The sequence below is a fragment of the Brevundimonas sp. Br13 genome, assembly GCF_055391505.1.
In genome coordinates, this window is the sequence record NZ_AP044008.1 from 2,349,459 (window position 1) to 2,404,986 (window position 55,528).

At 67.2% G+C, this 55,528-nt stretch carries 54 protein-coding genes and 1 pseudogene (2 of these 55 only partly in view); 20 read left to right on the top strand and 35 right to left on the bottom strand.

The features are described from left to right. Together fumC and ACZ5M6_RS11505 are read left to right on the top strand one after the other, a co-directional pair. Positions 1-210: the 3' portion of a class II fumarate hydratase gene (gene fumC, locus ACZ5M6_RS11500; protein ID WP_152950333.1), read on the top strand. Its footprint begins 1,182 nt before the window's first position; the window shows 210 of its 1,392 coding nt (coding positions 1,183-1,392); its start codon lies beyond the left edge, outside the window; it ends in the stop codon at positions 208-210. A 4-nt stretch (positions 211-214) separates the two neighbouring features. After that, a pseudogene (locus tag ACZ5M6_RS11505) lies at positions 215-796 on the top strand (AAA family ATPase); the annotation flags it as partial. Positions 797-955: 159 nt separating this feature from the next. Here ACZ5M6_RS11505 and ACZ5M6_RS11510 read toward each other — a convergent pair. Then, positions 956-1,342, bottom strand: a complete 387-nt coding sequence (locus ACZ5M6_RS11510; RefSeq protein ID WP_287396488.1) for a YccF domain-containing protein — start codon at positions 1,340-1,342, stop codon at positions 956-958. Between the two features lie 89 nt (positions 1,343-1,431). After that, positions 1,432-1,671 (bottom strand): DUF2171 domain-containing protein, encoded by a 240-nt coding sequence (locus ACZ5M6_RS11515; protein ID WP_054765876.1) that lies wholly within the window; start codon positions 1,669-1,671, stop codon positions 1,432-1,434. A 144-nt stretch (positions 1,672-1,815) separates the two neighbouring features. Here ACZ5M6_RS11515 and ACZ5M6_RS11520 point away from each other — a divergent pair, with 144 nt between their 5' ends. Both ACZ5M6_RS11520 and ACZ5M6_RS11525 read left to right on the top strand, forming a co-directional pair. Then, entirely contained in the window at positions 1,816-3,051 is a 1,236-nt protein-coding gene (locus ACZ5M6_RS11520) for a patatin-like phospholipase family protein (protein ID WP_464158692.1), read from the top strand. 2 nt (positions 3,052-3,053) lie between these two features. Next, positions 3,054-3,242 carry a DUF4169 family protein gene (locus ACZ5M6_RS11525; RefSeq protein ID WP_182713060.1) on the top strand — a complete coding sequence of 63 codons (189 nt, stop codon included), beginning with the start codon at positions 3,054-3,056 and terminating at the stop codon, positions 3,240-3,242. Between the two features lie 3 nt (positions 3,243-3,245). Here ACZ5M6_RS11525 and ACZ5M6_RS11530 read toward each other — a convergent pair whose 3' ends face one another. Next, the gene (locus tag ACZ5M6_RS11530; protein WP_464158693.1) at positions 3,246-4,139 is read right to left on the bottom strand and encodes a DMT family transporter; all 894 of its coding nucleotides are present in this window, start codon (positions 4,137-4,139) and stop codon (positions 3,246-3,248) included. 138 nt (positions 4,140-4,277) lie between these two features. On the opposite strand from ACZ5M6_RS11530, the gene ACZ5M6_RS11535 reads away from it, so the two are divergent. Together ACZ5M6_RS11535 and ACZ5M6_RS11540 are read left to right on the top strand one after the other, a co-directional pair. Then, complete coding sequence (locus ACZ5M6_RS11535) at positions 4,278-4,502, top strand: ribbon-helix-helix domain-containing protein (protein ID WP_464158695.1); 225 nt, start codon at positions 4,278-4,280, stop codon at positions 4,500-4,502. Between the two features lie 24 nt (positions 4,503-4,526). Continuing rightward, the gene (locus ACZ5M6_RS11540) at positions 4,527-5,246 is read left to right on the top strand and encodes an SIMPL domain-containing protein (RefSeq protein WP_464158697.1); all 720 of its coding nucleotides are present in this window, start codon (positions 4,527-4,529) and stop codon (positions 5,244-5,246) included. Here the strand turns inward: ACZ5M6_RS11540 and ACZ5M6_RS11545 are convergent. Next, a complete protein-coding gene (locus ACZ5M6_RS11545) occupies positions 5,227-5,454 on the bottom strand; it encodes a hypothetical protein (RefSeq protein WP_464158699.1) in 228 nt (75 codons plus the stop codon). The genes ACZ5M6_RS11540 and ACZ5M6_RS11545 overlap by 20 nt on opposite strands. A gap of 146 nt (positions 5,455-5,600) precedes the next feature. Between ACZ5M6_RS11545 and ACZ5M6_RS11550 the strand changes: the two genes are divergently transcribed. The 4 genes from ACZ5M6_RS11550 (at position 5,601) to ACZ5M6_RS11565 (ending at position 10,269) form a co-directional block, all read left to right on the top strand. After that, entirely contained in the window at positions 5,601-7,958 is a 2,358-nt protein-coding gene (locus tag ACZ5M6_RS11550) for an ATP-dependent helicase (protein WP_464158701.1), read from the top strand. A gap of 95 nt (positions 7,959-8,053) precedes the next feature. After that, positions 8,054-9,145, top strand: coding sequence for a PLP-dependent cysteine synthase family protein (locus tag ACZ5M6_RS11555; RefSeq protein WP_464158703.1), 1,092 nt, complete (start codon positions 8,054-8,056; stop codon positions 9,143-9,145). 80 nt (positions 9,146-9,225) lie between these two features. Continuing rightward, positions 9,226-9,408 (top strand): DUF3606 domain-containing protein, encoded by a 183-nt coding sequence (locus tag ACZ5M6_RS11560; RefSeq protein WP_464158705.1) that lies wholly within the window; start codon positions 9,226-9,228, stop codon positions 9,406-9,408. Positions 9,409-9,423: 15 nt separating this feature from the next. Further along, positions 9,424-10,269, top strand: coding sequence for a hypothetical protein (locus ACZ5M6_RS11565; protein ID WP_464158706.1), 846 nt, complete (start codon positions 9,424-9,426; stop codon positions 10,267-10,269). A 2-nt stretch (positions 10,270-10,271) separates the two neighbouring features. Here ACZ5M6_RS11565 and lpdA read toward each other — a convergent pair whose 3' ends face one another. From lpdA to lipA, 13 genes are all read right to left on the bottom strand, one after another. Beyond that, a complete protein-coding gene (gene lpdA, locus ACZ5M6_RS11570) occupies positions 10,272-11,678 on the bottom strand; it encodes a dihydrolipoyl dehydrogenase (protein ID WP_336967161.1) in 1,407 nt (468 codons plus the stop codon). 2 nt (positions 11,679-11,680) lie between these two features. Next, entirely contained in the window at positions 11,681-12,160 is a 480-nt protein-coding gene (locus tag ACZ5M6_RS11575) for a glutathione peroxidase (RefSeq protein WP_201462692.1), read from the bottom strand. Positions 12,161-12,175: 15 nt separating this feature from the next. Then, positions 12,176-13,489: a pyruvate dehydrogenase complex dihydrolipoamide acetyltransferase gene (locus ACZ5M6_RS11580; protein ID WP_464158707.1), complete on the bottom strand. Its 1,314-nt coding sequence runs from the start codon at positions 13,487-13,489 to the stop codon at positions 12,176-12,178. Then, positions 13,486-14,865 (bottom strand): pyruvate dehydrogenase complex E1 component subunit beta, encoded by a 1,380-nt coding sequence (locus tag ACZ5M6_RS11585; RefSeq protein WP_228184245.1) that lies wholly within the window; start codon positions 14,863-14,865, stop codon positions 13,486-13,488. The genes ACZ5M6_RS11580 and ACZ5M6_RS11585 overlap by 4 nt, the downstream gene beginning before the upstream one ends. Positions 14,866-14,868: 3 nt before the next feature. After that, positions 14,869-15,897: a pyruvate dehydrogenase (acetyl-transferring) E1 component subunit alpha gene (gene pdhA / locus ACZ5M6_RS11590; RefSeq protein ID WP_054765890.1), complete on the bottom strand. Its 1,029-nt coding sequence runs from the start codon at positions 15,895-15,897 to the stop codon at positions 14,869-14,871. Positions 15,898-16,030: 133 nt separating this feature from the next. Further along, positions 16,031-16,330, bottom strand: coding sequence for an FtsB family cell division protein (locus ACZ5M6_RS11595; protein ID WP_054765891.1), 300 nt, complete (start codon positions 16,328-16,330; stop codon positions 16,031-16,033). Positions 16,331-16,469: 139 nt separating this feature from the next. After that, positions 16,470-17,747, bottom strand: a complete 1,278-nt coding sequence (gene eno / locus ACZ5M6_RS11600) for a phosphopyruvate hydratase (protein WP_054765892.1) — start codon at positions 17,745-17,747, stop codon at positions 16,470-16,472. An 89-nt stretch (positions 17,748-17,836) separates the two neighbouring features. Then, the gene (locus ACZ5M6_RS11605; RefSeq protein ID WP_336967165.1) at positions 17,837-18,484 is read right to left on the bottom strand and encodes a hypothetical protein; all 648 of its coding nucleotides are present in this window, start codon (positions 18,482-18,484) and stop codon (positions 17,837-17,839) included. Positions 18,485-18,564: 80 nt separating this feature from the next. Further along, positions 18,565-18,747 (bottom strand): 50S ribosomal protein L32, encoded by a 183-nt coding sequence (rpmF, locus tag ACZ5M6_RS11610; protein ID WP_054765894.1) that lies wholly within the window; start codon positions 18,745-18,747, stop codon positions 18,565-18,567. Between the two features lie 133 nt (positions 18,748-18,880). Then, positions 18,881-19,432: a sugar O-acetyltransferase gene (locus ACZ5M6_RS11615; RefSeq protein ID WP_409614298.1), complete on the bottom strand. Its 552-nt coding sequence runs from the start codon at positions 19,430-19,432 to the stop codon at positions 18,881-18,883. Further along, positions 19,429-20,544 carry an NAD(P)/FAD-dependent oxidoreductase gene (locus tag ACZ5M6_RS11620; protein WP_464158708.1) on the bottom strand — a complete coding sequence of 372 codons (1,116 nt, stop codon included), beginning with the start codon at positions 20,542-20,544 and terminating at the stop codon, positions 19,429-19,431. Before ACZ5M6_RS11620 ends, ACZ5M6_RS11615 begins: the two co-directional genes overlap by 4 nt. Then, positions 20,541-20,993: a type II toxin-antitoxin system RatA family toxin gene (locus ACZ5M6_RS11625; RefSeq protein WP_191557994.1), complete on the bottom strand. Its 453-nt coding sequence runs from the start codon at positions 20,991-20,993 to the stop codon at positions 20,541-20,543. Before ACZ5M6_RS11625 ends, ACZ5M6_RS11620 begins: the two co-directional genes overlap by 4 nt. A 7-nt stretch (positions 20,994-21,000) precedes the next feature. After that, a complete protein-coding gene (gene lipA, locus ACZ5M6_RS11630; protein WP_464158709.1) occupies positions 21,001-21,963 on the bottom strand; it encodes a lipoyl synthase in 963 nt (320 codons plus the stop codon). A gap of 183 nt (positions 21,964-22,146) precedes the next feature. Here lipA and ACZ5M6_RS11635 point away from each other — a divergent pair, with 183 nt between their 5' ends. Next, entirely contained in the window at positions 22,147-23,700 is a 1,554-nt protein-coding gene (locus tag ACZ5M6_RS11635) for an AMP-binding protein (protein WP_182713074.1), read from the top strand. Between the two features lie 6 nt (positions 23,701-23,706). Here ACZ5M6_RS11635 and ygiD read toward each other — a convergent pair whose 3' ends face one another. From ygiD to ACZ5M6_RS11650, 3 genes are all read right to left on the bottom strand, one after another. Further along, the gene (ygiD, locus tag ACZ5M6_RS11640; protein WP_182713075.1) at positions 23,707-24,465 is read right to left on the bottom strand and encodes a 4,5-DOPA-extradiol-dioxygenase; all 759 of its coding nucleotides are present in this window, start codon (positions 24,463-24,465) and stop codon (positions 23,707-23,709) included. 4 nt (positions 24,466-24,469) lie between these two features. Then, positions 24,470-25,072 (bottom strand): NAD(P)H:quinone oxidoreductase, encoded by a 603-nt coding sequence (gene wrbA, locus ACZ5M6_RS11645; RefSeq protein ID WP_054765900.1) that lies wholly within the window; start codon positions 25,070-25,072, stop codon positions 24,470-24,472. Positions 25,073-25,223: 151 nt separating this feature from the next. Then, positions 25,224-26,081 carry a D-alanyl-D-alanine carboxypeptidase family protein gene (locus ACZ5M6_RS11650; protein WP_464158710.1) on the bottom strand — a complete coding sequence of 286 codons (858 nt, stop codon included), beginning with the start codon at positions 26,079-26,081 and terminating at the stop codon, positions 25,224-25,226. Between the two features lie 135 nt (positions 26,082-26,216). On the opposite strand from ACZ5M6_RS11650, the gene ACZ5M6_RS11655 reads away from it, so the two are divergent. From ACZ5M6_RS11655 to ACZ5M6_RS11665, 3 genes are read left to right on the top strand one after another with little or no spacing between them, the layout of a single operon-like run. After that, the gene (locus ACZ5M6_RS11655) at positions 26,217-27,575 is read left to right on the top strand and encodes an MFS transporter (protein ID WP_464158711.1); all 1,359 of its coding nucleotides are present in this window, start codon (positions 26,217-26,219) and stop codon (positions 27,573-27,575) included. Next, the gene (gene mazG, locus ACZ5M6_RS11660) at positions 27,572-28,366 is read left to right on the top strand and encodes a nucleoside triphosphate pyrophosphohydrolase (RefSeq protein WP_287104706.1); all 795 of its coding nucleotides are present in this window, start codon (positions 27,572-27,574) and stop codon (positions 28,364-28,366) included. The genes ACZ5M6_RS11655 and mazG overlap by 4 nt, the downstream gene beginning before the upstream one ends. An 8-nt stretch (positions 28,367-28,374) precedes the next feature. Continuing rightward, positions 28,375-29,031: an HAD family hydrolase gene (locus tag ACZ5M6_RS11665; protein ID WP_464158712.1), complete on the top strand. Its 657-nt coding sequence runs from the start codon at positions 28,375-28,377 to the stop codon at positions 29,029-29,031. A gap of 3 nt (positions 29,032-29,034) precedes the next feature. Here the strand turns inward: ACZ5M6_RS11665 and ACZ5M6_RS11670 are convergent, their stop codons facing one another. From ACZ5M6_RS11670 to dusB, 7 genes are all read right to left on the bottom strand, one after another. Beyond that, positions 29,035-30,675, bottom strand: coding sequence for a Na+/H+ antiporter (locus ACZ5M6_RS11670; protein ID WP_333897576.1), 1,641 nt, complete (start codon positions 30,673-30,675; stop codon positions 29,035-29,037). Between the two features lie 3 nt (positions 30,676-30,678). Next, the gene (gene hflX, locus ACZ5M6_RS11675; RefSeq protein WP_228184255.1) at positions 30,679-31,992 is read right to left on the bottom strand and encodes a GTPase HflX; all 1,314 of its coding nucleotides are present in this window, start codon (positions 31,990-31,992) and stop codon (positions 30,679-30,681) included. Continuing rightward, complete coding sequence (gene hfq, locus ACZ5M6_RS11680) at positions 31,993-32,238, bottom strand: RNA chaperone Hfq (protein ID WP_054766962.1); 246 nt, start codon at positions 32,236-32,238, stop codon at positions 31,993-31,995. It abuts the gene before it with no gap. A gap of 104 nt (positions 32,239-32,342) precedes the next feature. Beyond that, complete coding sequence (locus tag ACZ5M6_RS11685) at positions 32,343-33,206, bottom strand: D-amino-acid transaminase (RefSeq protein WP_348684031.1); 864 nt, start codon at positions 33,204-33,206, stop codon at positions 32,343-32,345. Next, positions 33,206-34,612, bottom strand: coding sequence for a nitrogen assimilation response regulator NtrX (gene ntrX / locus ACZ5M6_RS11690; protein ID WP_182713081.1), 1,407 nt, complete (start codon positions 34,610-34,612; stop codon positions 33,206-33,208). Before ntrX ends, ACZ5M6_RS11685 begins: the two co-directional genes overlap by 1 nt. Before the next feature lie 10 nt (positions 34,613-34,622). Further along, positions 34,623-36,890, bottom strand: a complete 2,268-nt coding sequence (locus ACZ5M6_RS11695; protein WP_464158713.1) for a sensor histidine kinase NtrY-like — start codon at positions 36,888-36,890, stop codon at positions 34,623-34,625. Continuing rightward, positions 36,887-37,942, bottom strand: a complete 1,056-nt coding sequence (gene dusB / locus ACZ5M6_RS11700; protein ID WP_464158714.1) for a tRNA dihydrouridine synthase DusB — start codon at positions 37,940-37,942, stop codon at positions 36,887-36,889. The genes ACZ5M6_RS11695 and dusB overlap by 4 nt, the downstream gene beginning before the upstream one ends. 93 nt (positions 37,943-38,035) lie before the next feature. Here dusB and ACZ5M6_RS11705 point away from each other — a divergent pair, with 93 nt between their 5' ends. Next, the gene (locus ACZ5M6_RS11705; RefSeq protein WP_464158715.1) at positions 38,036-39,190 is read left to right on the top strand and encodes a bifunctional 2-C-methyl-D-erythritol 4-phosphate cytidylyltransferase/2-C-methyl-D-erythritol 2,4-cyclodiphosphate synthase; all 1,155 of its coding nucleotides are present in this window, start codon (positions 38,036-38,038) and stop codon (positions 39,188-39,190) included. Positions 39,191-39,200: 10 nt separating this feature from the next. Here the strand turns inward: ACZ5M6_RS11705 and ACZ5M6_RS11710 are convergent, their stop codons facing one another. Further along, a complete protein-coding gene (locus ACZ5M6_RS11710) occupies positions 39,201-41,504 on the bottom strand; it encodes a spermidine synthase (protein ID WP_464158716.1) in 2,304 nt (767 codons plus the stop codon). 40 nt (positions 41,505-41,544) lie between these two features. Here ACZ5M6_RS11710 and ACZ5M6_RS11715 point away from each other — a divergent pair, with 40 nt between their 5' ends. Both ACZ5M6_RS11715 and ACZ5M6_RS11720 read left to right on the top strand, forming a co-directional pair. Then, a complete protein-coding gene (locus ACZ5M6_RS11715; protein WP_182713086.1) occupies positions 41,545-42,036 on the top strand; it encodes a CinA family protein in 492 nt (163 codons plus the stop codon). Then, positions 42,033-42,260: a sulfurtransferase TusA family protein gene (locus tag ACZ5M6_RS11720; RefSeq protein WP_054765913.1), complete on the top strand. Its 228-nt coding sequence runs from the start codon at positions 42,033-42,035 to the stop codon at positions 42,258-42,260. Before ACZ5M6_RS11715 ends, ACZ5M6_RS11720 begins: the two co-directional genes overlap by 4 nt. Positions 42,261-42,270: 10 nt before the next feature. Here the strand turns inward: ACZ5M6_RS11720 and ACZ5M6_RS11725 are convergent, their stop codons facing one another. Beyond that, positions 42,271-43,134 carry a YihY/virulence factor BrkB family protein gene (locus ACZ5M6_RS11725; RefSeq protein ID WP_182713208.1) on the bottom strand — a complete coding sequence of 288 codons (864 nt, stop codon included), beginning with the start codon at positions 43,132-43,134 and terminating at the stop codon, positions 42,271-42,273. A 284-nt stretch (positions 43,135-43,418) separates the two neighbouring features. Here ACZ5M6_RS11725 and ACZ5M6_RS11730 point away from each other — a divergent pair, with 284 nt between their 5' ends. Continuing rightward, entirely contained in the window at positions 43,419-44,726 is a 1,308-nt protein-coding gene (locus ACZ5M6_RS11730) for a diguanylate cyclase domain-containing protein (RefSeq protein ID WP_464158717.1), read from the top strand. Between the two features lie 4 nt (positions 44,727-44,730). Here the strand turns inward: ACZ5M6_RS11730 and mfd are convergent, their stop codons facing one another. Beyond that, positions 44,731-48,198 carry a transcription-repair coupling factor gene (mfd, locus tag ACZ5M6_RS11735; protein WP_464158718.1) on the bottom strand — a complete coding sequence of 1,156 codons (3,468 nt, stop codon included), beginning with the start codon at positions 48,196-48,198 and terminating at the stop codon, positions 44,731-44,733. Further along, complete coding sequence (locus tag ACZ5M6_RS11740) at positions 48,198-48,491, bottom strand: succinate dehydrogenase assembly factor 2 (protein ID WP_464158719.1); 294 nt, start codon at positions 48,489-48,491, stop codon at positions 48,198-48,200. The genes mfd and ACZ5M6_RS11740 overlap by 1 nt, the downstream gene beginning before the upstream one ends. Before the next feature lie 191 nt (positions 48,492-48,682). Between ACZ5M6_RS11740 and recG the strand changes: the two genes are divergently transcribed. Together recG and ACZ5M6_RS11750 are read left to right on the top strand one after the other, a co-directional pair. Next, a complete protein-coding gene (recG, locus tag ACZ5M6_RS11745; RefSeq protein WP_464160123.1) occupies positions 48,683-50,770 on the top strand; it encodes an ATP-dependent DNA helicase RecG in 2,088 nt (695 codons plus the stop codon). Between the two features lie 91 nt (positions 50,771-50,861). Then, positions 50,862-52,475, top strand: coding sequence for an NAD(P)/FAD-dependent oxidoreductase (locus ACZ5M6_RS11750; RefSeq protein ID WP_464158720.1), 1,614 nt, complete (start codon positions 50,862-50,864; stop codon positions 52,473-52,475). Positions 52,476-52,604: 129 nt separating this feature from the next. Here ACZ5M6_RS11750 and ACZ5M6_RS11755 read toward each other — a convergent pair whose 3' ends face one another. The 4 genes from ACZ5M6_RS11755 to ACZ5M6_RS11770 all read right to left on the bottom strand — a co-directional run. Further along, positions 52,605-53,291, bottom strand: coding sequence for an acyl carrier protein (locus ACZ5M6_RS11755; RefSeq protein WP_336967189.1), 687 nt, complete (start codon positions 53,289-53,291; stop codon positions 52,605-52,607). 100 nt (positions 53,292-53,391) lie between these two features. After that, on the bottom strand, positions 53,392-54,186 hold the full coding sequence (locus tag ACZ5M6_RS11760; protein ID WP_464158721.1) for an MBL fold metallo-hydrolase: 795 nt from the start codon (positions 54,184-54,186) through the stop codon (positions 53,392-53,394). Beyond that, on the bottom strand, positions 54,183-54,965 hold the full coding sequence (locus tag ACZ5M6_RS11765; protein ID WP_464158722.1) for a TatD family hydrolase: 783 nt from the start codon (positions 54,963-54,965) through the stop codon (positions 54,183-54,185). Before ACZ5M6_RS11765 ends, ACZ5M6_RS11760 begins: the two co-directional genes overlap by 4 nt. Then, on the bottom strand, positions 54,965-55,528 hold the 3' portion of the coding sequence (locus tag ACZ5M6_RS11770; RefSeq protein ID WP_464158723.1) for a DNA polymerase III subunit delta'. Its footprint extends 429 nt past the window's final position; 564 of the gene's 993 nt are visible here — the last part of the coding sequence; its start codon lies off the right edge, out of view; the stop codon is at positions 54,965-54,967. Before ACZ5M6_RS11770 ends, ACZ5M6_RS11765 begins: the two co-directional genes overlap by 1 nt.

The following is a 55,528-nucleotide window of genomic DNA, read 5'->3' on the forward strand; positions in this document are numbered from 1 at the left end:
GAAGACAATATCGCGCGCGGCCTGAACAACTCGCTGATGCTGGTCACGGCCCTGAACGGCAAGCTGGGCTATGACCTCTGCGCCAAGATCGCCAAAACCGCGCACAAGAACGGCACCACCCTGCGTGAAGAGGCTGTGGGCGGCGGCTATCTGACCGACGCCGAGTTCGACGAGGCGGTCCGGCCCGAGAAGATGATCTCGCCGGGCTGATGAGATGACCGCCCTGGAGCGTCCCTACTGGATCGAGGCCCTTTTCGAGCGCCGAGACGGCTGGGACGCTTCCGTCTATCCCTTCAACCTGCCGGTCGTGCGCTCGCTCGACCGGCTGGCCTTCCACCCGAACGTAACCTTTCTCGTCGGCGAGAACGGCTCAGGAAAGTCCACGCTGATCGAGGCCCTGGCGGTGGCGTGGGGGTTCAACCCCGAAGGCGGCGGTCGCGAACACCGTTTCGGCACACGCGACAGCCATTCGCCTCTGCACAGGTTCGTAAGGCCGGTCCGGTCGGCGCAGAGGGTTCAGGACGGCTTCTTTCTCCGCGCCGAGAGCTTCTTCACCGTCGCCTCCTATCTGGAAAGTCCCGAGGTCATGGGGTCCCGGTATGGCGCCCGCCGGTTGCACGAACAGTCGCACGGCGAGTCCTTCTTCGCCCTTTTCGACAATCGTTTTATCGGCGACGGCCTTTACATACTGGACGAACCCGAGGCCGCCCTGTCACCCAGCCGGCAGCTGTCCTTCCTCGCGCGCCTGCACGAGCTGGTCATGGCGCGGTCCCAGCTGATCATCGCCACCCATTCGCCCATCCTTCTCGGCTATCCCAACGCCTGGATCTACCAGGCGTCCGAACACGGTCTTGAACGGATCGAATACGAGGACACTGATCACTATCAGGTCACGCGCAACTTCCTGACCCGTCGCGAGATGATGCTGGACATACTGCTCAAGCCGGACTGGGGCTCAGACCTTCTCCCGGATCGTCCGCCCCACCGGCGCCACCGCCAGCTTGGCCAGTTCCAGATCCTTCAGGGCGAAGGGGATGCCGATGATGGAGACGAACTCAGCCACCGCGATAACCAGGTGCGACAGGGCGATGTACCAGCCCGCCACGACGAACCAGACGATGTTCAGCACCAGACCCAGACAGCCCGCCACCGGATGGGCGTCCTGCCAGACGATCTCGCGTCCGAAGGGCCAGAAGGAATAGCTGGCGATCCGCCAGGCGGCGAAGGTCCAGGGCAGGCCCACCACGGTCAGGGCCAGGATCGCGCCGCCCAGCAGCCACAGCAGCCCCGACAGCCAGCCGCCGAAGACCAACCACAGGATATTCAGGATCAGACGGATCATCGCATCTCTCCGAGAACAATGTCCTCCAGATAGAACGAAGGCCCCGCCGACGACAGCAGGGCCTTCATTAATTCACCGAAACCCGGACCCTAGTGCGGCTTCTCGGACCAGCGCGCCTTGGCCTCGTCCTGGGTCAGGTTCAGGTGGACATGCTTGTCATCCACCCGTTCCACCCAGCTGACCGGGATCAGGTGATGTTTGAAGCCGCCGGCGAGGTCCAGCTTGGCCAGTTCGATCTGGTCTCCCAGCACATGATCCACGCGCCCGACGTGGCCGCCGTCCGATCCCACGACTTCGAGATGTTCTTTGATGAGCGAGGCGTCGACCATGAGGGTTCTCCGGGTTTGAAGATTGGTCCCATGAAACGGATGCGCCACGAGCGGGTTTCAAACCGCATAGCTTACTGCTGTATAAGGAACCTGGGACGGGCCCGAGCTCGGCCGCCGGCTCCTTCACGGATCGTCGAGGTACATATGAAACGCGCCTGCTCGACCCTGCTGGCGATGATGATGGCCTGGTCCGTCGCCGCCTGCGGCACCCTGCAGCGGCCGGAAGGGCCGCTGCGCCTGGCCGATGGCGCTCTGATCCCGGCTCAGGACCCGCGGATCCGCACGAATGACGCCGTGCGCCTCGAGGCCTTCACTGAAGAAGTCGGCCAGCGCCTGGCTCAGAAACATGATCTGTCGATCCTGGCCCTGTCCGGCGGCGGGGCCAACGGCGCCTATGGCGCAGGCGTGCTGGTCGGCTGGACCGAGCGGGGCGACCGGCCGGTCTTCGACATCGTCACCGGCGTCAGCACCGGCGCCCTGGCCGCCCCCTTCGCCTTCGCCGGTTCCGAATGGGACCCCCAGCTGGGCCACGCCTATACGGACGGGGGCGCCAGCAGCCTGTTGAGCTGGCGCAGCCTGGCCTTCTTCCTCTACCCCAGCCTCTACAGCGCCTCGGTGCTCCGGACTCTCGTTGACGAGAACGTGACCCCCGACCTCCTGGCGGCCATCGCCCGCGAACACGCCAAGGGCCGCCGCCTGCTGGTCGCCACCACCAATCTGGACAACGAGGAGACGGTCATCTGGGACATGGGCCTGCTGGCCAGCCAGAACGACGAGAATTCGCGCGCCCTGTTCAAGGAGGTGCTGGTGGCGTCCGCCAGCATCCCAGGCGTCTTTCCGCCCGTGCTGATCGCCGGCCTCCAGCCGGACCAGACCGTGGTGATGGAAATGCACGCCGACGGCGGGGTCAACACCCCCTTCCTCGCCATCCCGGAGCCCCTGGCCCTGTGGACGCGGCCGCAGGACGAGCCCGGCGGCGGCGCCCTCTATGTCGTGGTCAACGGCCAGGTCGGCCGCAACGAGGGGGTCACGCCCGGTCGGCTGACCGCAATCCTGATGCGCAGCTACGACAGCATGAGCAAGGCTTCGCTGCGCGCGCATCTGGCGACCACCGCCGCCTTCGCCCGGCGCAACGGGATGAGCCTGTCCCTGTCCGCCATTCCCGATAATGTCGAGGCCTCCAGCCTGGAGTTCGACCAGAAGACCATGACGGCCCTGTTCGAACTGGGGCGCCGGCAAGGTCGGTCCGCCGAGGCCTGGACCCGCCTGGATCGGCCGGAACCTTCGCCTGGCTTCCTTCCCGCCAAGGCCCTGCCCGCCGAGGAGGTCCCCGAGCCGCTGAGACCCCACGAGGCCGACAGACCCGAAAAACAGAACTGACCATGGCTGAAATCATCAACCTGAACCGGGCGCGCAAGGCCCGCGCAAAGTCAGAAGACAAGATCCGGGCGGCGGCGAACCGCGTCGTCCACGGACGCTCCAAGGGCGAGAAACAGGCCGCCCGGGCCGAGCAGGAGCGGGCGGACCGTCGCCTGAACGGTCAGAAGCGTGAGACGCCGACGGAAGACTGAGCCTTAAGCCGCCTTGGGCGCCCGGATCAGCAAGACCTGGCCGACCAGCACAAGGGCCAGACCGACCAGCATGGTCACGCCGACCTCCGCCCCCTCGAACAGAACGGACATGATGACGGCGATCGGCGGGGTCAGGGCCGAGATATAGCTGGCGAGGGCGAACCCCCTCTGTTTCGCCAGGGTGAAGTACAGGCCGAAGGCGATGACCGATCCGAAAAGCGACAGGTGCAGCAGGGACAGAACATAGGCGGGAGTCGCCTCGACCCGCCACTCCACTCCGGTCGCAAGCCCGTAAGCAGCCAACATGGCCGTGCCGTACGCCATGGCCCCGGCTGTGGCGGCCATGACCGGGGCTCCGGCCTGCTGACCGCGCCAGGCAAACCAGTTGCCTAAGGCGGAGGCGAGCACCGCGACGAGGGCCAGCACAATGCCCAGCCCCGGCGCCGATCCGGCGGAAGCCCCCGTTCCCGCCAGTTGGCCAAACGACAGGACCGCGACGCCGCAAATCCCGAGCACCGCCCCCTGCCAGGCGCCGGCGGACGCCTTCTGCCGCTCCACTAGCCGGAACATCACCAGATTCACGAAGGCCAGGGCCGCAAAGATGACCGCCACCACGGCCGAGGCTACCCGCTCCTCGGCCGCATAGACGAAGCCGTAGCTGACCGCGAAGACGAAGGCCCCCTGCCCCACGGCGGCGAGGTGTTGGGCACGGGTCAGCCTCAGCGGCCGGCGCGTCAGGACGCAGAAACCGAACAGGACCACAGCCGCCAGGCCAAAACGCCAGACGATCGAGACGATAGGATCGACCACGCCCAGCTGCAGGGTGATGGCGAACCAGGTCGTGCCCCAGATCAGGGCGCAGGTCAGGATGGCGAGGACGGTGACGGGGCGACTCATGCAAGACTCCGGTTGGCGGCGTCCGGATACCACCGTCGCCCCATCGGCGCCCCTCACGTCTTGCGCCCGAATGTGACACCCGCCGAAAAGGAAGCCCATGCGCCGCGCCCCTGTCCACTCTCCCCGACCCGGGCTGCGATGAGCGGCCTGACCAAGCGTTCCGTGGTCTTGGCGGGCCATGCCACCTCCGTGGCCCTGGAGCCGGAATTCTGGGCGGTTCTGGATCGGATCGCCGCCGCCCGCAGCTTCAGCAAGGCGCAGTTGCTGGCCGATATCGACGCCGGCCGCGGGCGTCGCCCCCTCGCCTCCGCCTGCCGCCTTCTGGCCCTGTCCTGGGTGGCGGAGCACGGTCCGGGCGCGTAACATGGGTCGTCAAAGGAGCCTCGAATGGACACCCCGCGCCTGATCCCCGCCGCCGCCTTCGGCGGTCTAATCGCCCTCGGCCTGATCGGCGCCGGGGCCCTGATCAGCCAGGGCGTGGTCCACGCCCGCGCCGGCGACCGCACCGTGACCGTGCGCGGCCTGTCGGAGCGCGAGGTGAAGGCCGATCTCGCGGTCCTCCCGCTGCGCTTCACCGCCTCGGGCGAGGTCCTGTCCGAAGTCCAGGCCCGGATCGACGGCAACCTGGCCCTGGTCCGCCAGTTCCTGAGGTCGCAGGGCTACCCGGCCGAGGCCGTCGACCTGGGACGGCTGGAGGTGGCCGACACGCGGTCTCGGGAGTACGGAGTCCAGAACGGCGGCCCCCGCTTCATCCTGGCCCAGACCGTCATCGTCCGCACCGGCGACGTCGCCCGGGTCCAGGCCACCACCCGCGCCCTCAACGACCTGGTCCGTCAGGGCGTGGTGCTTCAGGACTTCCAGGGCCCCTCCTACATCTTCACCAAGCTGAACGCCGTCCGGCCCCAGATGATCGCCGAAGGCACGGCCGCCGCCCGCACCGGCGCCGAACAATTCGCCAAGGACTCGGGCACGCCGCTCGGCCCCATTCGTCAGGCCACCCAGGGCTCCTTTGAAATCCTGCCGCGCGACGGCGCGGGCGGCGACGAGTCCGGGTCGATCGACAAGAAGGTCCGCGTCGTGACCACCATCACCTATAGTCTGAAATAGGCCCGTCCGGCGCCTGTACCTCGCCCAGCTGGACGATCTCGGACGCGGGCCGTTCGGTCGATCGCCGCTCGTCGACCTCCCGCTCACCCGTCGATTCGACCAGGGCGACCCACACGGCGATAACGGCGAACATGCCGACCATGCCGAGGACGAAAGCCCGCCAACCGCCTCCGTCCTGTCCAGGTCTTCGGTCCGATGGTCGGGTCATCCTCTGCGCCTTCCGTTGCATCGTCAGGGGAACAGAGCCTCGGCGGAACCGGTTCCGCAGTTCATTTCCGGACCGGTCCTGACATCGCCGTCTGGTCCCCTTATGTTCCCTTCTTCGATTCTGACCACCCGGACCGCTTGCCGCCTGTGACCGATCTTCCCGCCCCCCGTATTTCAGACCTGGCCCGCGCGCGTGCGCCGCAGGAGGGAGAGGCCCGCGACTATCTGTCTGGACTGAACCCCGAGCAGCGCGAGGCGGTCGAGACGACGGAAGGCCCGGTCCTGGTCCTGGCGGGCGCCGGCACGGGCAAGACGCGGGTGCTGACGACGCGACTGGCCCACATCCTGGCCACCGGCCGCGCCCGCCCGTGGGAGCTTCTTGCCGTCACCTTCACCAACAAGGCCGCGCGCGAAATGCGCGAACGGATCACCCATCTGATCGGCCCCTCCGCCGAAGGCCTGCGCTGGCTGGGCACCTTCCACTCCATCGCCGCCCAGATCCTGCGCCGCCACGCCGAACTGGTCGGGCTGAAGTCCAGCTTCACCATCCTGGACACCGACGACCAGGAACGGCTGCTGAAACAGCTGCTGGAAGCCGCCAATATCGACACCAAGCGCTGGACGCCCAAATCCCTGGCCGGCCTGATCGACCACTGGAAGAACCGCGGCTGGACGCCCGAGAAACTGCCGCCGGGCGAAGACTTCGCCAACGGCAAGGGCCAGGGTCTTTACGCCGCCTATCAGGCCCGCCTGCGCACCCTGAACGCCTGCGACTTCGGCGATCTGCTGCTGCACAACATCACCATCCTGTCCAAGCACGCGGACCTGGCCGAGGAATACCGGCGACGCTTCCGCTACATTCTGGTCGACGAATATCAGGACACCAACGTCGCCCAGTATCTGTGGCTCCGGCTGCTGACGGCCTCGACCGGCAATGTCTGCTGCGTCGGCGACGACGACCAGTCGATCTACGGCTGGCGCGGGGCCGAGGTGGACAACATCCTGCGCTTCGAGCGCGACTTCCCCGGCGCCAAGATCGTCAAGCTGGAGCGCAACTATCGCTCGACCAGCCATATCCTGGGCGCCGCCTCGGGCTTGATCGCGGCCAACCGCGACCGTCTGGGCAAGACCCTGTGGACCGAGGACGACAGCGGCGACAAGGTGCGGGTGCGCGGCGTCTGGGACGGCGAGGCCGAGGCCCGTCTGATCGCCGATGAGATCGAGACCGCGCGTCGCCCCCACGCCGGCAAGCCGGGGCTGAAATACAAGGACATGGCCATACTGGTCCGCGCCTCCTTCCAGATGCGCGCCTTCGAGGAGCGGCTGGTCATGCTGGCCATCCCCTACCAGGTCATCGGCGGCCCCCGCTTCTTCGAACGCGCCGAAATCCGCGACGCCCACGCCTATCTGCGCCTGATCCAGTCCGAGGACGACGACCTGGCCTTCGAGCGGATCGTCAACGTCCCCAAGCGCGGCATCGGCGACACCAGCGTCCAGAAGATCCTGCAGATCGCCCGCCAGCACGACCTGTCCGCCCTGACGGCCGTGCGAGGCCTGATCAACACCGACGAGCTTCAGGCCCGCACCCGCACCGCCCTGTCCAACTTCGTGCGCGACCTGGACCGCTGGCGCGCCCTGGCCGAGACCACGCCTCACTGGCAGGTCATGGAGACGGTGCTGGAGGAGAGCGGCTACACCGAGATGCAGAAGGCCGACCGCACCAGCGGCCAGACGCGGCTGGAGAACCTGAAGGAACTGACCCAGTCCATGCAGCAGTTCGAGACGCTGCAGGCCTATCTGGAGCATGTCTCCCTGGTTATGGACCTGGAACGGGCGACGGCCGAGGACCCGCACGGCGACGGGGCGGTCCAGATCATGACCCTGCACGGCGCCAAGGGACTTGAGTTCCCGCTGGTCTTCCTGCCCGGCTGGGAGGAAGGCGTCTTCCCCAGCCAGCGCAGCATCGACGAAAAGGGCGAGAAGGGCCTCGAGGAGGAACGCCGCCTGGCCTATGTCGGCGTCACCCGCGCCAAACAGGACGCCCGCATCTCCTTCGCCGCCAACCGCCTGGTCTATGGCCGCTGGACCTCGCAACTGCCCAGCCGCTTCGTCGACGAACTGCCCATCGCCCACGTCGATCCACAATCCGACACCGGCTACTACGGCGCCTCGACCGGCATGAAGGAGGCCAAGAGCCGCTGGGACGACGCGCCCAGCTTCGGCAGCGGCTATTCCTCCCCCGGCTGGAAACGGGCCCAAAGCTTCACCGCCGCACAGACGCCGAACCGCATCCCCGCGCGCAAGGCCGTGATCGAGGGCGACGGCCGCCTGATCGCCACGGCGGACCCGAAGTCCAGCTCAGGATGGGCGCGCGGCCAGCGCGTCTTCCACCAGAAGTTCGGCTACGGCCACGTCCGCGTCATAGAGGGCAACAAGCTGCTGGTCGATTTCGAAAAGGCGGGCGAGAAACGGGTGATCGACAGTTTCGTGGAGAAGGCGGACTGAACGGAGCGACGTCGGCGTGGCGGCGATCATCCGCCTTTGCCGTCGGCCAAGCTTTGGCCTAAGCCATCGCCTTCCTGTCTGCGACCGAGTCCGCCATGTCCGCCCCTGCCCGTCCCACCGTTGATCGCGCCTGGTTGAGCTGGGCCATGCGGCGGATCGAGGCGGACTACAACCGCTCGGCCGACACCCATCTGATCCCGGTGGACATGCCGGCCCTGTCGGACATCGCCCTGTATCTGAAGGACGAATCCAGCCACCCGACCGGCAGCCTGAAGCACCGTCTGGCGCGGTCGCTGTTCCTCTACGCCCTCAGCAACGGCTGGATCGGCGAGGGCATGACCATCATCGAGGCGTCCAGCGGCTCGACCGCCGTGTCCGAGGCCTATTTCGCCCGGATGCTGAACCTGCCCTTCATCGCCGTGGTGCCGCGCTCGACCGCCCAGGAGAAGATCGCCGCCATCGAATTCTACGGAGGACGCTGCCATTTCGTGGACGTGCCCGGCGAGGCCTACGCCGAGAGCCAGCGGCTCGCCGACGAACTGGGCGGCCACTATATGGACCAGTTCACCTATGCCGAACGGGCCACGGACTGGCGCGGCAACAACAATATCGCCGAGTCCATCTTCGCCCAGATGCGACGCGAGCCCTGCCCCATCCCGCGCTGGATCGTGTGCGGCGCCGGCACCGGCGGCACCTCGGCGACCATCGGCCGGTTCGCCCGGTTCAATCGCCACGACACCCGGATCTGCGTCGCCGACCCGGAAGCCTCGGTCTTTCACCGTCACTGGGCCGACGCGGCGGTCCAGAGCAGCGCCGATCGCCCGTCCCTGATCGAGGGCATCGGCCGGGCGCGGGTCGAGCCCTCCTTCATCCCCAGCGTGGTGGATCGGATGATCGTCGTCCCCGACGTCGCCTCCATCGCCGCTGCGCGCGTCCTCAGCCGGCGTCTGGGCCGCCCCTGCGGCGGATCGACCGGCACCAACCTGTGGGCCTGTGTCGAACTGGCCCAGGAGATGGCGCAGGCGGGCGAATGCGGTTCGATCGTCTCGATCCTGTGCGACCACGGCGACCGCTACGCCTCCACCTATTTCGACGACGCCTGGATCGCCGCCCAGGGCCTGGACACCGCCCCTTGGGAGGCCCGCCTGGACGCCTTCTTCGAAACCGGCGTTCTGCCCAAGGCCTGAACCGGCTGTCTTGTGGGGATGAACGGGACTAAGAAGGTCCGAGAGGCCGCAGACGGTCCGAACCTCCACAGGAGCCAACCATGGCGGGCCTCAAGGACAAGCGCGGCTTCATCGACAAGGACCGCATCGACCTGACCGAGCGTCAGTCGGTCGAATACTGGATGAAGCGCTGGGGCGTGACCAAGGACCAGATCACCGCCGCCCACCGCAAGGTCGGCCGCATGACCAAGGACATCGCGGCGGAGCTGGGGAAGAATCGGTAAACGTCAGGTGGGCCTATGAAGCGATACGTCGTGGACACCAATATGCTGGGTAGCGCGGAGCTGGCAGCATATCTTCAAGAATCCAAGCATAACCTCGGCATTATAACCGAGGCTACGATGATAGAATTGCACAAAACCCGTGCTTCCGATGTCGTTAGAGATGTTTTACGGCTTCCGTGTCGCTTTCCACGGCAAATTATTTTTCTTCGAGATGAAGTAGATCTAATCGGGATGGATGGCACGACGCGCCGTTTAGTACGCTACTTGATTGACGAAAACCAAACTTCATATTTTCCGAATTATTGCTCAACCATAGTAGAGGCCCCCATCGATGACGTTATCGGTCGTCATTTCTCAATGATGGAGTCGCAATCAGATGCGTACATGAAAGAGTTTACGGAACGCGCAGGAAAAATATTCAACCTGTTCCGAGCAGCCGAGCCCCGCTTTGACGACAACGATGTCGTCCATCTCCGGAAGCGACAATCCTACCCCATTGAACTTCAAAAGAAGCTCATCGACATGGCGTTCGCCGTTCGGCAACTCCTCATTCGGAACGACGCCGACACCAGACAATTTCCAACAGTCACTCGGCTCGCAATTAACACATACCTCTTTCGCTATTGCTTATTCGTTGCCCTGTATTTTGCACGCTGGATCAAATCAAACCGAACCGACCTCAAGAACGAGAAAAGGATCGCCAATCAGCTCATGGACATGAAGATCGGAGCTATTGCATCGTTCTTTGATGGTCTTTTGACAAACGACTCCGTGCTTTCCGAGACGTATGAGGAAGCCGTCTTCGTTTCTGGATCTCTAGGAGGCTATATCCGGTGCGGTAGAGGCTTGACCGGCCTCTAGCATCAAATATGCAGCACCCGCCCATAGGCGTCCAGCGCCGCCTCGTGCATGGCTTCCGACATGGTCGGGTGCGGATAGACGATGCCGTGGATGTCCTCTTCCGTCGCCTCCATGGTGATGGCGGTGACATAGCCCTGGATCATCTCGGTCACTTCGTGGCCGATCATATGGGCGCCGATCAGGGCGCCGGTTGCCGCGTCAAAGATCACCTTGACGAAGCCGTCCGGCTCGCCCGAGGCCACGGCCTTGCCGTTCACGCGGAACGGGAAGCGGCCGATCTTGACCTCGCGCTTCTCGGCGCGGGCGGCCTGTTCGGTGACGCCGACCGAAGCGACCTGCGGCTGGGCGTAGGTGCAGCCGGCGATGGGCGAGACGACATTGGGGGTCTTGTAGCCCGCGATATATTCGGCGGCGTGGATGCCTTCATGCGACGCCTTGTGCGCCAACCAGGGCGCCCCGGCGCAGTCGCCGATGGCGAAAAGGCCCTTGACGTTGGTCTGGCAGTGGCTGTCGGTCTTGATATGGCCGCGGTCCAGTTCGACGCCCAGGGCCTCCAGGCCGATGCCGTCGGTGTTGGCGGTGATGCCCACGGCCGAGATGCAGACCTCGGCCTCTAGGGCCTCGGCCTTGCCGCCGACCTCGATGTCGACCTTCACGCCCGCGCCGGTCTTGGAGACCTTGGTCACCTTGGCGCCGACTTTGAACTTGATCCCGCGCTTCTCGAACGACTTCTGCGCGGCCTTGGAGACCTCTTCGTCCTCGACCGGCATGATGCGCTCGACCGCCTCCACGACCGTCACCTCGGCGCCCAGGGCGCGATAGAAGCTGGCGAACTCGATGCCGATGGCGCCCGAGCCAATGACCACGAAGGTCTTGGGCAGCTTCTTCGGCGCCAGGGCGTCGCGATAGGCCCAGATCTTGTCGCCGTCGGCCTCAAGCCCGATCTGCGGCAGGGCGCGCGCCCGCGCGCCGACCGCCAGCATCACCGACTTGGCCTCAACCGTCCGCACCCCGCCGGCCTTCAGGGCGATCACGACCTTGGGCGCCGCAGCGCCCTTTTCCAGCTTGGCCGAGCCCTCGATCACCTCGATCTTGTTCTTCTTCATCAGGAAGGCGACGCCCTTGTTCATCGTCGCCGCGACGCCGCGCGAGCGCTGGATGATGGCGTCGAAGTCGAACGACGCGCCGGACGCCGACAGGCCGTAGTCCTTCAGATGGCTCAGGCTCTCGAACTTCTCGCCCGACTTCAGCAGGGCCTTGGTCGGGATACAGCCCCAGTTCAGGCAGATGCCGCCCAGGTTCTCGCGCTCGACGATGGCGACCTTCAGGCCCAGCTGGCTGGCGCGGATGGCTGCGACGTAACCGCCGGGGCCCGAGCCGATGACGACGAGATCGAATTCAGCAGCCATGATCAGATCAACTTCTCGATGTCGGCCTTGATGGCCTCAGGTTCAGTCTGCGGGGCGTAGCGGGCGACCACCCTGCCCTCGCGGTCGGTCAGGAACTTGGTGAAGTTCCACTTGATGGATTGGGAGCCGAGGAAGCCCCGTTTCTGCTTGGTCAGCCAGGCATAGAGCGGATGCCGGTTCGGCCCATTGACTTCCACCTTGTCGAACAGGGGGAAGCTCACGTCGAAACTGGTGGCGCAGAAGACGGCGATCTCCGCCGCCCTGCCCGGCTCCTGATTTCCGAACTGGTTGCAGGGAAAGCCGAGCACCTCGAACGGCGCATCGGCGAAATCCCGATGCAGCTTCTCCAGACCCTCGTATTGGCCGGTGAAGCCGCATTTAGACGCGGTATTGACGATCAGCAGCGCCTGACCGCGGAAACGGTCCAGCGACACCTCGGCGCCGTCGATGGCGCGGGCGGAGAAGTCATAGACCGAGGTCATGACTATCTCCTCCCCCTACGCCAGCATCGCGACGGGATCTTCGATCAGCGGCTTGAACGCCTGCAGGAAGCGGGCGCCGGTCGCGCCGTCCACCACGCGGTGGTCGCAGGTCAGGGTCACGGTCATGACCGTGGCCGGAACCACCTGGCCGTTCTTGACCACGGCCCGCTGCTCGCCCGCGCCCACGCTCATGATACAGCCCTGGGGCTCGTTGACGATCGAGGTGAACTGTTTGATGCCGAACATGCCCAGGTTGGACACCGAGAAGGTGCCGCCCTGGAACTCTTCCGGCTTCAGCTTGCGGTCGCGGGCGCGCTTGGCCAGGTCCTTGGACTCGGTCGCGATCTGCGCCAGACCCTTGGTCTCGGCCTTCCTGATGATCGGGGTGATCAGGCCGCCGTCGATCGCCACCGCCATGGAGATGTCGGCGTTGTGGTGCATGGCGATGCCTTCGGGGGTGTAGGAGGCGTTCGCCTCCGGCACCATCTTCAGGGCAAGGGCGGCGGCCTTGATGACGAAGTCGTTGACCGAGACCTTGATCCCCTGCGGCTCCAGCATCTTGTTCACCTTGGCGCGGACGGCCATCAGCTGGTCGATCTCGCAGTCGATGAACAAGGGGAAGTGCGGCACGTTCTGCACGCTCTCCACCATCCGCCGCGCCACGGCCTTCTTCATCCCGTCCAGCGGGATCAGGTCGTAGCTGCCGTCCGGGATACCCATCTGGGCCAGGGACAGGGCCTTGCGGGGCTCAGCGGCGGCGGGCGTCGCAGCGGCAGCGGCGGGCTGGACAGATCCCTTGCCGGCGGCTTCCACATCGCGGTGCACGATGCGCCCATGCGGACCGGTGCCCTTGACCGACTTCAGATCGACGCCGTTCTGAGCCGCGATCCGGCGCGCCAGGGGTGAGGCGAAGATGCGCTGGCCGCTTTCGGACTTCGGCGCCGGCGCGCTCTTAGGCGGCAGAACGGCCTCGGCGGACTTCACGCCTTCGGGCGTGGCCACGGCCTGTCCGCTTTCATGGCCGGCCTGAGCCGGCTTGTCGCTCGTCGAAGGGCCGGCGGGCTTGTCGGCCTTTGGGGACGCCGCGCCGCCCTCATCCTTCAGTCGGGCGATGGGCGTATTGACCTTCACCCCTTCCGTGCCTTCAGCGACCAGGATGTCGGTGATCTCGCCCTCGTCCACGGCCTCGACTTCCATCGTGGCCTTGTCGGTTTCGATCTCGGCGATCACGTCCCCGGCGGAGACGACGTCGCCGACCTTCACATGCCACTTGGCCAGGACGCCCTCTTCCATGGTCGGAGACAGGGCCGGCATCAGGATATCGGTCATGCCATCACCTGCTTCACGGCTGCGATGATCTTGTCCACGCCCGGCAGCGACAGGGCTTCCAGATTGGCGGCGTAGGGCAGAGGCACGTCCTCCTGGTGCACCCGCAACGGCGGGGCGTCCAGATAGTCGAAGGCGTGTTGGATGACGCGGGCCACCACCTCGGCGCCCACGCCCATCGGACCCCAGCCCTCTTCGGCCGAGACCAGGCGGCTGGTCTTCTTGACGCTCTGGACAATGGTGTCGGTGTCCAGCGGACGCAGGGTGCGCAGATCGACCACCTCGCACTCGATGCCTTCCTCGGCCAGCTTCTCGGCGGCCTGCAGGGCGAAGCCGACCATGCGGCTGTGGCAGGTGATGGTGACGTCGCGGCCTTCGCGGCGTACCTTGGCCTTGCCGATCGGCAGGACATAGTCCTCGACCTCCGGCACGTCGAACTCCAGCCCGTACATCATCTCGTGTTCGAGGAAGACGATCGGGTTCGGGTCGCGGATGGCCGCCTTCAGCAGGCCCTTGGCGTCGGCCGCATCATAGGGGGCGATGACCTTGAGGCCCGGCACCTGGGCATACCAGGCCGAATAGTCCTGGCTGTGCTGGGCCGCCACGCGGCTGGCCGCGCCGTTCGGGCCGCGGAAGACGATCGGCGCCTTGATCTGACCGCCCGACATATAAAGCGTCTTGGCGGCCGAGTTGATGATGTGGTCGATCGCCTGCATGGCGAAGTTGAAGGTCATGAACTCGACGATCGGCTTCAGGCCCGCCATGGCGGCGCCGACGCCTAGGCCCGCGAAGCCGTGCTCGGTAATCGGGGTGTCGACCACGCGCTGGTCGCCGAACTCCTGCAGCAGCTCGCGGCTGACCTTGTAGGCGCCCTGATACTGGGCGACTTCCTCACCGATCAGGAAGACCTTGTCGTCGCGACGCATCTCCTCGGCCATGGCGTCGCGCAGGGCGTCGCGGATGGTGGTCTTCACCAGCTTGGCGTCGGCCGGAATTTCCGGATCGCGCAGTTCGACCTTGGGGCTAGCGGTCTGGGTCGGGGCCTTTTCGGGATCGCCGGTCTTGCCCTCGGCGGTCGCCGTCGGCGCATCGGCCTGTGCCTTGTCGGACTCGGCCTTCGGCGCGGGCGCAGCCGCCCCATCTTCGCCGGCCAGACGCGCGATCGGCGTATTGACCTTCACATTCTCCGAGCCTTCGGCGACCAGGATCTCCAGCACTTCGCCTTCATCCACGGCCTCGACTTCCATCGTGGCCTTGTCGGTTTCGATCTCGGCGATCACCTGGCCGGCCGACACGGTGTCGCCCGCCTTGATGTGCCATTTGGTCAGCGTGCCCTCTTCCATCGTGGGGGACAGCGCCGGCATGAGGATGTCGGTCACGGATCAGGCCTCCACGTAGACGTCGGTATAGAGCTCGGACGGATCGGGTTCCGGGCTTTCTTGAGCGAATTGAACGGCCTCGGCGACGATGGCCTTGATCTCGTTGTCGATGGCCTTCAGCTCGTCTTCCGTCGCATTGGCGGCGGCCAGCAGGGTCTTGACGTGATCGATCGGGTCGCGGGTCTTCTTGACCTCGTCCACCTCCTCCTTGGTCCGGTACTTGGCCGGATCGGACATGGAGTGGCCGCGATAGCGGTAGGTCTTGACCTCAAGGATGTAGGGACCTTCGCCGGCGCGGGCGCGCTCGACCGCCTTCTTGACCGCGTCGCGGACGGCCAGAACATCCATGCCGTCGACCTGTTCGCCGGGAATGCCGAAGCTGGCGCCGCGCTGGCTGAGCTGGGTCGTGGAGGACGAGCGTTCGATGCTCGTGCCCATGGCGTACTGATTGTTCTCGATGATGTAGATGGCCGGCAGCTTCCACAGCTGGGCCATGTTGAAGCTCTCGTACACCTGACCCTGGTTCGAGGCGCCGTCGCCGAAATAGACGAAGGCCACCGAATCGTCGCCGCGGTACTTGCCGGCGAAGGCCAGACCCGTGCCCAGCGCCACCTGGGCGCCGACGATGCCGTGGCCGCCGTAGAAGCCGGTCGGCACGTCGAACATGTGCATCGAGCCGCCCTTGCCCTTGGACGAGCCGCCGATGCGGCCGGTCAGTTCGGCCATGACTTCCTTCGGATCCATGCCGGCGGCCAGCATATGGCCGTGGTCGCGGTAGCCGGTGATGATCTTGTCATGGCCCTGTTTGACGCTCTCCTGAACGCCCACGGCCACGGCTTCCTGGCCGATGTACAGGTGGCAGAACCCCCCGATAAGACCCATGCCGTAAAGCTGGCCCGCCCGCTCCTCGAAGCGGCGGATGAGCACCATCTCACGGTAATAGCGGAGGAGGTCCTCCTTGGAGGCCGAAGGCGTGTTCGGTAGTTTGTCAGGCGCAGTGGTCTGAGCGGCTTTGGCTGGGGCTTTCGCCATCCGGCATCTCCCGGCTAGGCGCCGGGGAGCGACGCCTTCTTATCGTTACGGAAGGGGGCTTTAGCAGCCTTCGTTCCCGAAACGCAAAGGGGGGCGGGCCAAGCTGTAACAATAGTTCAAGTGGGGAGGATTTTCACCCCTGAACGGATTGCGCCTGAACGGCAATCACATAGTCGCGCGGGTCCGAAAACCCTAGAACCGCGCGGGCCCGCTCCTCCAGCAGATCCTTGGACAGGCTGTCGCTGCGCAGATAGCGCACGCGGGTTTCCAGATCGCGCCGTTGTTCCGTCAGATGGGCGAGCTGCGCCTCGCGCTGCCCCAGCAGGGCGTCCCGCGACGATCCGCTCAGCAGGCCGCGCTCGCCCGTCAGGGCCTGCACCCCAAGATAGGCGAGCAGGAGCAAAAGGACGATGGACAGGCGGTACGGCTTCATCCGTTCGGGCAAGACAGACGCTCCTTCTGAGCGCGAGAGACACAGTTCGTTAACTGTGCCCGAAAATGCCTAACGAAAAGTAGCTTAGCCTTAAGAAAGTCGGCGAAGAACGCTGATTCTTCGCCGACAATTCACAGGTTTAGCGCAGCAGCATGCCGTCGCCGAAATAGACGGCCTGGTCACCCAGCATCTCCTCCAGGCGCAGCAGTTGATTGTATTTGGCCACCCGATCGGAGCGGGCCAGCGAGCCGGTCTTGATCTGTCCGCAGTTGGTGGCCACGGCTAGGTCGGCGATGGTCGAATCCTCGGTCTCGCCCGATCGGTGGCTCATCACGGCAGTATAGCCGGCGCGGTGGGCCATATCGACGGCGTCCAGGGTCTCGGACAGGGTGCCGATCTGGTTGACCTTGATCAGGATGGAGTTGGCCAGACCCTCGCCGATGCCGGCGGCCAGACGCGCGGGATTGGTCACGAACAGATCGTCGCCGACCAGCTGGACCCGGTCGCCCAGACGTTCGGTCAGCAGGCGCCAGCCGTCGAAATCGTCCTCGGCCATGCCGTCCTCGATCGAGACGATCGGGAACCGCTCGCACAGATCGACCAGATAGGCGGCCATGCCCTCGGCGTCGACGGTCTTGCCCTCGCCGGCCATGACGTACTTGCCGTCCTTGAAGAACTCGGTCGAGGCGACGTCCAGACCCAGGTGGAAGTCTTCACCGGCCAGATAGCCGGCGGCCTGACCCGCCTTGGTGATGAAGCTCAGAGCCTCCTCGGCCGAGGCCAGGTTCGGCGCGAAGCCGCCCTCGTCCCCGACGTTGGTATTGTGGCCGGCGTCCTTCAGCTGCTTCTTCAGGGCGTGAAAGATCTCCGTACCCATGCGCAGGGCGTCGGTGAAGGTCTCGGCGCCCGTCGGCAGGATCATGAACTCCTGGATGTCGATCGGATTGTCGGCATGGGCCCCGCCGTTGATGATGTTCATCATCGGCGTCGGCAGGACGCGGGCCGAGACGCCGCCGATATAGCGGTGCAGCGGCAGGCCGGCCGAAATGGCGCTGGCCTTGGCGGCGGCCAGGGAGACGCCCAGGATGGCGTTGGCGCCCAGACGGCCCTTGTTGGGCGTGCCGTCCAGCTCGATCATGGCTTCGTCGATCCGACGCTGGTCCTCGGCGTCCATGCCGGACAGGGCGTCGAAGATCTCGCCGTTGACGGCGTCGACCGCCTTCTGCACGCCCTTGCCGCCCCACATATCCTTGTCGCCGTCACGCAGTTCGACGGCCTCGTGGGCGCCGGTCGAGGCGCCCGAGGGCACGGCGGCGCGGCCGAAAGAGCCGTCATCCAGGATCACATCCACTTCCACCGTCGGATTGCCCCGGCTGTCGAGAATCTGGCGGGCGACGATGTCGGCGATGTCGGTCATGGCTCGGCTCTTTGGCTCAGGCGAAAAACAGGTCCGAGGGGTTTAGCCGTCTCCCTGCGAATCGCCAATGGCTGCCGCGCCCCTTGCCGTCAGGAACAGCCCTCGACCAGCTGTATCGACGGATCGCCCGCATGGATCGCTTTCACCTTGCCGTCGGCGCCGACCTCATAGCGAAGGCCGCGCGCCGCAGGATCGACGACATAGGCGGTGGAGCCGCCGCGCGACCAGACGAACAGATCCTCCGCAGGAGCCGGCTCATATTTGTGCGGCTGGGCGAAGACGGCGCCGCCATAGGCCTGTTTGATCGCCATGCCGTCTTCACCGACGCCGAAGCCGCGGTCGGTCTTGACCGTCGCCTCACGGGCGGCGGTGATCCGGGTCAGGACGCCGTTCTGAATCATGACCCTCACATCCGCGGGCGCCTTCGTGGGATGGAACTCGTCGCAGGTCTCGGGATCGGGGCCGCCGACAGCATTGGGCTGCGAATCCTCGCCCCAGACCTGAACCAGTTCGGCCCGCGTCATGCCGATTCGCGCCGGGCCCAGGCCGTCGCTGGTCAGGGCGTTGGGGTCTGCGGCCGCCGGCGTGGTCTGCGGCGGGGAAACCGGCGTGGCGGGCGCCGGCGTGGGCGCCGGTTCATCGCGACGTTCACAGGCTGAGAGGGTCAACAAGGCCACGGCGCTGACGGCGGCGAAACGGATCATCGGCAAGGTCTCCAGAACAAGCTTCGCCGCCATGAACGCACGAAAACGGCGCGCGGATCACCGCGCGCCGCAAATCTCTTCGTCCGGTCAGCGACCGGGCCGGAAGGAAACGACTAGTCTTCCTTCGGCGTCAGAACCTGACGACCGCGATAGGTGCCGGTCTTCAGGTCGATATGGTGCGGGCGCTTCAGCTCGCCGGTGTCCTTGTCCTCGACATAGACGTTCGAGGTCAGGGCGTCGTGGGCGCGGCGCATGTTGCGACGCGAGGGGGATACTTTGCGCTTCGGAACGGCCATGTCCGTCTCAATCTTCTAAGTCGGGCGCCGCCCAGAGCCGAAGCCTGTCTGGCGCGAAAACAATAGCGGCGGCCCACCGGACCGCCACGCGAGGCGCGGCTTATGCATGAACCGCGCGACGATTTCAAGGCGTTTAAGCGGGCGTCAGGCGGCGGACGATCTTGGCCGGATTGCCGACCACCAGGACGTCCGCCGGAACGTCTCGGGTGACGACGCTGCCGGCGCCGATCACCGCCCGATCGCCGATGGAGACGCCGGCCAGGATGATCGCCCCGCCGCCGATCCAGACATCGTCGCCGATGACGATCGGCCGGGCGGATTCCCTACCCCGCCGTTCGACGGCGTCCAGCGGATGTTCCGGCGTCAGCAACTGCACGCCGGGACCGGCCTGGAAGTTGTCGCCGATTCGAATCTCCGCGCAGTCCAGAAACACGCTGTTGGCGTTGACGAAGGCGTTCGAGCCGAAATGGATGTTGACCCCGTAGTCGCAGTAGAAGCCCGGCATGATGATCGCCGCGCTGTCCGAGGCCCGGACCAGTTGGTTGACCAGGGCGCGGCGCCGGTCTCGATCCGGTTCGGCGTTGATGGCGACGGTCAGGGCCACGGCGCGGGCGCGGCCGTCGCGCAGGTCCGGATCGCCCGGATCATAGGGCAGGCCGGCCAGCATCTTTTCGCGTTCTGTCATGCGATCCCCGTCAGGGCGGCGGCGACGGCCTCGCCGATCGCCAGGGAGCTGGTCAGCCCCGGACTTTCGATGCCGAACAGGGCCGTCAGCCCCTCGATCCCGTGACGCTCGGCCCCGTGCAGCTGGAAGTCCGGCTGCGGTTCGCCCGGACCATGCAGCTTGGGCCTGATCCCCGCATAGTCGGGCGACAGGGCGCCGTCGGGCAGGCCCGGCCAGAAACGACGAATATAGGCGGCGAATTCCTTCGCCTTGGCCGGATCGACCGAATAGTCCTCGGTCTCGACATAGGTCAGGTCGGGGCCGAACACCGCCTGACCGCCCAGGTCCTTGCGATAGTGGGTGCCCAGGGCGCCGGGAATCGGCGGCGGATAGATCAGCCGGTCGAAGGGCGCCTTGCCGACCAGGCGGAAATAGACCCCCTTGCCTAAATGACCGGCGGGGATGTCCTCTGCCGGATAGCCCTCGATCGCCGCCGCCACGGCCTGGGCCGCCAGACCGGGCGCCGTCACCAGCAGACGACTGGAGACCGCCATCGCCCCCTCCCCGCCCACGCGGATCGTGAAGCCGCCGCCCGGCAGGGGCTCTGCGCCCTCGAAGGGGGCCGAGACCACCACCGATCCGCCCGCGTCCTCGATCTCGCCCTGCAGGGCCAGCATATAGCCGTGGCTGTCGAACAGGCCGCTCTCGGGCGACAGGATGGCCGTGTGGGCCTTCAGCTCGGGCTCCAGCGCCCGCGCCTGGGCGCCGGTCAGGTGTTCCAGCCCCTCGACCCCGTTCGCCATCGCCTGTTCGAAGATGGCCTCGATCCGTCCGACCTCCGCCGCCTCCGTGGCCACGACCAGCTTGCCGCATTTCCAGTGATCGATCTTGTGGCTGGCCAGAAAATCATAGAGCGCCCGCCGCCCCTCGACGCAGAACCGCGCCTTCAGCGATCCGGTCGGATAATAGAGGCCGCCGTGGATCACCTCGGAATTGCGCGAGGAGACGCCCTGGCCGATATGGCCTTCCTTCTCCAGCACCAGCACCGTCAGGCCCCGTTTCGACAACGCTCGTCCGCAGGCCAGGCCCACGGCGCCGGCGCCCACGACTGTGGCGTCGAAATCGAACGTCATCGCCTGCCGTACCTCCGCATCGCCTCAGCCTCGAAACAGCCGATCAGCTTTTCCACCGCCCGGTCGAAATTGGCCGACAGCATCAGGTCCAGCATGCGGGACTTGAAGGCGAAGTCGATCATGAACTCCAGCCGCGTCCCCTCGGGATGCGGGAAGAACTCCCACCGGTTCTTCAGATGCTTGAACGGCCCGCGCAACAGGCCGACCTCCACCTTCGGCGCATTGCGATCATGCCGGACCCAGGTGGAGAACCGCTCCTTCAGGAAGGAGAAACCCACCCCCGCCTCGGCGTCCAGCACGGTCACGCCCTCGCCTTCGGCCCGCGCGTTCCAGACCCGCATCGAGGTGACCCAGGGGACGAAGTCGGGATAGGTCCGCACATCGGCGACCAGATCGGCAAGCTGTTCGGGCGCATAGGGAAGAATGCGCGTTACGCGGTGGACGGCCATACGGAATTTAGCGGCGCAGCTGCGCCTCGCGCGCGGCCTTCAGCCGGGCGAAGTCGTCGCCGGCGTGGTGCGACGAACGGGTCAGCGGCGACGACGACACCATCAGGAAGCCCTTGGCCCGGGCGATCGCCTCATAGGCCTTGAACTCTTCAGGGGTCACGAACCGGTCGATGGCGGCGTGTTTGCGCGTCGGCTGCAGGTACTGGCCGATGGTGATGAAGTCGACGCCGGCAGAGCGCATGTCGTCCATCACCTGCATGACCTCTTCCTTGGTCTCGCCCAGGCCGACCATGATGCCGGACTTGGTGAACTGCTCGGGGTCGCGCTCCTTGACCATCTGGAGCAGGCGCAGCGAGTGGAAGTAGCGGGCGCCGGGCCGGATCTTCAGATACAGGCGCGGAACGGTCTCGAGATTGTGGTTGAAGACGTCGGGCTTGGCGTCGATCATCACCGCCGCCGCCCCGTCCTTGCGCAGGAAGTCGGGCGTCAGGATCTCGATAGTGGTGTTCGGCGCCTGGAGGCGGATCTGGCGCACCACCTCGGCGAAGTGGGCCGCCCCGCCGTCCGCCACATCGTCGCGGTCGACCGAGGTGATCACCACATGGTTCAGCCCCATCTGCGACACCGCCAGCCCGACCTTGCCCGGCTCCTCCGGGTCCAGCGGCTGGGGCAGGCCCGTCTTGACGTTGCAGAAGGCGCAGGCCCGCGTGCAGGTGTCGCCCATGATCATCAGGGTGGCGTGCTTCTGGCTCCAGCACTCTCCGATATTTGGGCAAGCCGCCTCTTCACAGACCGTGTGCAGCCCCTTGGAGCGGACGATGTCCTTGGTGGCGTTGTACTGACCCGATCCAGGCGCCTTGACCCGCAGCCAGTCGGGCTTTTTCAGAACGACCGTCTCCGGGCGGTTCTGCTTTTCCGGGTGGCGCAGCTCCGACGGCTTACGCTGAAGGGTGTCGATCAGGGTCACCATGGCCGGTATTTCGGCCTTCCCGCGCCCAATGGCAAGCCACAGGCGGTTACAGATGATGGCGCGCCCGTTGGTCCGCTCGGGAACTCACGCGACGTTACGCATCTTTTCAAGACGCCGTTGCGTCATTATTGACGGACGCCCGACAACAGAGAGGGCCTGTCGCGCCCTCCGCAGGAGACGCGTTTGCGCCAGGATCTGGACCCTTCGCTGTACGAGACCTCGCTGATCGACGCCCTGATCGAGGCGCGCGCCCGGTTTGGGGACAAGGAGATCCTCGAAGACCAGGATCGCCACCCCCTCACCTACACGGGCTTGATCCGCGCCGCCTTCGTTCTGGGCCGCAAGATCGCGAAGATGACCGAGCTGGGCGAGCGGGTCGCCATCCTGCTGCCCTCGTCCATGGGCGTGGTCGTCACCTTCTTCGGCCTGCACGCCCACGGCCGCGTGCCGGTCATGCTGAACTTCACCGCCGGCGAGGCCAATCTGAAGGCCGCCATCAAGGCCGCCGGGGTCAAGAAGGTCCTGACCGCCAGACGCTTCATCGACCAGGCCAAGCTGGACGATCTGATCGCGGAGCTCGAGACGGGGGCTGAGATCGTCTGGCTGGACGACATACGCAAGACCATCGGGCTTCAGGACAAGCTGTACGGCCTCGCGGCCGGCGCCGCACCCAAGCGGTTCCGGGTCAAGACCGATCCGGACGCGCCGGGCGTGGTCCTGTTCACCTCCGGCAGTTTCGGCACGCCAAAGGGCGTGGTTCTGAGCCAGAAGAACCTGGTCGCCAACGCCCGACAGGTCGCGGCCCATATCGACCTTCTGCCGGAATGGGTGATGTTCAATCCCCTACCGACCTTCCACTGTTTCGGCCTGACCGGCGGCGTCGTCCTGCCCCTGCTTCAGGGGCTGAAGGCCTTCCAGTACCCTTCGCCGCTTCACGCCAAACAGATCACCGACCTGCTGCCCCAGGTGAAGGCGTCCATTCTTTTCGCGACCGATACCTTCCTCAGCCAGTACGCCCGGGTCGCCGAGCCCGGCGACTTCGCCACCCTCAAATTCGCCGTCGCCGGCGCCGAAAAGGTGCGCGAGGAGACCCGCAACCTATTCAACACCAAGTTCGGCGGCGTCGAACTGCTGGAAGGCTACGGCGCGACCGAGGCCTCGCCTGTGGTGGCGGTCAACCATCCCGAGCGCAACGCCCCCGGCACCGTCGGCCAGATCCTGCCCGGCATGGACTGGAAGCTGGAGCCGGTTGAGGGAATCGACGAGGGCGGCCGGCTGTTCCTGAAGGGACCCAACATCATGAGCGGCTATGTCACGGCCGCCGAGCCGCTGGCCTGGGATGCGGTGGGCGACGACTGGCTGGACACCGGCGACATCGTCGATGTCGACGCCGAGGGCTATGTCACCATCAAGGGGCGCGCCAAACGCTTCGCCAAGATCGGCGGCGAAATGGTGTCCCTGACGGCGGTAGAGGGCATAGCCGGTGCGGTCTGGCCGGACCAGCGTCACGCCGTGGTCTCCATTCCAGACACCCGCAAGGGCGAAAAACTGGTCCTGGTCACCGACCACGCCGGGGCCGAGGTCGCGCCCCTGGCGGAATGGGCCCGCGCCAACGGCGCGCCCGAGCTGATCGTCCCCAAGAAGATCGTCAAGGTCGCCGAGGTCCCGGTCCTGGGCACCGGCAAGACCGACTATGTGACGATCCAGAAGATGGTCGAGGGCGACAAGGCGGCGTGATCGGGCTCACCCGATCCGCACCCCCGTCATCGAGATCGAACCGCCGTCGATCCGGTCGTTGAAGAAGCTCACCGCCTCCCCGACCGCCTGCTGGGCGGCCACATAGAGCACGGGCAGGAAGTGCTCGTCGGTCGGCACGCTCAGCTGGGCGTCCTCGGCCAGACCGACCCAGTCGATCAGGGCCTCATGGTCGCCGCGCTCGAACGCCGCCTTCACCGCCTCATTGAACCCGGTCGCCCAGGCGTAGGGCTCGGCCCCCGCCTCCCGCTTCCAGGTCCGCAGATTGTGGACGAAGTCGCCCGAGCCGGCGATCACGATTCCCTCGTCCCGCAGCGGTCTCAGGGTCCTGCCCAGCTCGTAATGCTGGCGCGGCGTCAGCTCGCGGTTCAGCGACAACTGGACCACCGGCACATCGGCCTCTGGCCAGACATGGCAAAGCACCGACCAGGTCCCGTGATCCAGGCCCCACTGCGTCGTCTGCACCGCCCCGGTCAGGTCCGCGACTCGGGCCGCCAGGGCTGGCGAGCCGGGCGCGGGATACTGCATCTCGTGAAGTTCGCGCGGGAAACCACCGAAATCATGGATGGTCTCGGGCTTCTCCTGCGCCGTGACGCCCAGCCCGCGCGTCTCCCAGTGGGCGGAGATCATCACCATCCCCTCGGGCTTGCCCACGGCCTCGCCCAGGTCGCGCCAGGCGGCCCCGTAGGGACCGCCCAGGGCGTTCATCGGCGAACCGTGACCGAAGAAGAGCGCGGGCTGGCGCATCGGATCAGCCGTGCAGCTTCTTGGCCAATTCGGCGATGTGCTTGCCCTGAAACCGGGCGCCGTCCAGCTCGATCTCGCTGGGCATGCGCGAGCCGTCGCCGCCCGTGATCGTCGTCGCCCCATAGGGCGAGCCGCCGTGCACCGCGTCCAGGGTCATCTGGGCCTGGAACGAATACGGCAGACCGACCACCGGCATGCCGTGGTGCATGAAGAAGTTGTGCAGACCCTGGAAGGTGGTCTCCTGACCGCCGTGCTGGGTCGCGGTGGCGGTGAAGGCGCCGCCGATCTTGCCGATCAGGGCGCCGGTGAACCACAGGCCTCCGGCCTGGTCCAGGAAGGCGCGCATCTGCGAGGCGGCCGAGCCGAAGCGGGTGCCGGCGCCGATGATGATGGCGTCATAGTCCTTCAGGTCGTCGATCTTGGCGATCGGCGCCTTCTGATCCAGCTTGTAGTGGGAGGCCTTGGCCAGCTCTTCCGGCACGGTCTCCGGCACGCGCTTGATGTCGACCACGGCGCCTTCGACCTGACGCGCGCCTTCGGCGACGGCTTCGGCCATGATTTCCAGATGGCCGTAGGTCGAGTGGTAGAGGACGAGAATCTTGGGCAAGGGAGGACTCCGTTGAATGTCACGGCCGTCATTCGCAACAACGACCGTTGCTAACTTGGCGTCTCGCTTGACGCCATGCAAGCCCCCTCTCGGCTTTCGCGATGGTTTCGGTCAAAAACTGAAATGAAAACCGGAGGCTCGTCCAACCGGCTCAGGGCGCGAACGAAGGATCCCAGGGCCGCACATATTCCCAGTGCCAGGGTTCATAGACATAGGGGACGAAGCCGAACCGCCCGGCGTTGGCGACCAGCCAGCGATAGGTCGCCCCGCGCGCCATATATTCGCGACTGGCCGCCGCCGTCGAGTCGACGCCCCGGCCCGGCGCCTGGCCGACGTACAGATCGACCGCCGCGCCCGTCCGGTGGGGCGAACAGACGGCGCGGCGCAGGCCGTCGCAATTGCCCTGCTGGGCGCAGCGGGCGGCGTCCGCCTCGGGGTCCCGGAAGCCTGAGAAGATCTGCAGCAGTTCGGGATCGGCGGCGATCTCGGGAACCTCTGCCCGTGCGGCGGCGACCATCCGGCGATAGGCGTCCAGCACGTCACGCCGCAACAGCCGGGTCAGCCGGTCGGCGTGCTCTTCTGACGCGACCAGATAGCCCAGTTGGTTGATCGGCGGCGGATCAGGGCATTCGCCACGGATCCGCGCCATCACGAAAGGCCGCCGCTCCTGCCACAGCCCGCGCAACACCTGGAAGGTCCCGGCGTCGAACAGGCCTGTCGGCGCCAGGCCGTGGGTCTGCTGGAATCCCGCCAGTTGTGAGGCGAAGACCGGCGTACCGGGGCCGCACTGGGTGTGCAGCTCCTGCTGGATCAGGGGCGCATAGGCCATCCACCCAAATTCGGTCGCCCCGAACGGCGCCCACTCCAGTCCATAGGCCGAGGCCGCATTGGCCAGGGCCTCCTCGCCCCAGACGTCGGCGTTGGTATGGCAGGGCCCCGCCGCGCGCGCTGCGCCGGCGAAGGCCAGGACCAGCCAGACAGTCAGGAACGCGAGACAGCTTCGCCACATGCCCCCAGCAAGCCTCAAGCGGCCCTCAGGAGCAAGCGCGCAGACGGCCGTCCGCCCGAATCCGACTCCGCTCCCGCGTCCAAACCTGCAATCTTGCGTCGGCCCGACTCATCCGGGCTGTCCCGGACCCGTCGCATGACCGCCGCCGCCGCGCCCCGTCGCTCCAACGCCGTGCTCGCCGCCTTCTCCGGCCCCTGCCTGCCGCTGGCGGCCTTCGGCGTGGCCCTGCCCGTCACCCTGCCGGAATTCTACGCCACCTATGTGGGGCTGGAGCTGGGGGTGGTCGCGACCGTCTTCATGGCCGTGCGGCTGATCGACATCGTCTTCGACCCCTTCCTCGGCTGGGGCATGGACAAGACCCGGACCCGTTTCGGTCGCTACCGCCCCTGGATGGCCCTGGCCACCCCCATGCTGATGCTGGCGGCCCTGATGATGTTCGTCCTGGTCCAGCCGGGCGCCCCGGCGGTCTATCTGTTCGGCTGGCTGCTGTTCCTCTACCTGGGCTTCTCCATCGGCACCCTGGGCCAGCTGGGCTGGGCCGCCGTCCTTGCGCCCCAGTATGACCAGCGCAGCCGCGTCTACGGCTGGTGGCAGGTGTTCAACATCATCGGGGTGGTGCTGATCCTGGTTCTCCCGACCGTGGTGGTCCAGACCGGCATCGGGACCTATGCCGACGGGGTGCGGATCATGGGCTGGGGCATCATCATCGCCCTGCCCGTCACCATCGGCCTGGCCATGGTCGCCGTGCCCGAGCCCGTCACCGCCGGGGACCAACCGCACGGCAGCCTCGGCGCCTATCTGGCCCTGCTGAAGACGCCCGTGGTGCGCAAGCTGCTGATCGCCGATCTGCTGCTGGGCGTGGCGCCGGGCATCACCGGTTCGCTGCTGTTCTTCTTCTTCGGCCAGATCCGCGGCTACGACCACACCGAGGCCGGGCTCTTCATGCTGTTCTATTTCGTCGCCGGCCTGTGCGGCGCCCCCTTCTGGGCCTGGCTGGCGACCCGGGTCGGCAAGGATCGGGGCCTGGCGATCGCCAGCCTGGTCTCGGCCGTCCTCTATGTCGGCGCCACCCTGGTTCCCGGCGGCAATTTCGTCCTGACCGCCGTCGTCATGTTCATCGCCGGCCTGCCCTACGCCGCCGGTCTGTTCCTGACCCGCGCCATGATGGCCGACGCCGGCGACCAGGAGCGGTTCGAGACGGGCGTCGACCGCACCGGCCTGATGCTGTCCATCCTCTCGGCCACCACCAAGATCGGCCACGTCGTGGCCCTGGTCCCCTATCTGATCCTCCAGTGGGTCGGCTTCCGCGCCGTGCCCGGCCCGAACGGCAACAGCGACACCTCCCTGCTGACGCTTCAGATCCTGTTCATCGCCGTCCCCGGCCTGCTTCTGGCCCTGACCGCCTGGGTGCTGAAGAACTATCCGCTGACCGCCGCGCGCCATAACGAGATCCGCAAGGCCCTGGACGCGCGCGACGCGGAGGCGCAGGCATGAGGCCCATCGACCGGCTTCTGTCCATCATGGAGCGGCTGCGCGACCCGGACGGCGGCTGCCCCTGGGACGTGGAGCAGACCTTCGCCACCATCGCCCCCTATACGATCGAGGAGGCCTATGAGGTCGCCGACGCCATCGAGCGCAACGATCTGGTCGAACTGAAGGGCGAACTGGGCGACCTCTTGTTCCAGGTCGTCTTCCACGCCCGCATGGCCGAGGAGCAGGGCCTGTTCGCCTTCGACGACGTGGTCACCGCCATCGCCGACAAGCTGGAACGCCGCCACCCCCACGTCTTCGGAGACGAGGCCCAGCGCACCTCGAAGGAACAGACCGTCGCCTGGGAGGTCATCAAGGCCGCTGAACGCAAGGATCGCAAGAAGCCCGGCGTCCTCGACGACGTCCCCGTCGGCCTGCCCGCCCTGACCCGCGCCGCCAAACTGACCAAGCGCGCCGGCCGCGTCGGCTTCGACTGGCCCTCGACCGACGAGGTGTTCGACAAGCTGGCGGAAGAGGTCGAGGAGCTGCGCGTCGAGATCGCCGCCGGCGACCAGGCCAAGGCGCGCGAGGAGCTGGGCGACCTGCTGTTCGTCGTCGCCAACCTGGCCCGCAAGCTGGACGTCGAGCCCGAGGATGCGCTCCGCGCCGCCAACGCCAAGTTCGTGCGCCGCTTCGGCTTCATAGAGGCCGAACTGGCCAGGGACGGCCGCACCCCCGACCAATCGACGCTGGAGGAGATGGACCGCCTCTGGGACGCCGCAAAGGCGGCCGAAAAGGCCGGCCCGTCCTCCTGAGCCGCCGCATGCCCTACGACCTGATCATCTTCGACTATGACGGCGTGGTCGCCGACAGCGAGGTGCTGAACAGCACCGTCATGGCCGAACAGCTGACCGCCATCGGCCTGCCCACCAGTCTGGACCAGGTGCTGGCGACCTATACGGGCCGGCGCTGGCGCGACAACCGGCCGGTGGTCGAGGCGGCCCTGGGCCGGCCCTGCCCCGAGGATTTCCACACCACCTGGTTCGCTGCCTGCCGGGCCCGCGCCCCGCTCCACTTGAAGCCCGTGCCCGGCCTGATCGACTTCGTCGCCGCCCGGTCCGAGGCCCGCTGCATCGCCTCGTCCAGCGGCCCTGACTGGATCGGCGTCGGCCTGGACCTGTTCGGCCTGACCGATCATTTCGACGGCGCCGTCTTCACCGGCCTGGTGGTCGAGCGCGGCAAGCCCCACCCCGACATCTTCCTGCACGCCGCCGAAAACATGGGGGTCGATCCGGCGCGCGTCCTGGTCATCGAGGACAGCGAGGCGGGCGTGACCGCAGGCGTCGCCGCGGGCATGACGGTGGTGGGGCTGACCGCCGGGGGCCATGTCCGCGACGGCCACGCCGAACGCCTGGCCGCCCGCGGCGCACACCACATCGCCGACAGCTATGCGGCGGTCGCGGCCTTCATGGACCGCTGAAGGTCAGAGGTAGCGCAGTTCCTGCAGATCGACCTCGCGGATCATCTTGCGCGCCGTCACCTCATCCAGCCGGCGTGAGCGCGCCATCCGGCCGAGCTCTTCCCGCTCCGCCGCGAGCGCCGCCAGCCAGAGCTTGCGCTCCACCTGATCGATCTTGCGCGCCACGGCCGCATCATCCTCTTCCGTGCGGGTATGGGTCTCGATGCGCTGGCGATAGATTTCCATGATCCGACTGGCGACGTCGGAATAGAGGTCGGGATTGGCCTTGCCCTCGGCCATGGCGTGGGACGCATCCTCCAGGGCGCGCAGGGCGGCCGAGGCGGCGGCGACGCGCCCCCTGTCCTCTTCCCGCTCCTGTGACGGTTCGGGCGGCAGCTCCACCCCCTTCATCAGACGCGGCAGGGCGAAGGTGGCGAGCAGCAGGGAGACGATGATCACCCCCGCCGCCAGGAAGATCGCCAGATTGCGCGACGGCATCGGCGAGCCGTCCGCCAGGAAGAAGGGCACGGTCAGAATGCCCGCCAGGGTGATGGCGCCCCGCACCCCCGCCAGAGACATGACCAGGGTCAGCCGCAGTCCGACCTTGGGCGGCGGCCCGCGATGGCGGCGTCGGAACAGGGTCAGCCTCAGCGACGTCCACACCCAGACGAAACGCAAGGCCGCCAGGGCCGCGACGATGGCCAGAACATAGACCGCCAGCCACCAGACCTCGGGCCGGCTGGTGCCCCGCACCACCTCGGCCGCGCGCGCCATGATGGACGGCATCTGTTGGCCCAGGATCACGAAGATGATGCCGTTGGCGACGAACTGGACCGTGTCCCACACCACGCCGCGCCGGATGCGGGTCATGGCCAGGGATTGGCCGCCTATGCCGCCGCCCCGCTCGGTGAAGCTCATGGTCACGCCCGCCGCCACGGCGGCCAATATGCCCGATGCCCTCAGCTCTTCGGCGACCAGATAGGCGGCGAAGGGGATCAGCAGACTGACCAGAATCTGAGCCCCCACATCCTCGCCCCAGCGCCGGCTGACGACCCCCTTGACGTAGCTGATGGCGATGGTGACCAGCACGCCCGTCGCCACACCGACCACAGACAGCCAGGCGAAGGTCGCCACCGCCCCGCCCAAGGAAAAGGCGCCGGTGGTCGCCGCCACGACCGCGATCCGCATACAGGTCAAGCCCGTGGCGTCGTTCAGCAGCGACTCCCCTTCCAGAATATGCATCAGCCGCTTGGGTATCGGGGCCCGCGCAGCGATGGCCTGGACGGCGATTGGGTCGGTCGGAGACAGGATCGCCGCCAGGGCGAAGGCCACCGGCAAGGGCATCTCGGGGATCATCCACCAGATCATGAAGCCCAGGCCGATGACGGTGAACAGCACCAGCCCCAGGGCCAGTTCCAGGATCACGGCCCGGTCGCGAAACAGGGCCTCCTTGGGGATGCGCCAACCGTCCAGAAACAGCAGGGGCGGCAGGAACAGCAGAAAGAAGATGTCCGGCTTCAGATCGACCGTCGTCCCGGTCGCCAGGACGATGGCGGCCCCCAGACCGATCTGCACCAGCGGCAGGGCGATACGGGTGATCCGCGCGACCGATCCCGACACCACGACGGCCAGAAGCAGCAGCAGGACGGTCTCGATCAGATGCATGGTTCAGTCGGTCAGGCCGGGATACAGGCGCTCGAACCGCCCCAGGGCGGCAGGATGAAGCCTCACTGTGACATGGGTGCGGCCATCCTCCTCCGCGTCCCGCCTCGTCACCCGGCCATGTTCATAAAGCCAGGCCAGCGCCTCGCCCTGTTCGGGCGACAGGGTCAGGCGCGTCTCCGGATCGTCGTCGATCAGGCCGGCGATGGTCTGGCGCAGGCGTTCGATCCCCTCGCCCGTCCAGGCCGAGACGGCGACCGCCTCGCCCGTCTTCGCCAGACGTTCGGCCTGGCCCAGCACAGCCTCGCACGCCTCCTCGTCCAGCATGTCGATCTTGTTCCAGACCTCCAGCACCCGACGGGTCTTGCCCTCGGGAGTCTCGATCTGTTTCAGCACGGCCTCCACATCCTTGGCCTGGGCGTCGCTGTCGGCCGAGGCGATATCGCGGACGTGCAGGATCAGATCGGCCTCGCCCACCTCTTCGAGGGTGGCGCGGAAGCTTTCGACCAGTTCGTGCGGCAGGTCGGAGATGAAGCCGACCGTATCCGCTACAATGGCCGGCCGGCCCTGCGGCAGGCGGATGGTGCGCTGGGTCGTGTCCAGGGTGGCGAACAACAGATCCTTGGCGAAGACCTCCGATCCCGTCAATCGGTTGAAAAGCGTCGACTTGCCCGCATTGGTGTAGCCGACGAGGGCGACGGTCGGGAACGGGACCTTCTGGCGCTGTTTGCGGTGCAGGCCGCGCGTGCGGCGCACCTCCTCCAGCTCGGCCTTCAGCCGCACGATCCGGTCAGCGATCAGACGCCGGTCCAGCTCGATCTGGGTTTCGCCGGGGCCGCCGGTCGAGCCGGTGCCGCCGCGCTGGCGCTCCAGGTGAGTCCAGGTCCGCACCAGACGCGACCGTTCATAGTCGAGCCGCGCCAGTTCGACTTGCAGCCGACCTTCCTTGGTCCGCGCACGGCGGCCGAAGATTTCCAGGATCAGGCCGGTGCGGTCGATGACCTTGACCTCCCAAGCCTGCTCCAGATTGCGCTGCTGAACGGGCGTCAGGGCGTCGTCGATGACGGCCACATCGGCTTCGGCCGCCCGCATCAGGGCGGCCAGTTCGTCCACCTTGCCCGATCCGAACAGGGTCGCCGGCGCGACCTTGCGCACGCGCACGATCTCTTCGCCCCGGATGTCGAGGTCCAGGGCACGGGCCAGGCCGGACGCTTCTTCGAGGCGTTCTTCGGCCAGGCGCGGCGACTCCGACCGTCCGTCGGGGTGGATGACGACCGCCCGCTGAACCGGGGCGGCGTGATCAATCAGTTTTTGGGTCAATCAATCGTCTTCGGCGTCGGGCTCGTACAGCTGCACGGGCGCGGACGGCATGATGGTGGAGATGGCGTGCTTGTACACCAGCTGGGACTGGCCATCGCGGCGCAGCAGCACACAGAAGTTGTCGAACCAGGTCACGATGCCCTGCAACTTGACCCCATTGACCAGGAAGATGGTCAGGGGCGTCTTGGTCTTGCGGACCGAGTTGAGGAAGGTGTCCTGAAGGTTCTGGCGTTTGTCTTGCGACATGGCAGGTTTTTCCTGTTCTTGGTTGTTCGTCGCCATAGGAGCGGCGTCGGGGCCGAACGGGCCAGCGAAGACCTTAGACGGCGCCTCCCCGCTCCGGCAACGCCCTAAATGGCCTCTCTACGCGCGCGTTCAAGATAGAGCTGACGGAGCTTCAGTGTGATCGGGCCCGGCTTGCCGTCCCCGATCTTGGTTCCGTCGATCGAAATCGCCGGGGTCACGAAAGCGCCGGCGGCCGTGAAGAAGGCTTCGCGCGCGCGCTTGACGTCCTCGACGCTGAAGGGGCGCTCGTCCAGTTCGAGGCCCTGTTCCTCGATCAGGGTCATCAGGGTGGTGCGCGTGCAGCCCTTCAGGATGTTGGCCTGGGTGTCGCGGGTCCGCAGCTTGCCGTGCTCATCCACGATCCAGGCGTTGGTCGAGGAGCCTTCGGTCACGAGGCCCATGTCGTCGACGAACCAGGCCTCATAGGCCCCGGCCTCCCGCGCCGCCTGTTTGGCCAGGATGTTCGGCAGCAGACCCACCGTCTTGATGTCGCATCTTCCCCACCGGATGTCGGGCTGGGTCAGGACGGCGACGCCCTTTTTCGCCTGAGCTTCTCCTCGTGCGGGCGAGATAGACTTGGCGGTGACGATGACGCTGGGCGGCGTCCCCGGCGCGGGAAAGGGATGGTCGCGCCGCGCCGTGCCGCGCGTGACCTGCAGGTAGACGATGCCGTTCTTCACCCGGTTGCGCCGGATCGTCTCGCGCAGCACCCGCGTCAGGGCGGCGACCGACATGGGAATGTCGATGCGCAGTTCATTGAGGCTGCGATGCAGCCGCGTCATATGGCCGTCGAAATCCGCCAGCCGACCGTCGAACACGGACCAGACCTCATAGACCCCGTCGGCGAACTGAAAGCCCCGATCCTCCACATGGACCACGGCTTCGCCGTGCGGCTGATAGGTTCCATTCACATAGGCGACGCGGGACATCAGTCGGCCTCGTCCTCATCTCCGCCTCGCGCCGGAGAGACACCCAGCGACTTCAGCTTTCTATGCAGAGCCGACCGCTCCATGCCGATGAAGGCGGCGGTGCGGGAGATGTTGCCGCCGAAGCGCATGATCTGGGCGGCCAGATACTCGCGTTCGAACACCTCGCGCGCCTCGCGCAGCGGCAGGGCGATGGTGCGCTCCGCCCCCAGGCTGGAGGACGGGCTGTTCGAGGTGGCGACCTCCTGCGGCAGCATGTCGGCGGTGATCGGCTCGTTCGGATCGCCTGTCGCCAGGATCAGCAGCCGTTCGATATTGTTGCGCAGCTGGCGGATGTTGCCCGGCCAGGGATGGACCTGCAGCACCGCCACCGCGTCCTCCCCGACCACACGCCGAGGCAGGCCCTGCGAAGCGCTGATGGTTTCGACGAAATAATCGACCAGTTCGGCGATGTCTTCGCGCCGCTCCGACAGGGCCGGCACCCGGATCGGCACGACGTTCAGGCGGTGGAACAGGTCTTCACGGAACCGGCCTTCGGCAATCTCCGTCTTCAGGTCTCGCGAAGTGGATGTGACGACGCGCACATCGACCTGCACGTCCTGTTCGCCGCCGACCCGACGAAAGCGCTGATCCACCAGAACCCGCAGGATGCGGCTCTGGCTCTCACGCGGCATGTCGCTGATCTCGTCCAGATAGAGGGTGCCGTTGTGCGCCCGCTCGAACACCCCGATCTTGCGCGGCCGGCCGTCCTGTCCCTCTTCCCCGAACAGTTCGACATCCAATCGCTCGGGCGTCATTCCGGCGGCCGAGATGGCGACGAACTCGGCGCGCGCGCGCGGACTGGCTTCGTGGATCTGACGCGCCACAAGCTCCTTGCCCGACCCGGCCGGACCGGAAATCAGCACCCGGCTGTTGGCCTGGGCCACCTTGGCGATGGTGCTGCGCAGGGCCTGGGCCGCCTGGGAGCGGCCGATCAGGCCGGACGGCGTCATCGTCTGCGCGCGCAGACGGCGATTCTCGCGTCTCAGCGTCGCTGCTTCGATCGCCCGCTCGACCACCACCACCAGCCGATCCGACTTGAACGGCTTTTCGATGAAGTCATAGGCGCCGCGCTTCAGCGCGGTCACCGCCGTCTCGATATTGCCGTGGCCCGAGATCATCACCACCGGAAGGTCGGGGTCGATCTCCTTGACCACCTCCAGCAGTTCTAGCCCGTCCAGACCGCCGCCCTGCATCCAGATGTCGAGAATGGCCAGCGACGGCTTCCGTGCGCGGATCGCCGCGAGGGCCTCGTCGGAGTTGGCGGCCACGCGCACGGCGTGCCCTTCATCCTCGAGCAGGCCCGAAACCAGATCGCGGATGTCCGCCTCGTCGTCGACGACCAGAATGTCGGAACCGGTAGGTCGCATCTTGCCTCGCTTATTCGGCGGCGACGCTCTGGAGCTTGCGCTCCGTCGCATCGCCGGTCTTGCCGTGGGGTTTCAGGGGGAAGATCAGGCACACGCGCGCGCCGCGCAGGGTCTCGGCGTCCGCCAGCTTCAGCTCGCCGCCGTGGTCCTCGCAGATGCGTTTGACGATGGCTAGGCCCAGGCCCGTGCCCTTTTCGCGCGTGGTGACATAGGGTTCAATCAGGCGATCGCGGTCCTTGGCGGGAAGGCCGACGCCGTCGTCCTCCACCACAAAGACGGCCGTCTCGTTCTCGATGATCAGGGAGGCGATGATGGCCGCCGCCTCGGATCCGGGCGCTGCGCCTTCGGCGGCACGCCGCGCCGCCACGGATTCGCCCGCGTTCTTCAGAATGTTGACCAGCGCCTGTCCCACCATCCGGGCGTCGCAGCGCAGGCTCGTCTTGGGCAGGGGTTCGATCAGGTCCACGCCGATGTCCGCCGCCGCCACCCGCTGGGCGAACACCGCCTCTCGCAGCATTTCGGCGGGGTTGGCCGCACCGAAACGCGGCGCGGGCATGCGGGCGAAGGACGAGAATTCGTCCACCATCCGGCCGATGTCCCCGACCTGGCGGATGATCGTGTCGGTGCAGCGGTCAAAGATCTCCACCTCGTCCACCTTGTCCCTGTATTTCCGCCTAAGCCTTTCAGCCGACAGTTGGATCGGGGTCAGGGGATTCTTGATCTCATGGGCGATACGCCGCGCCACGTCGCGCCAGGCGGCGTTGCGCTGGGCCGTGACCAGCCGGGTGATGTCGTCGAAGGTCAGCACCATCTCTCCGCCCTGACCGCCCTCGATGCGCACACGCAGACGCAGGGTCTCGCCTTCGCGGCTCAGATCGATGTCCTCTTCGATATGGGCCTCGACCCGTCCGACCAGATCGCTGAGCTCGGGCGACAGGGTCGCCAGTTCACGGCCGAGAACCTCGGCTTCTTCGATATGCAACAGTTGCAGGGCGCTGTCGTTGATGGCCGAGATTCGTCCGCGCCGATCCAGACCGATCACCCCGGCGCTGACGCCTGACAGCACCGTCTCGATAAAGCGGCTGCGATCCTGGGCGTCTTCGCTTGCCGCCTTCAGCGCCGACTGCTGGGCCTGAAGGTCGCCCGTCATGCGGTTGAAGGCCTCCGACAGGGTGGCGATTTCACCCGGCGCCCCGTCGCTGTCCACCCGGGCGCTGAAGTCGCCGCCCGCCACCTGGCCGGCCGCCTTCACCAGCCGCCCGATCGGGGCCGAAATGCTGCTGGCCGCCGACATGCCCAGCCAGACCGCTCCAACCAGAACCAGCAGGGCGGTCTCCAGATAGCTGAGAATGAAGGCCGATTGAATTCGGGCGCGGCTCTCCTGGGCTTCGCGATAGGCCTGGATCGACTGGCTCGAGGCGTTCATTCGCGCCACCAGACCGTCCTGGAGCGGCCGCACCAGATAAAGATAGGCGTCGCCATAGGCTGGCAGGGCGATCAGGGAGCGCACGGTGTCGGGGTGCTGGGTGACGTCCGTCGGCGGCTTGCCGCCCTGGACGGCGTCTTCCAGATAGGAACGCGGCGGAGCCAGATAGGGCGGCGCCCCCGGTCCTTCGGCTCGCGCCAGCACCTCCCGATCACCGTCAAGAATATAGATCGCGGGATAGCCGAAGATGTCTCCGATCTGAGCCAAGGCGTCGTTGAACTGAATACGGTCGTCGAACAGTCCGCGTGCGCTGGTCAGTTGATCCGCGATCGTGACGAGATCCGCATCGACGGCTGTGGCGACGTCCTGGATGTAGGCGCGCCCGACCACGGCGCCGTTTTCGACCGAGGCCTGGACGTTCTGACTGAACCATTGATCGACCCCCCGCGTCACGAGCACACCGAAGACCAGGGCGATGAGAACCGCCGGAATCACCGCCACCGTCGAGAACAGGGCCACGAACCGCAGGTGCAGGCGCGAACCCGCTTCGCTGGTGCTGCGGGCTAGGACCAGGACGCGACGTCCCACGATGAAGGCCAGACCCGAAATCAGGATCAGATTGGCGATCAGGACGAAGAGCACGATCTGACCGGCCGATCCTCGCGCAGCGCCGGCGCTGGCGCCCGGCGCCACCGCGACCAGCCATACCGCCGCCGCCGTGATGATGACGGCCAAGGCGTAGGCTAAACCGAAGCCCGCCCGCGCCCGCTCGGTTTCAAAACGCCCCCAGAACGACTCGTCGTCCGACGAAGGGTCGGTGCGAGAGGTCACGGCTGAGGGCGTATCCGTCATGCCACAGCAGTGTCCGCGAACTGTGGCGGCGTTTCAACAGCCGAATTGAAACAGTCAGGTAAATTTCGCCGCCACAGCCCCGCCATTTCCTGCTCGACGGCCGCGGGATCGTCCAGGCGGCAAATTCTTGCCTTGGCCTCGCGACGGTGTTGCGGATCGGCCGGCCAGGGCGCCTGTTCGATGTACCAGCCCAGATGTTTGCGGAACATCTTCAGCCCCAGCGGCAGGCCGTAGAAGTCGATCGAGGCCCTCAGATGGTGGATCACGATCGCCAGTCGCGCCTCCGGCCCCGGCTCCTGGGGCGCCGTCACGCCGCTCAGCGCCTGTTCCAAATGGGCCGCCAGCCAGGGCCGGCCGTAGACGCCTCGTCCCAGCATCAGACCGTCGGCGCCGGACCGCTCAAGGGCCGTGCGCGCGTCTTCAGGCGTGACGATGTCGCCGTTGACGATGACGGGAATGCGAACGGCCGCCTTTACGGCGCCCACGGCGTCCCAGTCCGCCCTTCCGGTATAGAACTGCTGGCGGGTTCGTCCATGGACCGTCACAGCCCTCACACCGAGCGCCTCGGCCCGCACAGCCAGATCCGCGGCGTTTCGGCTGTCGTCATCCCAGCCCAGCCGCATCTTGACCGTGACCGGGCGGCCGGTGGCCCCCACCACGGCCTCCATGATGCGGCAGGCCAGATCAGGCGTCCGCATCAGGGCCGATCCGGCGGCCGAGCCCGTCACCTCCTTGGCGGGACAGCCGAAGTTCAGATCGACGATGTCCGCCCCGGCCTGTTCGGCCATGCGCGCCCCCTCGGCCATCTGCCCCGGATCACGCCCCACCAGCTGGATCACGGTCAGCGGCAGGCCCGCGCCGACGGCGGCGCGCCGCACCACGTCGGGCCTGGCCCGCGCCAGCTCCTTGGCCGCCACCATCTCGGTCGCCACATAGGCCGCGCCCAGTTTGGAGGCCAGGATGCGGAACGGCAGATCGGTGACGCCGGTCATCGGCGCCATCAGCACGCGGCCGGGCACGGTGACGTCGCCGATGGTCAGGGTTTTGGACATTCTCGCCTTTCGCCGCATTGCGCGCCCTTTCGTCAAGCGCGACAGCGGCGGATTGACGGTTTCCCGGCTCAACGTGGCGCTCTAGAAGACGGCATGACCTTCTCAGCCATCATTGTCGCGGCCGGTTCCGGAACGCGGGCCGGCGGCGAAAAACAGTGGCGGACCCTGGGCGGAAAGCCGGTTCTGCGCTGGTCCGTCCAAGCGCTTCTGGACGCCGGCGCCCAGGAGCTGGTCGTGGTCGTAGCGTCGGACGCTCAGGATCGCGCCGCCGAGGTGCTGGACGGGCTGACGGGGTGGCGCGCCGTGGTCGGCGGGACGACGCGGGCGGAGTCCGTTCGCGCAGGGTTGGCGGCCCTCACCTGTCCCGACGACCAGCCCGTGCTGGTCCACGACGCCGCCCGGCCGCTGTTGGACGCCGCCGTCATCGCCCGCGTCGTCGCCGCCCTGGATCAGGCCGACGGCGCCCTGCCCGTCCTGGCCGTCGCCGACAGCCTGCGCCGGGGATCGGACGGGCTGATGGCCGAGGCGGTGGACCGCGAGGACCTCTGGCGGGCCCAGACCCCTCAGGCGTTCCGGCGTGGACTCCTGGAATCGGCCTATGCCGCCTGGAACCCGGCCGAGACCCCGACCGACGAGGCGGTGGTGGTGCGCCGTCACGGCGGCCGGATCGTCCTGGTCGCCGGCGACGCCCGGCTGATTAAACTGACCTATCCCGAGGATTTCACCATGGCCGAGGCCCTGCTGTCGCAAGAGACCCGCTACCAGACCCGCATGGGGACGGGTTTTGACGTCCATCGCTGGGGGCCCGGCGATTCAGTCTGGCTGTGCGGGATCGAGATTCCTCATGATCAGACCCTGATCGGCCATTCGGACGCCGACGCCGGGCTGCACGCCTTGACCGACGCCCTGCTGGGAGCCATCGCCGCCGGCGACATCGGCGACCATTTTCCGCCGACCGATCCGAAGTGGAAGGGCGCCGCCTCAGACCAGTTCCTGATCCACGCCGCCGAAATGGTGGCGGCGCGCGGCGGCCGGATCGTCAATGTTGACGTGACCCTGATCTGCGAACGTCCGAAGGTGAAGCCGCACCGTCAGGCCATGCGCGAACGGATCGCCGCTCTGCTGGCCTTGCCGCTGGACTGCGTCAGCGTGAAGGCCACCACATCCGAAGGGTTGGGCTTCACCGGCCGAGGCGAGGGCTTGGCCGCCCAGGCTGCGGCGACGGTGGAGATGCCGGTCTCGGCCTGATCCGGCGCCTTCAGCGCGCGGCCAGCCGCATCTGCCGCACCAGGGCTCCGAACAGGTTCACGTAGTCGTCCGTCCACGGCCGCACCTGCGTGGGCGACAGCCTGCGCCAGCGCGGATCTTCGCGATAGGGCGCCAGGGCCGCTTCGCTCTTGCCGATCACCAGGGCCTCGGTCGAGGATTCCACCATCAGCGGCGCATCCGGCCGTTCCCGATAAATTTGGTGCAGAGCCGGCGCCCCCAGGGCCGCAGCCGCCGCCTCGGCCGGCAGTGTGATGTCCAGATTGCGGTTGGACAGGTGCAGCACCACCACCCCGTCCGGCTTCAAGAGTCGCAGATAGCCGGCGATGGCCTCCTGGGTCAGCAGATGGGTCGGCACCGCGTCGGAGCTGAAGGCGTCGATGATCAGCAGGTCATAGGAACCGGCGGCCTCCCGCGCCATGGTCAGTCGGGCGTCGCCCAGCACCGTCCGGATCGGTCCTTCGGCGCAACCATTGATGAAGCTGAACCAGCGCGGATCGCGCGACAGCCTATCCACCATCGGGTCGATCTCGAAAAAGCTCATCTGGTCCTGGCGGCGCTTATAGGCCGCCATGGCCCCCGAGCCCTGGCCCACGACCCCGATCCGGGCGCCGTCCGGCCGGTGCGCCTGGGCCATCAGGGCCGCCTGCCCCAGAGGCGTCGCCGTGGCGTAATAGAGGGTTGGCGAGCAACGGTGCGGTTCCGACTGCGCCTGGGCGCCGTGCAGGGTGGTGCCGTGCATCAGCACATGAACCGGTCCCCCCAGACCCGCGACGTCGGTATCGGCCACACGCATGACCCCAAAGAAGCTTCGCTCCGTCAGGGCCCAGTCATAGCCCCGCGCGACGTGATAGCCGGACCAGACCATGGCTCCCAGAACGACGGTGAACATGATCGCCCGGTCCCTCAGCAGGAAGGCGAACAGGGCGGCGACGCCGATCACCGCCTGGGCGATCCGCACCAGTTCGGCGTCCGGGACGACCGCGCGAATGTCGGGGGCGTAGCGCACCAGGGCCAGACCCAGCGGTCCCGCCAGGGCGACCAGAACCCCGATCACACAGACGATGATCTCCCATCGCCGCACCTCGCCTTCGCCCCATGGCCGCAAAAGGCCGACGGCGACCAGCGCCAGCGGATATTCCCAAACCATGTCGAAGATCAGGGGCGCGATCAGGGCGTTGAAGACGCCGCCCAGGACGCCGCCCAGCGACAGCAGCAGATAGAACTCCGTCAGCCGGCCCGGCGCAGGACGCCGCTCGGCCATCCGCTGGTGGCACATCAGGGCGCAGAAGAAAAAGGCTGTCAGATTGACGACGAAGACGAACAGCCACTCCGTGGTCCGAAAGGCGACCAGGGCGCAGCCGGCCGCCAGCACCCCCGCCTGGATCGCCAGCGTCAGGGAGAGCGGCAGGACCGGTCGGTTCTGAAAGGCGATGACGAAGGTCAGCAGATAGAGGGCCAGAGGAATGACCCAGAGGAAGGGCGCAGAGGCCACGTCGGTCGACAGATGCGCCGTCACGCCCAGCATCAGGCTGGACGGAACGGCCGCCAGCAGGATCAGCACCCCCTTCTCGCGCCAGGCGATCGGCGGCCCCGCTTCCAGGGGCGCGGGCTCTGCCTTCGCCCCCGTTCGGACCCCGCGACCGAACCAGGCCAGGGCGCCCAGGCCGGTGACCATCACCAGGAACAGACCATAGCCCAGGCTCCAGCCCAGGCGCTGGAGCGAAAGACTGGCCAGGGGTTCGATCAGGATCGGATAGGCCAGCAGGGCCAGAAAACTGCCCAGGTTCGAAGCGGCATAGAGGACATAGGGGTTCTTCGCGTCCGCCTGGCCCGCCCGCGCCCGCGCCCGCGCATACCAGGCTTGAAGCAGGGGCGCGGTGGCCGAAAGAATGGCGAAGGGGGCCCCGATCGAGAGGGTCAGGGTCGCCAGAAGCCAGGCCGTCGGGGCGCTGGGATCGGGATCGCCCAGGACACCGCTGATCCGCAGGGGCAAAGACAGGCCTGCGGCCAGCAGAAGCGCCAGATGAACCAGCACCTGAAGCCGCATCGACCCGATGCGCTGCAGGACGTGGGCGTAGCCGTAGCCGGCCAGCAGCGCGGTCTGGAAGAAGACCATGGCGGCGTTCCACACCGACGGCGATCCGCCCAGGCTGGGCAGGATCAGCTTGGTCGCCATCGGCTGAACCACGAAGACCAGACAAGCCGAGGTGAAGACGGCCAGCGCGAACAGGAGAGGCGTGAGCCGCCCAGGGTTCGGGCGCGCCGCGCTTTTGGCTTGAACCACATCGGTCATGGTGCTGGTTAGAGCGGGACTCGCGGCCTATGGAAAGCGCATGTTCTCACAAGACATCCTGCGACTGGCGCAACAGATCGTCGCAACCGCGGCCGAGCGGGGCCTGATGATCGCCACGGCGGAAAGCTGCACCGGCGGCCTGGTCTCCGCCGCCCTGACGGCCGTCCCCGGCTCCTCCGCGGTTCTGGATCGCGGCTTCGTCACCTACAGCAACGCCGCCAAGCAACAGATGTTGGGCGTGCCGGAGGCGACCCTAATCGCCCACGGCGCCGTCTCCGAGCCGACGGCCCGCGCCATGGCCGAAGGCGCCGCAGCCCAGTCGAACGCGAGCGTCAGCGTCTCCGTCACCGGAATTGCGGGGCCGGGCGGCGGCGGCCCGGACAAGCCGGTCGGCCTGGTCCATTTCGCGGCCGTGGGTCCGGGCGGGCTGGTCCACAGGATGGAGCGGTTCGGCGACCTGGGGCGCGACGCGGTCCGGATGGCGGCGCTCAGGGTCGCCTTGGAGATGTTGGCGGAGCGAGCCGCATCGTGACCGAACCCGTCGTCGTCGACGCCCGAGGCCACCGCTGCCCGGCGCCCAGCCTCAGGCTGCAAAAGGCCATGGCCGGGGCGGCGGCCGGCGCCCGTTTCGTCCTTCTGGCGACCGACCCTATGGCGCGCATCGACGCGCCGTTTCTAATGGCTCAGAAGCAGGGCCGCGTGATTTCGATCGAAGAGGTCGACGGCGTCCTGCGCCTTCTGGTCGAAGCGGGCTGAGTTTTCGACCCTAGGTCCGCGACCGCGTGCGGCGGCTGGCCCGCCGTTCCGACAGATCGACCACATCCGCCGCGGCGGAGGCCCTGCGCGCCTGTTCCGCCCTCTCGGCCCCGGCGGCGATCTCCATCTCGGTCGCGAAGGCGCCGCCGTAGAAGATGGCGTTGACGTTCCAGGACAGCCAGATCAGCAAAACCACCACGGCCCCGACCGAGCCATAGGTCGCTCCCAGAGGCGCGATCTGTTCGACATAGATGGCGCAGAGCCAGGATGAGACCACCGACATCAGGGTGGCCACCAGCCCTCCGGTGATCGACGGCAGCCAGGCCACCGGCGTCCGGTGACTCATGGCGTAGCGATAGAGCAACGTCAGCCCCACCACCAGGCCAAGGGCGGGCAGCAGGGCGTCGAGCGGCATCAGACCCGCATTGTCCCCCCTCGCCCCCGGCGAGGCGGCATGGGCCAGAATCCGCGCCGTCACCACGGCGCCGGACACGACGGTGAACAGGGCGAAGGCGAATATGGCGACGAAGAAGGCCAGCAGATTGAATTTGAAGAAGCCGTGAGGCTCAGTCTCATCGTGAATGAGATTAAGTCCCGCCAGCAACGCCTTGAATCCTCGATGTGCGGCGTAGGCGCCGACGAACAGGGCGAAGGCGCTCTGGGCCGAGACGGTCCGGGCGGAAGCCTTGGCCAGCCGGGCGATCTCGTCGTGAAATATGGTCTGGGCCGCGCGCGGCAACAGGTCGGACAGGGCGGCGGCCTGGGCGCTGACCTCATTGATCGACAGGCCCAGCTTATAGACGCCGATCAGGATGGCGATGGCCGGGAAGACGGCCAGAAGGGCGAAGAAGGAAACGCCCCCCGTGTAGAGCATGACGTCCCGGCCCCAGCTGCGGGTGAAGGCGCGCACGGCCAGACCGCCCCAGAAGCCGGGCGCCTTTAGAACCGATCGGGTCAGCTGATCGCTCAATCCGGTCCCCACAACCGTTACAACAAACCCCTAAACTTAAAGGATTCTGGAACGGGGAAAAGCCCTGTCGACGCACCCGCCTTTGGGGGCGGTCTGCGAAGACGATAGTCATTTATAAAATCCGTCGCGCTATGGTGGTCCGCCTCGCATGCGGCTATGGCCCCAGCGACCAATGGGGAGGGACTGGCTTGGCTTTCGACGCGCGCGTTTTGATCCTGGCGGCTGATGACGCCCGTATCGGGCCGCTCGCCGCCGGCCTGGACGCGCTTGGCTGGACCACCGTCACCGCCCGCGATGTCGGCTCGGCCGAGGCGACGCTTCAGGACCTGCCGCTCGAAGCCGCTGTGATCGACTTCGATTCCCTGACGCCGGACGCGGCGGTCCGACTGCGCGCGGCGGCCCAACCGCGCCGCCTGCCCATCATGGTGGTCGGCGCAGCCCCAGACTCGGTCGAGGGCGCCGATGTCGCCATGTCGATTCCGCCGCACCCGGCCCAGGCCGCCCTGCGTCTCGAACAGCTCGGCCGCGCCGCCATCGCCGAGGAAGAGTTTCACCTGCGGGTCGCCACCTTCGGCCTGCGCGGCATCAGCCTGGCCGCCGATCCCGGCGCGGCGGCGCCTCTGCGGATCCTGGCGGCGGGGGTTGCGGACCGTCGCTTCCTGGCCCTGTCCAACGCCTTGACCTCTGCGGGCGCCGAGGTGGTGGCGGCGCCCACCCCCTACACCGCCTTCGACTATCTGCATGAGACCCTGTTCGACGCCGCCATACTGTGGGGCGCCAAGGACCACACCCCCGCCCTGTCGATCGCCGCAGGCATGAAGCGCAACACGCGCCTGTATCATATTCCGCTGATGCTCTATCTGCGTGGCGCCGACGAAATCAGCCTGAACGAACTGTTCAATCGGGGCTTCGCCGACGTCGCCTCGACCGAAACGCCGGAGCAGGAGACGGCGGAGCGGGTCCTGGCCATGGCCGGCGCCCACCGCCGCCACCTGACCATCAGAAAGGCGCTGGATTCGGTCCGCAGTCTGGACCTGATGGACGCCTCCACCGGCCTGTTCACGCCCGAACTCTTCGCCGCCCACCTGGGTCGGGTCGCCGAGGCGTCTCGCGTTCGCAAACGTCCCCTGTCCGTCTGCGTCCTCAGAGTGCGCGAGACCGAGCCCGTCACCTGGGCGCGCCAGGGCGGCTGGCTGGACCGGGCCATGCCCCAGATCGGCGCCATGGTCTCGCGCCTGGTTCGGGTCGAGGATACGCCGGCCCGTCTGGCCAAGGAGGTCTTCGCCCTGGCGCTGCCCGCCACGCGCGGCGAGGCCGCCCGCCTGGCCGCCGAACGGATCGCCGCCGTCATCGGCTGCACCGCCTTCGACGCCGGCCCCGACCGCTCGCCCTTCGTCGCCGAATTCGACGTCGGCGCCGCCGAAATGCGCCCCGGCGAATCCGCCGGCGCCCTCCTGGAACGCGCCTCCGCCGACCTGTTCGACAAGGTGCGCTAGGGCCTTACGCCCCCGCCACCCGCGCCAGATCGGCCGTGATCCGCTCCGCCACCTTCAGCCGGTCCTCGGCCGTCGGCCAGTCGCCCGTCACAACGATCTTCTGATCGGGCCGGATCTTCCAGAAGGCGTGGTTCTTCTGGATCAGGCCGACCAGTCCGACCGGATTGGGGAAGCTGTTGTCGCGCAGGGTCAGCACCGCGCCGCGCGGCCCAATGTCGATCTTCTCGATACAGGCCCGGCGACAGTTGGCCTTGACGCCGACGATCTTCAGCAGCTGCTGCGCCTCGTCCGGCAGGGGCCCGAACCGGTCGATCAGTTCGGCGGCCAGGGCTTCACGATCCTCGGCCTGTTCGGCGTCGGACAGGCGGCGATACAGGCTGAGACGGACGTTCAGGTCCGGCACGTAGTCCTCTGGAATCAGGACGGAAGCGCCGACGTTGATCGACGGCGACCAGCCGCGATCCACATTCAGCCCCTCGCCCTTCTCGCGCAGTTCGGCGACCGCGTCCTCCAGCATCTGCTGGTAAAGCTCGACCCCGACCTCGCGGATATGGCCCGACTGTTCGTCGCCCAGCAGATTGCCGCCGCCGCGCTGGTCCAGGTCGTGGCTGGCCAGCTGGAAGCCGGCGCCCAGATTGTCCAGCGACTGCAGCACCTGCAGACGCCGCTCGGCCGACAGGGTCATCGGCTTGACCGGATCGGTGGTCAGATAGGCGAAGGCCCGCGCCTTGGACCGGCCCACCCGGCCCCGGATCTGGTACAGCTGCGCCAGGCCGAACATGTCGGCCCGGTGCACGATCAGGGTGTTGGCCGTCGGGATGTCCAGCCCGCTCTCGACGATGGTGGTCGAGACCAGGACGTCGTACTCCCCCTCGTAGAAGGCGCTCATCACCTCCTCCAGCTGGGTCGCCGACATCTGGCCGTGGCCGACGACGAACTTGATCTCGGGGACCTGCTCGCGCAGGAATTTCTCGATGTCCGGCAGGTCCTTCAGACGCGGCGCGACATAATAGGCCTGACCGCCGCGATATTTCTCGCGCAGCAGGGCCTCGCGCACCAGCACCGGATCCCAGGGCGTCACATAGGTCCGCACCGCCAGGCGATCGACCGGCGGGGTGGCGATGATCGACATCTCGCGAATGCCCGACAGGGCCATCTGCAGGGTGCGCGGGATCGGGGTGGCGGTCAGGGTCAGCAGATGAACGTCGGCGCGCAGGGTCTTCAGCTTTTCCTTGTGCTTGACGCCGAAGTGCTGCTCCTCGTCCACGATCACCAGGCCCAGGTCGCGGAAACCGACCTGTTCGGCCAGGACCGCATGGGTGCCGACGACGATCTCGACCGAGCCGTCCTTCAGCCCCGCCCGCGTTTCGGTCGCCTCCTTGCCCGTCACCATCCGCGACAGCTGGCGCACCTTGACCGGCCAGCCGGCGAAGCGTTCGGTGAAGGTCTTGTAGTGCTGGCGCGCCAGCAGGGTAGTCGGCGCCACCACCGCCACCTGTTTGCCGGTCATGGCCACGACGAAGGCGGCGCGCAGCGCCACCTCGGTCTTGCCGAAGCCCACGTCGCCGCAGATCAGGCGATCCATCGGCGTGCCCTTGCCCAGGTCCTCCAGCACGTCGCCGATGGCGTTCAGCTGGTCGTCCGTCTCCTCATAGGGGAAGCGGGCGCAGAATTCGGCGAACAGGCCCGGCGCCGGCGTCACCGCCTCCGTCTCGCGCAGCGCCCGCTTGGCGGCCAGGGCGATCAGCCCCTCGGCCATGGCGCGCAGCCGTTCCTTGGCCTTAGCCTTCCTCGCCTGCCAGCCCGCCCCGCCCAGCCTGTCCAGCTGCACCCCGTCGGCGTCCGTGCCGTACCGGGTCAGAAGATCAATGTTTTCAACCGGCAGATAGAGTTTGCTGTCACCGGCGTACAACAGCTCCAGGCAGTCGTGCGGCGCCTCCTGGATGTCGAGCGTCTTCAGCCCCTCGTACCGCCCGATGCCGTGATCCAGGTGGACCACCAGGTCGCCCGTGGTCAGAGCCGAGGCCTCGGCCAGGAAGTTGGAGGCCCGACGCTTCTTGCGCGGCCGAGCCAGCCGGTCGCCCAGAATGTCGGTCTCGGAGATGACCGCGACCGCGTCCGTGACGAACCCATGCTCCACCGGCAGGTTGCCCCGCAAATACAGGTCCTTGGGCGCGGTCTGGACATCGGCCCAGTCGCGCACGGCGACGATATGATCCAGGCCGTGGTCGCCCAAAAGGGTCGCCAGGCGCTCCGACGAGCCCTCGGTCCACGAGGCGAACAGCACCCGACGCCCCTCGGCCTTCAGCGCCTGGGCATGGGCCGCGACCGCCTCGAACAGGTTGACGCTGTCCTGTGATCGCTCGGCCGCGAAGGTTCGTCCCAGCCGTCCGCCCGCGTCTTCGCCCCCGCCCGTAAAGGGCGTGAGCCGCCGCACCGACCGGCCGGCCAGAGCCTGGTTCCAGTCGCCGGCGTCCATATAGAGGCACTGCGGCGGCAGGGCGCGATTGGCGGCCGCATGCCCCCCGCCCTTGCCTTTCTGCGCCTTGGCCGCCTCGGCCCGCGCCTCATAGGCGTCGACGATCAGATCCCACCGCTCGGCCCGCGCGCTTTCGGCCTGATTGTCCAGAAAGACCTGCGCCTGATCCGGCAGATAGTCGAACAGGCTGTCCAGCCTTTCGTAGAACAGCGGCAGCCACTGCTCCATGCCCTGCCGCCGCGCGCCCTCGCTGATGGTCGCGTACAGGGGATCGTCGCCCGGCGCCCCGAACAGCTTCAGATAGCCGGTGCGGAAGCGCGATATGGCGTCCGCATCCAGCAGGGCCTCCGACACGGGCGCCAGGGCCACCGCCGTCATCTGGCCGGTAGAGCGCTGGGTCTCAGGGTCGAAGGTGCGGATCGATTCCAGTTCGGACCCGAACATGTCCAGCCGCACCGGCTCCTCGAAGCCCGGCGGATAGACGTCCACCACCCCGCCCCGCACCGCGAACTCACCCCGCTCCGACACGGTCGAGGCGCGGACATAGCCGTTGGCGGCGAAATACCGCTCCAGCGCCTGGATATCCAGATCGCGGCCGACCCTGGTCTCGAACCCGGCCTGGGTCGTCACCGACTTCGGCGGCGTCCTCTGCATGGCCGCACCGACCGTCGTGACCACCAGAACGGGCGCGTCGCCGGTCTTTCGCTGGGCCAGGCGCGTCAGGGTCGCCATCCGCTGGGCGGCGATCCCCGCCGTCGGGCTCAGCCGGTCATAGGGCAGACAGTCCCAGGCCGGATATTCCAGAATTTCGATATCTTGCGAGAAGAATCGGAACGCCTGAACAAAGCCGCCGGCCCGCTGGTAGTCGCGCGCGACAAAGACCCCCACGCCGCCGACGGCCTTGACCCGCTCCGCCACGACCAGGGCGTCCAGACCTTCCGGCGCCCCGCCCAGATCGGCGTCGGTCCGTTGCACAGTCACCTGCTGATCCATCAGCCGATGCCCTTGCCGACCTCGGCGGCCACATGCTCGTGCATGAAGGCCCGCACCTTGGCCATCACCGGCGTCTCGAACTCCGGCGGCGTCGGATCACGCTCGATGATCCAGCCGTAGAGCCACTGGTCTTCCTCGTCGATCAGCCGCTCGAACACGTCCAGCTCGGCCTCGGTCAGGGTCGGGGCCACCTGATCCGAGAACGGCCCCAGCACCATGTCGGCCTCGCGGAAGCCCCGCCGCCAGCACCGGAACTGGATCCGGCCCAACCTCTGCTTCCGCTCAGGAGTCATCTCGTCGCCACTTTCGTTTTGGGGACGCGCTTCGGTTTCGGCCACAAGAATCCTTGCCCGTTGAATATGCTGGTGCGCCAACGCACAGAGCCGCCGCGCGGCGAGCGATAGCGCACCCAGAATGGAAGAAGCGCAGATAGCGTTCCTGAACGGACTTCGCCACCCGTCATGGTCACGCTATGTTCACGGCGATGCGTCCGCAGATTCTTTTCCCCCTGTTCGCCGAGGTCTCCAGCCTGAAGGGCGTGGGCCCCCGCATCCTGCCCCTGGTGCAGAAGGTGGCGGGGCCGCTGGTGCGTGATCTGGTCTTCCTCAGCCCCTCCGGCGTCATCGTCCGCCGGCCGATGGAGGCGGCGACCGCCGTGGACGGCGAGGTCGGGATCTTCGAGATCGTCATCGACCGCCTGTTCGTCCCCAGCCGCCCCGGCGCCCCGCTGAAGGTCCGCGCCAGCGACGCGACCGGCTTCGTTCACCTGGTCTGGTTCGGCGGCTCGCCCCAGCATATCGACCGGCTCCTGCCGCGCGGCGAGACCCGGCTGGTCTCGGGCAAGGTCGAGCGGTTCAACGGCGAGGTCCAGATCGTCCATCCGGACATCGTCACGCCCGACAAGGCCGCCGACATCCCGGCCTCCGAACCCGTCTATCCGGCGACCCAGGGCTTGACCTCGCGCCAGCTGCGCAAACTGGTCCAGGCCGCCCTGCCCGCCGCCCCCGACCTGCCGGAATGGCAGGACCCCGCCTGGCTGAAGAAGCAGAACTGGCTGGGCTGGCGCGCCGCCTTGGACGCCCTGCACGCGCCGAAGGGCGAGCCCGACCTGTCGCCCGACGCCCCCGCCCGCCAGCGCCTGGCCTATGACGAGTTCCTGGCCCACCAGCTGGCCCTGGCCCGCCGCCGCCGCGCCCGCGAGATCAAGCCCGCCCCCGTCATCGCCCCCGGCGCCGCCTCCGACGGCCTGCTCCAGGCCCTGCCCTTCCAACTGACCAACGCCCAGGCCCAGGCCGTCGCCGAAATCCGCCGTGACCTGGCCTCGGGCAAACAGATGGGCCGACTGCTTCAGGGCGATGTGGGTTCCGGCAAGACCGCTGTCGCCGCCCTGGCCCTGACCGACGCGGCCTCCAGCGGTTTCCAGTCCGCCCTGATGGCCCCGACCGAAATCCTGGCCCGCCAGCATTATGAAAAGCTCGGCCCCTTGCTGGAGTCGGCCGGCGTCGCCTCCGTCCTGCTCACCGGCCGGGATGCGAACGGCCAGAGACGCGAGAAACTGGCCGCCCTGGCCTCCGGTCACGTCCAGGTCGCCATCGGCACCCACGCCCTGTTCCAGGACGCCGTCCGTTTCGACCGCCTCGCCCTGGCCGTCATCGACGAACAGCACCGGTTCGGCGTCAGCGAGCGCCAGAGGCTTCAGGCCAAGGGCGATCCGCGCCTGGGCGCCGTCCACCTGCTGACCATGTCGGCCACCCCCATCCCCCGCACCCTGGAACTGACCCAGTACGGCGAGCTGGAGGTCAGCCGCCTGATGGAGAAGCCGCCGGGCCGCACCCCCGTCACAACCGCCGTCGTCCCCCTGGCCCGCATCGGCGAGGTCGCCGCCCGGCTGAAGACGGCGCTGGACGCCGGCGCACAGGCCTATTGGATCTGCCCCCTCGTCGCCGAATCCGAGGCCATAGACCTCGCCGCCGCCGTCGACCGCGCCGACGACCTGCGCCGCCTGCTGGGGGTCGAGGTCGGCCTGGCCCACGGCCAGATGCCCGGCGCCGAGCGCGAGGCCGTCATGGCCGACTTCGCCGACGGCCGCATTCCCCTGCTGGTCGCCACCACGGTGGTTGAGGTCGGGGTCGACGTGCCCAACGCCTCCATCATGGTCATCGAACACGCCGACCGTTTCGGCCTGGCCCAGCTGCACCAGCTACGCGGCCGCGTGGGTCGCGGCGCAAAGGCCAGTTCCTGCATCCTGCTGTACGGCGGCCAGGACGGCGCCCTCGGCGAAACCGCCAAGGAACGGCTCGAAACCCTGCGCCGCACCGAGGACGGCTTCGTCATCGCCGAGGAAGACTTCCGCCTGCGCGGCGGCGGCGACCCGCTGGGCCTGAAACAGAGCGGCTTCCCCGCCTACCGCTTCGCCGACCCGATCCGCCACCGCGCCCTGATGCTGGCCGCCGCCGACGACGCCCGCCTGATCCTGAACCGCGACCCCGACCTGGCGTCCGAGCGCGGTCAGGCGGTTCAGGTGCTGGAGGAGTTGTTCGACTGGAAGGGGCATAAGGCAGGGGCGGATTGAAGGGGACAGCCACGCCCGCCCCGCACCCCACACCCGTCATCCTAGGCCTTGCGCCTAGGATCAAAAGACTCGACCGGCTAGAACGCCCCGGATGTTGCGCCTGTCAGAACTCAAACTGCCCCTCGACCACCCGCCGGAGGCCTTGCCCGCCGCGATCGCCGCCCGCTTGGGCGTTCCGCCGGACGATCTTGTCTCCTGGTCGATATGGAAGCGGGCGCACGACGCCCGCCGGAAATCCGCGATTCTGAAAGTCTACATCCTCGACGTCGAGGTGAGGGATGAAGCGGCGGTGCTGGCCCGCCTTGCGGACGACGTGCACGTGGCGCCGACGCCAGACGTCGCCTACCGCCCGGTCGCGGTGGCGCCCAGGACCGAGCGCCTGCGGCCGGTCGTGATCGGGGCCGGGCCGTGCGGCCTGTTCGCCGGGCTGATCCTGGCCGAGATGGGGTTCAAGCCGATCATCCTCGACCGCGGCAAGGTGGTTCGGCAGCGGACCAAGGACACCTGGGGCCTGTGGCGGAGCAGCAAGTTGGACCCGGAATCCAACGTGCAGTTCGGCGAGGGCGGCGCGGGCACCTTCTCCGACGGCAAGCTCTACAGCCAGATCAAGGATCCGCGTTTCCTGGCCCGCAAGGTGTTGACCGAATTCGTCGCAGCCGGGGCGCCGGAGGAAATCCTGACCGAGGCCCACCCGCACATCGGCACCTTCCGCCTGGTGACCATGGTCGAGGCCATGCGCGAGAAGATCGAAAAGCTGGGCGGCGAATACCGCTTCGAGCACCGGGTCACGGACATCGATCTCGACAAGGGCGTCCTTCGGGGCGTGCGCCTGCACACTGGCGAGACGCTGGAGGCCGATCACGTGGTCTTCGCCATCGGCCACTCGTCGCGCGACACCTTCCAGACCCTCTACGAGCGCGGCGTCCATATCGAGGCCAAGCCGTTCTCGATCGGCTTTCGCATCGAGCATCCGCAGTCGTGGATCGACAAGGCCATGTTCGGCCCCTGCGCCGGCCACCCTGACCTGGGCGCGGCGGCCTATTCGCTTTCGCACCATTGCTCGAATGGCCGCACCGTCTACAGCTTCTGCATGTGCCCGGGCGGCACGGTGGTCGCGGCCACCAGCGAGCCAGGCCGAGTCGTGACCAACGGCATGAGCCAGTATTCGCGCAACGAGCGCAACGCCAACTCCGGCTTCGTGGTCGGCATCTCGCCCGAGGATTATCCCAGCGACCATCCGCTGGCGGGCATCGAACTGCAACGGGATCTGGAGACCCGCGCCTATGCGGCCGGCGGCGGCGACTATTTCGCGCCGGGCCAGCTGGTCGGCGACTTCCTGGCGGGCCGCCCCTCGACCACGCTGGGCGAGGTCGTCCCCAGCTATAAACCGGGCGTCCGCCCGACCGACCTGGCGCCCCTGATGCCCGACTATGTGATCGCCGCCATGCACGAGGCCCTGCCCGTCTTCGGCCGCAAGATCGCCCGCTACGACGACGCCCAGGCGGTTCTGACGGGGGTCGAAACCCGCAGTTCATCCCCGATCCGAATGACCCGCGGCGCCGACTTCCAGAGCTTGAACGTGCGCGGTCTCTTCCCTGCCGGCGAAGGCGCCGGCTACGCCGGCGGCATCCTGTCGGCCGCCGTCGACGGCATCAAGGTCGCCGAAGCCGTCGCCCGGTCGATGGTGGCGGAGGGGACGGCGTAGGCAAAAGGCGGCGCATCGCCGCGATCGTGCGGCAATCCGGACCTCGTCAGAGGGCGCTGATTGGCTTTCTGGCCGCTAGCCTAAGACGGTTCCCGCCCCATACGCGACGTTCGGATGGTCTGCTCGGCGCTACGCCAACAACCTTGTCTGGCGGGAAATCAACTCCGGACGAACGCCAGCTTCCCGCGCTAGCAAATCTCGAAATATCCGCCAGACTGTCGTCGGCCGAGCGTCAGCGCCCTTTGCGGCGAAAACGGCAAAGTTGGACAGCGCGATTTCCGTCGAAAGATCGCCAACGGACATCGTTCCGAATGATGCGACACCAGAGCGCACGACAACCCAGCCCGCAACAGTTCCCATGGCCGAAAGAACAGCCATGATCGGGGAATGAGAGGCTAGAAGGCCAGCAATGCCGAATATCAGCAGCGCGATCCCCAAAAAAGTCTTCCCCCCAAAGGTCAGAGGAACAGGCGCCGTTTCCGTCTCTTGGGCCAAAGCCTTCAGCACGGCAGCCTGACGTATTTGTGTTAGGTCCCGGAGCTTTGTCGATGGGCGAATAACACCGGCGCTTCCCCTGCTCCGTAGAAACCGCCGCACGTCATAGAACGCCATCGAAGTCGAGCACTTGCCTTGTATCACCGTCGTGGCGAGCTTGCTCAGAACGGCTTCGTAAAAGTCGCCTACGGTCTCCCAGGAAGAAGTTTCCTCGTCCTTGAAAGAAAGGCCAAACGACCGTTCAATCGCGACCAGCACGTCGAGGTCATCGCCATCGCCAGCTAACCCGAGCGTCGTCAATGGGGCGGGAGTCGCGATCATACACCGAACGTCGCTCAAACCGCCTCTATCGGCAAGTTCCGCCTTTCACCCCGAACAGATGTCCCAAACGTCCGCTTTCCAGCGGAACCTTGCCAAAAACTCAGCCGATCATGCAGCGCCAGCCGTCGAAGCCGACCTCGACATTGGCCGGAACAATCGCCGACAGTTCCTTGTAATCCATGTCGATATGCAGGTTCGTCAGCACGGCCCGCTCGACGTCCGCCGCCGCAATCCATTCCAGCGTCCGGTCCAGATGGGCGTGGGTCGGATGGGGGGTGTAGCGCAGGGCGTCGACGATCCAGACCTGACAGCCGGCCACCGCACGGATCGCCGCGTCGTCCAGGTCCGAGACGTCGCTGGAATAGGCCATGTCGCCCAGCCGATAGCCGACCGACCGGATCGGCCCGTGCCCCTGATCGAAGGTCACGACCGGGATCGCGCCCCCCGGCCCCTCCACCGACCAGGCCGTGCCGTGCGGCGGAATGACCTGGGCGTCCAGCAGCGGCGGATAGCCGAACTTGCTCTCGAAGATATAGTCGAACCGGTGCGACAGGGACGTCAGGGTCGCCTGGTCCATCCAGGCCGGGATCCGCTTGCGCGCCCGCGTGGCGAAGGTCCGCAGGTCGTCGATCCCATGGGTCTGGTCCGCGTGGTCGTGGGTATAGAGGACCGCGTCGATATGCCGGATCTCGCTAGCCAGCATCTGTTCGCGCAGGTCCGGCGAGGTGTCGATCAGGATGTTGGTCGTCCCCTCAGGCCCCGTTTTGCGCGCCAGCATCGAGCAGCGCGTGCGCCGGTTCCTCGGCTCGGCCGGGTCGCACACGCCCCAGTCGCCGTCGCCCCGCGGCACCCCGCCCGAGGATCCGCTGCCCAGGATGACGACTTCGAAGCTCATGCCGATCTCGGTATCCGGTCAAAGAGGCCGAAGAAGGCCTCGGTGGTTCTCTGGTCCGCCTCCTCGGCGCTCCAGCCCCGGATCTCGGCCAGCTTGTCCAGCACATGGCGGATATAGGCCGGCTCGTTGCGCCGCCCCCGATGCGGGATGGGCGCCAGATAGGGGCAGTCGGTCTCTACGATTATACGCTCGGCCGGCATGTCCCGGATCACCGCTCGCACATCCTCGGCCGCCTTGAAGGTGGAGATCCCTGAAACCGAGAACCAGGCCCCCAGTTCCGCAGCGATTCCCGCCAGTTCCGCACCGCTGGTGTAGCAGTGCATCAGCATCTTGAACGGGCCGGCGGCCTGCTCCTCCTTCAGGATCGCCCCCATGACCGCGTCCGCCTCGCGGGTGTGGATCACCAGCGGCAGGCCCGTCTCGCGCGCTGCAGCCACATGCTGGCGGAACACCGCCGCCTGGATCTCGCGCGGGCTGAAGTCATAGTGGAAGTCCAGCCCGCACTCCCCGATCCCCACCACCTTGGGCCGCTGCGCCAGCTCCACCAGGGTCGCCGCCGTCAGTTCCGCCGCGTCCTTGGCCTCGTGCGGATGGACCCCGACCGTGCACCAGATGTCGTCGTTGGCCATGGCGATCCCGTGGGTCGCTTCAAAGGTGGTCAGCTTGTCGGAGATCTCGACCATCAGAGCGACCCCGGCCTCGCGCGCCCGGGCGATCACCGCGTCCCGGTCTTCGTCGAACTGGGGGGCGTGCAGGTTCACATGGCTGTCGATCAGCATCAGCCCCTCCGTTCCTCTTGCGCCTGAACCCGTTTCAGGTCGGCCAGCGCCCCGGCGAGGACATCGCCCCGGTCCAGGTTCAACCCGGCCGTCCGCTCCGGCAACGGCTGCAGCCGCTCCCACAGCTCGGCCCAACGGTTGCCGAAGCCGGGCGCACTGTTCAGGGCCCGCATCCGCACTGCGGCGATCAGCCGGTCCATCAGTATGTCGAACCGCTCCTGGCCTTCCGCGCCCCGGAACCTGTCGGCGACGGCCAGGGCCTCGGCCCGGTCCACATCGCCCTCGACCCAGCGCCGCGCCAACTGGTCCATCTCGAAGGTCGCGCCCGACGCCAGGGCCAGGGCCGCGCCGGGCGATCCGCCCGCCATGGCCGCCGCATGTTCGGCCGCCTCCGGCTCGGCTCCCGTGCGGTTCCGCACCAGGGTCTCCAGCCGCTCCTGGCTCCAGATCGGGAAGCTCAGCCGCCGACAGCGCGAACGGATCGTGGCCAGCAGACGCCCAGGGGCGTGGGTCACCAGGAACAGCACGCCCCGCTCGGGCGGCTCCTCCAGAACCTTCAGCAA

Excerpts from the sequence above, each read along its gene's own strand:
- ACZ5M6_RS11510 (WP_287396488.1), bottom strand. The coding sequence starts at position 1,342 with ATGATCCGTCTGATCCTGAATATCCTGTGGTTGGTCTTCGGCGGCTGG.
- ACZ5M6_RS11515 (WP_054765876.1), bottom strand. The coding sequence starts at position 1,671 with ATGGTCGACGCCTCGCTCATCAAAGAACATCTCGAAGTCGTGGGATCG.
- ACZ5M6_RS11520 (WP_464158692.1), top strand. The coding sequence starts at position 1,816 with ATGAAACGCGCCTGCTCGACCCTGCTGGCGATGATGATGGCCTGGTCC.
- ACZ5M6_RS11525 (WP_182713060.1), top strand. The coding sequence starts at position 3,054 with ATGGCTGAAATCATCAACCTGAACCGGGCGCGCAAGGCCCGCGCAAAG.
- ACZ5M6_RS11530 (WP_464158693.1), bottom strand. The coding sequence starts at position 4,139 with ATGAGTCGCCCCGTCACCGTCCTCGCCATCCTGACCTGCGCCCTGATC.
- ACZ5M6_RS11535 (WP_464158695.1), top strand. The coding sequence starts at position 4,278 with ATGAGCGGCCTGACCAAGCGTTCCGTGGTCTTGGCGGGCCATGCCACC.
- ACZ5M6_RS11540 (WP_464158697.1), top strand. The coding sequence starts at position 4,527 with ATGGACACCCCGCGCCTGATCCCCGCCGCCGCCTTCGGCGGTCTAATC.
- ACZ5M6_RS11545 (WP_464158699.1), bottom strand. The coding sequence starts at position 5,454 with ATGACCCGACCATCGGACCGAAGACCTGGACAGGACGGAGGCGGTTGG.
- ACZ5M6_RS11555 (WP_464158703.1), top strand. The coding sequence starts at position 8,054 with ATGTCCGCCCCTGCCCGTCCCACCGTTGATCGCGCCTGGTTGAGCTGG.
- ACZ5M6_RS11560 (WP_464158705.1), top strand. The coding sequence starts at position 9,226 with ATGGCGGGCCTCAAGGACAAGCGCGGCTTCATCGACAAGGACCGCATC.
- ACZ5M6_RS11565 (WP_464158706.1), top strand. The coding sequence starts at position 9,424 with ATGAAGCGATACGTCGTGGACACCAATATGCTGGGTAGCGCGGAGCTG.
- lpdA (WP_336967161.1), bottom strand. The coding sequence starts at position 11,678 with ATGGCTGCTGAATTCGATCTCGTCGTCATCGGCTCGGGCCCCGGCGGT.
- ACZ5M6_RS11575 (WP_201462692.1), bottom strand. The coding sequence starts at position 12,160 with ATGACCTCGGTCTATGACTTCTCCGCCCGCGCCATCGACGGCGCCGAG.
- ACZ5M6_RS11580 (WP_464158707.1), bottom strand. The coding sequence starts at position 13,489 with ATGACCGATATCCTGATGCCGGCCCTGTCTCCGACCATGGAAGAGGGC.
- pdhA (WP_054765890.1), bottom strand. The coding sequence starts at position 15,897 with ATGGCGAAAGCCCCAGCCAAAGCCGCTCAGACCACTGCGCCTGACAAA.
- ACZ5M6_RS11595 (WP_054765891.1), bottom strand. The coding sequence starts at position 16,330 with ATGAAGCCGTACCGCCTGTCCATCGTCCTTTTGCTCCTGCTCGCCTAT.
- eno (WP_054765892.1), bottom strand. The coding sequence starts at position 17,747 with ATGACCGACATCGCCGACATCGTCGCCCGCCAGATTCTCGACAGCCGG.
- ACZ5M6_RS11605 (WP_336967165.1), bottom strand. The coding sequence starts at position 18,484 with ATGGCGGCGAAGCTTGTTCTGGAGACCTTGCCGATGATCCGTTTCGCC.
- rpmF (WP_054765894.1), bottom strand. The coding sequence starts at position 18,747 with ATGGCCGTTCCGAAGCGCAAAGTATCCCCCTCGCGTCGCAACATGCGC.
- ACZ5M6_RS11615 (WP_409614298.1), bottom strand. The coding sequence starts at position 19,432 with ATGACAGAACGCGAAAAGATGCTGGCCGGCCTGCCCTATGATCCGGGC.
- ACZ5M6_RS11620 (WP_464158708.1), bottom strand. The coding sequence starts at position 20,544 with ATGACGTTCGATTTCGACGCCACAGTCGTGGGCGCCGGCGCCGTGGGC.
- ACZ5M6_RS11625 (WP_191557994.1), bottom strand. The coding sequence starts at position 20,993 with ATGGCCGTCCACCGCGTAACGCGCATTCTTCCCTATGCGCCCGAACAG.
- lipA (WP_464158709.1), bottom strand. The coding sequence starts at position 21,963 with ATGGTGACCCTGATCGACACCCTTCAGCGTAAGCCGTCGGAGCTGCGC.
- ygiD (WP_182713075.1), bottom strand. The coding sequence starts at position 24,465 with ATGCGCCAGCCCGCGCTCTTCTTCGGTCACGGTTCGCCGATGAACGCC.
- ACZ5M6_RS11650 (WP_464158710.1), bottom strand. The coding sequence starts at position 26,081 with ATGTGGCGAAGCTGTCTCGCGTTCCTGACTGTCTGGCTGGTCCTGGCC.
- ACZ5M6_RS11655 (WP_464158711.1), top strand. The coding sequence starts at position 26,217 with ATGACCGCCGCCGCCGCGCCCCGTCGCTCCAACGCCGTGCTCGCCGCC.
- mazG (WP_287104706.1), top strand. The coding sequence starts at position 27,572 with ATGAGGCCCATCGACCGGCTTCTGTCCATCATGGAGCGGCTGCGCGAC.
- ACZ5M6_RS11665 (WP_464158712.1), top strand. The coding sequence starts at position 28,375 with ATGCCCTACGACCTGATCATCTTCGACTATGACGGCGTGGTCGCCGAC.
- ACZ5M6_RS11670 (WP_333897576.1), bottom strand. The coding sequence starts at position 30,675 with ATGCATCTGATCGAGACCGTCCTGCTGCTGCTTCTGGCCGTCGTGGTG.
- hfq (WP_054766962.1), bottom strand. The coding sequence starts at position 32,238 with ATGTCGCAAGACAAACGCCAGAACCTTCAGGACACCTTCCTCAACTCG.
- ACZ5M6_RS11685 (WP_348684031.1), bottom strand. The coding sequence starts at position 33,206 with ATGTCCCGCGTCGCCTATGTGAATGGAACCTATCAGCCGCACGGCGAA.
- ntrX (WP_182713081.1), bottom strand. The coding sequence starts at position 34,612 with ATGCGACCTACCGGTTCCGACATTCTGGTCGTCGACGACGAGGCGGAC.
- ACZ5M6_RS11695 (WP_464158713.1), bottom strand. The coding sequence starts at position 36,890 with ATGACGGATACGCCCTCAGCCGTGACCTCTCGCACCGACCCTTCGTCG.
- dusB (WP_464158714.1), bottom strand. The coding sequence starts at position 37,942 with ATGTCCAAAACCCTGACCATCGGCGACGTCACCGTGCCCGGCCGCGTG.
- ACZ5M6_RS11705 (WP_464158715.1), top strand. The coding sequence starts at position 38,036 with ATGACCTTCTCAGCCATCATTGTCGCGGCCGGTTCCGGAACGCGGGCC.
- ACZ5M6_RS11710 (WP_464158716.1), bottom strand. The coding sequence starts at position 41,504 with ATGACCGATGTGGTTCAAGCCAAAAGCGCGGCGCGCCCGAACCCTGGG.
- ACZ5M6_RS11715 (WP_182713086.1), top strand. The coding sequence starts at position 41,545 with ATGTTCTCACAAGACATCCTGCGACTGGCGCAACAGATCGTCGCAACC.
- ACZ5M6_RS11725 (WP_182713208.1), bottom strand. The coding sequence starts at position 43,134 with ATGCTCTACACGGGGGGCGTTTCCTTCTTCGCCCTTCTGGCCGTCTTC.
- mfd (WP_464158718.1), bottom strand. The coding sequence starts at position 48,198 with ATGGATCAGCAGGTGACTGTGCAACGGACCGACGCCGATCTGGGCGGG.
- ACZ5M6_RS11740 (WP_464158719.1), bottom strand. The coding sequence starts at position 48,491 with ATGACTCCTGAGCGGAAGCAGAGGTTGGGCCGGATCCAGTTCCGGTGC.
- recG (WP_464160123.1), top strand. The coding sequence starts at position 48,683 with ATGCGTCCGCAGATTCTTTTCCCCCTGTTCGCCGAGGTCTCCAGCCTG.
- ACZ5M6_RS11750 (WP_464158720.1), top strand. The coding sequence starts at position 50,862 with ATGTTGCGCCTGTCAGAACTCAAACTGCCCCTCGACCACCCGCCGGAG.
- ACZ5M6_RS11755 (WP_336967189.1), bottom strand. The coding sequence starts at position 53,291 with ATGATCGCGACTCCCGCCCCATTGACGACGCTCGGGTTAGCTGGCGAT.
- ACZ5M6_RS11760 (WP_464158721.1), bottom strand. The coding sequence starts at position 54,186 with ATGAGCTTCGAAGTCGTCATCCTGGGCAGCGGATCCTCGGGCGGGGTG.
- ACZ5M6_RS11765 (WP_464158722.1), bottom strand. The coding sequence starts at position 54,965 with ATGCTGATCGACAGCCATGTGAACCTGCACGCCCCCCAGTTCGACGAA.